Source organism: Cupriavidus sp. 2TAF22, from assembly GCF_052115045.1.
GTDB lineage: Bacteria > Pseudomonadota > Gammaproteobacteria > Burkholderiales > Burkholderiaceae > Cupriavidus.
In genome coordinates this window covers 1-55,885 of sequence record NZ_JBFRFX010000022.1, presented here as the reverse complement: position 1 = coordinate 55,885, position 55,885 = coordinate 1, and the positions used below count along the sequence as shown (strand labels likewise).

At 68.0% G+C, this 55,885-nt stretch carries 54 protein-coding genes (1 of these 54 cut by a window edge); 26 read left to right on the top strand and 28 right to left on the bottom strand.

Annotated elements, in window-relative coordinates; genetic code table 11:
- Both AB4Z48_RS24725 and recJ read left to right on the top strand, forming a co-directional pair.
- On the top strand, positions 1-696 hold the 3' portion of the coding sequence (locus tag AB4Z48_RS24725; RefSeq protein ID WP_441618820.1) for a hypothetical protein. It extends 432 nt beyond the left edge of the window; 696 of the gene's 1,128 nt are visible here — the last part of the coding sequence; the start codon falls outside the window, past its left edge; its stop codon occupies positions 694-696.
- A gap of 31 nt (positions 697-727) precedes the next feature.
- The gene (gene recJ, locus AB4Z48_RS24720; protein WP_441618819.1) at positions 728-2,425 is read left to right on the top strand and encodes a single-stranded-DNA-specific exonuclease RecJ; all 1,698 of its coding nucleotides are present in this window, start codon (positions 728-730) and stop codon (positions 2,423-2,425) included.
- 40 nt (positions 2,426-2,465) lie between these two features.
- Here the strand turns inward: recJ and AB4Z48_RS24715 are convergent, their stop codons facing one another.
- Entirely contained in the window at positions 2,466-3,197 is a 732-nt protein-coding gene (locus AB4Z48_RS24715) for a peptidoglycan DD-metalloendopeptidase family protein (protein WP_441618817.1), read from the bottom strand.
- Positions 3,198-3,466: 269 nt separating this feature from the next.
- Between AB4Z48_RS24715 and prfB the strand changes: the two genes are divergently transcribed.
- From prfB to AB4Z48_RS24690, 5 genes are all read left to right on the top strand, one after another.
- Positions 3,467-4,571 (top strand): peptide chain release factor 2 gene (gene prfB, locus AB4Z48_RS24710; RefSeq protein ID WP_441618815.1). Its coding sequence is split into 2 segments (ribosomal slippage): positions 3,467-3,547 and positions 3,549-4,571, totalling 1,104 coding nucleotides; the frame shifts between segments, so codons are not numbered across the junction.
- Positions 4,572-4,637: 66 nt separating this feature from the next.
- Positions 4,638-5,408 (top strand): SDR family oxidoreductase, encoded by a 771-nt coding sequence (locus AB4Z48_RS24705; protein ID WP_441618813.1) that lies wholly within the window; start codon positions 4,638-4,640, stop codon positions 5,406-5,408.
- Positions 5,409-5,445: 37 nt separating this feature from the next.
- Positions 5,446-6,984, top strand: coding sequence for a lysine--tRNA ligase (lysS, locus tag AB4Z48_RS24700; protein ID WP_441618812.1), 1,539 nt, complete (start codon positions 5,446-5,448; stop codon positions 6,982-6,984).
- A 271-nt stretch (positions 6,985-7,255) separates the two neighbouring features.
- Positions 7,256-8,041 carry a glycine zipper 2TM domain-containing protein gene (locus AB4Z48_RS24695; protein WP_441618810.1) on the top strand — a complete coding sequence of 262 codons (786 nt, stop codon included), beginning with the start codon at positions 7,256-7,258 and terminating at the stop codon, positions 8,039-8,041.
- Positions 8,042-8,191: 150 nt separating this feature from the next.
- The gene (locus AB4Z48_RS24690) at positions 8,192-8,374 is read left to right on the top strand and encodes a hypothetical protein (RefSeq protein WP_441618808.1); all 183 of its coding nucleotides are present in this window, start codon (positions 8,192-8,194) and stop codon (positions 8,372-8,374) included.
- 52 nt (positions 8,375-8,426) lie between these two features.
- On the opposite strand, the gene iscX is transcribed toward AB4Z48_RS24690, so the two are convergent.
- The 10 genes from iscX to AB4Z48_RS24640 all read right to left on the bottom strand — a co-directional run bounded on the left by iscX (position 8,427) and on the right by AB4Z48_RS24640 (position 15,172).
- Positions 8,427-8,621, bottom strand: coding sequence for a Fe-S cluster assembly protein IscX (gene iscX / locus AB4Z48_RS24685; protein WP_441618806.1), 195 nt, complete (start codon positions 8,619-8,621; stop codon positions 8,427-8,429).
- Positions 8,622-8,674: 53 nt separating this feature from the next.
- Positions 8,675-9,013: an ISC system 2Fe-2S type ferredoxin gene (gene fdx, locus AB4Z48_RS24680; protein ID WP_441618804.1), complete on the bottom strand. Its 339-nt coding sequence runs from the start codon at positions 9,011-9,013 to the stop codon at positions 8,675-8,677.
- A gap of 41 nt (positions 9,014-9,054) precedes the next feature.
- Positions 9,055-10,920 (bottom strand): Fe-S protein assembly chaperone HscA, encoded by a 1,866-nt coding sequence (gene hscA, locus AB4Z48_RS24675; RefSeq protein ID WP_441618802.1) that lies wholly within the window; start codon positions 10,918-10,920, stop codon positions 9,055-9,057.
- A gap of 107 nt (positions 10,921-11,027) precedes the next feature.
- Entirely contained in the window at positions 11,028-11,546 is a 519-nt protein-coding gene (gene hscB, locus AB4Z48_RS24670) for a Fe-S protein assembly co-chaperone HscB (RefSeq protein ID WP_441618800.1), read from the bottom strand.
- Positions 11,547-11,627: 81 nt separating this feature from the next.
- Positions 11,628-11,843: a DUF3565 domain-containing protein gene (locus tag AB4Z48_RS24665; protein WP_441618798.1), complete on the bottom strand. Its 216-nt coding sequence runs from the start codon at positions 11,841-11,843 to the stop codon at positions 11,628-11,630.
- Positions 11,844-11,865: 22 nt separating this feature from the next.
- Entirely contained in the window at positions 11,866-12,186 is a 321-nt protein-coding gene (iscA, locus tag AB4Z48_RS24660; RefSeq protein ID WP_017229301.1) for an iron-sulfur cluster assembly protein IscA, read from the bottom strand.
- 25 nt (positions 12,187-12,211) lie between these two features.
- Complete coding sequence (iscU, locus tag AB4Z48_RS24655) at positions 12,212-12,616, bottom strand: Fe-S cluster assembly scaffold IscU (protein ID WP_441618797.1); 405 nt, start codon at positions 12,614-12,616, stop codon at positions 12,212-12,214.
- Positions 12,617-12,665: 49 nt separating this feature from the next.
- Positions 12,666-13,889 carry an IscS subfamily cysteine desulfurase gene (locus AB4Z48_RS24650; RefSeq protein ID WP_441618930.1) on the bottom strand — a complete coding sequence of 408 codons (1,224 nt, stop codon included), beginning with the start codon at positions 13,887-13,889 and terminating at the stop codon, positions 12,666-12,668.
- 58 nt (positions 13,890-13,947) lie between these two features.
- Entirely contained in the window at positions 13,948-14,499 is a 552-nt protein-coding gene (gene iscR / locus AB4Z48_RS24645; protein WP_441618795.1) for a Fe-S cluster assembly transcriptional regulator IscR, read from the bottom strand.
- Positions 14,500-14,680: 181 nt separating this feature from the next.
- On the bottom strand, positions 14,681-15,172 hold the full coding sequence (locus tag AB4Z48_RS24640) for a low molecular weight protein-tyrosine-phosphatase (protein ID WP_441618793.1): 492 nt from the start codon (positions 15,170-15,172) through the stop codon (positions 14,681-14,683).
- 195 nt (positions 15,173-15,367) lie between these two features.
- On the opposite strand from AB4Z48_RS24640, the gene AB4Z48_RS24635 reads away from it, so the two are divergent.
- On the top strand, positions 15,368-15,706 hold the full coding sequence (locus AB4Z48_RS24635; protein WP_441618791.1) for a hypothetical protein: 339 nt from the start codon (positions 15,368-15,370) through the stop codon (positions 15,704-15,706).
- Between the two features lie 39 nt (positions 15,707-15,745).
- Here the strand turns inward: AB4Z48_RS24635 and AB4Z48_RS24630 are convergent, their stop codons facing one another.
- A complete protein-coding gene (locus AB4Z48_RS24630; protein WP_441618789.1) occupies positions 15,746-16,045 on the bottom strand; it encodes a putative quinol monooxygenase in 300 nt (99 codons plus the stop codon).
- Positions 16,046-16,121: 76 nt separating this feature from the next.
- Entirely contained in the window at positions 16,122-18,221 is a 2,100-nt protein-coding gene (gene uvrB / locus AB4Z48_RS24625) for an excinuclease ABC subunit UvrB (RefSeq protein ID WP_441618787.1), read from the bottom strand.
- A 156-nt stretch (positions 18,222-18,377) separates the two neighbouring features.
- On the opposite strand from uvrB, the gene AB4Z48_RS24620 reads away from it, so the two are divergent.
- Together AB4Z48_RS24620 and AB4Z48_RS24615 are read left to right on the top strand one after the other, a co-directional pair.
- Positions 18,378-19,574, top strand: a complete 1,197-nt coding sequence (locus tag AB4Z48_RS24620; protein ID WP_441618785.1) for an amino acid aminotransferase — start codon at positions 18,378-18,380, stop codon at positions 19,572-19,574.
- Between the two features lie 309 nt (positions 19,575-19,883).
- Positions 19,884-21,125 (top strand): polyhydroxyalkanoate depolymerase, encoded by a 1,242-nt coding sequence (locus tag AB4Z48_RS24615; protein ID WP_441618783.1) that lies wholly within the window; start codon positions 19,884-19,886, stop codon positions 21,123-21,125.
- Between the two features lie 97 nt (positions 21,126-21,222).
- Here AB4Z48_RS24615 and AB4Z48_RS24610 read toward each other — a convergent pair whose 3' ends face one another.
- Positions 21,223-21,858, bottom strand: coding sequence for a TetR family transcriptional regulator (locus AB4Z48_RS24610; RefSeq protein ID WP_441618781.1), 636 nt, complete (start codon positions 21,856-21,858; stop codon positions 21,223-21,225).
- Positions 21,859-22,062: 204 nt separating this feature from the next.
- Between AB4Z48_RS24610 and rsxB the strand changes: the two genes are divergently transcribed.
- Both rsxB and nth read left to right on the top strand, forming a co-directional pair.
- Positions 22,063-22,884 carry an electron transport complex subunit RsxB gene (gene rsxB / locus AB4Z48_RS24605; protein ID WP_441618779.1) on the top strand — a complete coding sequence of 274 codons (822 nt, stop codon included), beginning with the start codon at positions 22,063-22,065 and terminating at the stop codon, positions 22,882-22,884.
- Positions 22,881-23,525 (top strand): endonuclease III, encoded by a 645-nt coding sequence (gene nth, locus AB4Z48_RS24600; RefSeq protein ID WP_441618777.1) that lies wholly within the window; start codon positions 22,881-22,883, stop codon positions 23,523-23,525. Before rsxB ends, nth begins: the two co-directional genes overlap by 4 nt.
- Before the next feature lie 64 nt (positions 23,526-23,589).
- On the opposite strand, the gene AB4Z48_RS24595 is transcribed toward nth, so the two are convergent.
- Both AB4Z48_RS24595 and AB4Z48_RS24590 read right to left on the bottom strand, forming a co-directional pair.
- A complete protein-coding gene (locus AB4Z48_RS24595) occupies positions 23,590-24,177 on the bottom strand; it encodes a malonic semialdehyde reductase (protein WP_441618776.1) in 588 nt (195 codons plus the stop codon).
- A gap of 82 nt (positions 24,178-24,259) precedes the next feature.
- A complete protein-coding gene (locus AB4Z48_RS24590) occupies positions 24,260-25,201 on the bottom strand; it encodes a DMT family transporter (RefSeq protein ID WP_441618774.1) in 942 nt (313 codons plus the stop codon).
- Positions 25,202-25,370: 169 nt separating this feature from the next.
- Here AB4Z48_RS24590 and AB4Z48_RS24585 point away from each other — a divergent pair, with 169 nt between their 5' ends.
- Both AB4Z48_RS24585 and AB4Z48_RS24580 read left to right on the top strand, forming a co-directional pair.
- Positions 25,371-25,802: a DUF1841 family protein gene (locus AB4Z48_RS24585; RefSeq protein ID WP_441618772.1), complete on the top strand. Its 432-nt coding sequence runs from the start codon at positions 25,371-25,373 to the stop codon at positions 25,800-25,802.
- Between the two features lie 158 nt (positions 25,803-25,960).
- On the top strand, positions 25,961-27,292 hold the full coding sequence (locus AB4Z48_RS24580; protein WP_441618770.1) for a phospholipase A: 1,332 nt from the start codon (positions 25,961-25,963) through the stop codon (positions 27,290-27,292).
- Between the two features lie 37 nt (positions 27,293-27,329).
- Here the strand turns inward: AB4Z48_RS24580 and AB4Z48_RS24575 are convergent, their stop codons facing one another.
- Together AB4Z48_RS24575 and grpE are read right to left on the bottom strand one after the other, a co-directional pair.
- Complete coding sequence (locus tag AB4Z48_RS24575) at positions 27,330-27,779, bottom strand: thioredoxin family protein (RefSeq protein ID WP_441618769.1); 450 nt, start codon at positions 27,777-27,779, stop codon at positions 27,330-27,332.
- 93 nt (positions 27,780-27,872) lie between these two features.
- Positions 27,873-28,430 carry a nucleotide exchange factor GrpE gene (gene grpE / locus AB4Z48_RS24570; RefSeq protein WP_441618767.1) on the bottom strand — a complete coding sequence of 186 codons (558 nt, stop codon included), beginning with the start codon at positions 28,428-28,430 and terminating at the stop codon, positions 27,873-27,875.
- A gap of 274 nt (positions 28,431-28,704) precedes the next feature.
- Between grpE and AB4Z48_RS24565 the strand changes: the two genes are divergently transcribed.
- Positions 28,705-28,860: a hypothetical protein gene (locus AB4Z48_RS24565; RefSeq protein WP_020201414.1), complete on the top strand. Its 156-nt coding sequence runs from the start codon at positions 28,705-28,707 to the stop codon at positions 28,858-28,860.
- Positions 28,861-28,936: 76 nt separating this feature from the next.
- On the opposite strand, the gene AB4Z48_RS24560 is transcribed toward AB4Z48_RS24565, so the two are convergent.
- The 3 genes from AB4Z48_RS24560 to hrcA form a co-directional block, all read right to left on the bottom strand.
- Positions 28,937-29,332: an RNA-binding S4 domain-containing protein gene (locus tag AB4Z48_RS24560; protein ID WP_441618765.1), complete on the bottom strand. Its 396-nt coding sequence runs from the start codon at positions 29,330-29,332 to the stop codon at positions 28,937-28,939.
- Between the two features lie 42 nt (positions 29,333-29,374).
- Complete coding sequence (gene hemH, locus AB4Z48_RS24555; protein ID WP_441618763.1) at positions 29,375-30,490, bottom strand: ferrochelatase; 1,116 nt, start codon at positions 30,488-30,490, stop codon at positions 29,375-29,377.
- A 112-nt stretch (positions 30,491-30,602) separates the two neighbouring features.
- On the bottom strand, positions 30,603-31,640 hold the full coding sequence (hrcA, locus tag AB4Z48_RS24550; protein ID WP_441618761.1) for a heat-inducible transcriptional repressor HrcA: 1,038 nt from the start codon (positions 31,638-31,640) through the stop codon (positions 30,603-30,605).
- Between the two features lie 114 nt (positions 31,641-31,754).
- On the opposite strand from hrcA, the gene AB4Z48_RS24545 reads away from it, so the two are divergent.
- From AB4Z48_RS24545 to AB4Z48_RS24530, 4 genes are all read left to right on the top strand, one after another.
- A complete protein-coding gene (locus tag AB4Z48_RS24545; protein WP_441618759.1) occupies positions 31,755-32,672 on the top strand; it encodes an NAD kinase in 918 nt (305 codons plus the stop codon).
- 87 nt (positions 32,673-32,759) lie between these two features.
- On the top strand, positions 32,760-34,484 hold the full coding sequence (gene recN / locus AB4Z48_RS24540; protein ID WP_441618757.1) for a DNA repair protein RecN: 1,725 nt from the start codon (positions 32,760-32,762) through the stop codon (positions 34,482-34,484).
- A gap of 42 nt (positions 34,485-34,526) precedes the next feature.
- Entirely contained in the window at positions 34,527-34,970 is a 444-nt protein-coding gene (locus tag AB4Z48_RS24535; protein ID WP_441618755.1) for a hypothetical protein, read from the top strand.
- 196 nt (positions 34,971-35,166) lie between these two features.
- Positions 35,167-36,852 (top strand): S8 family peptidase, encoded by a 1,686-nt coding sequence (locus AB4Z48_RS24530; protein ID WP_441618754.1) that lies wholly within the window; start codon positions 35,167-35,169, stop codon positions 36,850-36,852.
- 26 nt (positions 36,853-36,878) lie between these two features.
- Here the strand turns inward: AB4Z48_RS24530 and rrtA are convergent, their stop codons facing one another.
- Positions 36,879-37,535: a rhombosortase gene (gene rrtA / locus AB4Z48_RS24525; protein WP_441618752.1), complete on the bottom strand. Its 657-nt coding sequence runs from the start codon at positions 37,533-37,535 to the stop codon at positions 36,879-36,881.
- Positions 37,532-40,372, bottom strand: coding sequence for a bifunctional [glutamate--ammonia ligase]-adenylyl-L-tyrosine phosphorylase/[glutamate--ammonia-ligase] adenylyltransferase (glnE, locus tag AB4Z48_RS24520; protein WP_441618928.1), 2,841 nt, complete (start codon positions 40,370-40,372; stop codon positions 37,532-37,534). The genes rrtA and glnE overlap by 4 nt, the downstream gene beginning before the upstream one ends.
- 254 nt (positions 40,373-40,626) lie before the next feature.
- Here glnE and AB4Z48_RS24515 point away from each other — a divergent pair, with 254 nt between their 5' ends.
- From AB4Z48_RS24515 to aroG, 4 genes are all read left to right on the top strand, one after another.
- Positions 40,627-45,006, top strand: coding sequence for a YhdP family protein (locus AB4Z48_RS24515; RefSeq protein ID WP_441618750.1), 4,380 nt, complete (start codon positions 40,627-40,629; stop codon positions 45,004-45,006).
- Between the two features lie 70 nt (positions 45,007-45,076).
- On the top strand, positions 45,077-45,916 hold the full coding sequence (locus AB4Z48_RS24510; protein WP_441618748.1) for a carbon-nitrogen hydrolase family protein: 840 nt from the start codon (positions 45,077-45,079) through the stop codon (positions 45,914-45,916).
- 119 nt (positions 45,917-46,035) lie between these two features.
- Positions 46,036-47,496 (top strand): metalloprotease TldD, encoded by a 1,461-nt coding sequence (tldD, locus tag AB4Z48_RS24505; RefSeq protein WP_441618746.1) that lies wholly within the window; start codon positions 46,036-46,038, stop codon positions 47,494-47,496.
- Between the two features lie 375 nt (positions 47,497-47,871).
- Positions 47,872-48,951 (top strand): 3-deoxy-7-phosphoheptulonate synthase AroG, encoded by a 1,080-nt coding sequence (gene aroG / locus AB4Z48_RS24500; RefSeq protein ID WP_441618744.1) that lies wholly within the window; start codon positions 47,872-47,874, stop codon positions 48,949-48,951.
- Between the two features lie 99 nt (positions 48,952-49,050).
- Here the strand turns inward: aroG and AB4Z48_RS24495 are convergent, their stop codons facing one another.
- The gene (locus tag AB4Z48_RS24495) at positions 49,051-49,449 is read right to left on the bottom strand and encodes a c-type cytochrome (RefSeq protein WP_441618742.1); all 399 of its coding nucleotides are present in this window, start codon (positions 49,447-49,449) and stop codon (positions 49,051-49,053) included.
- Between the two features lie 11 nt (positions 49,450-49,460).
- Entirely contained in the window at positions 49,461-49,808 is a 348-nt protein-coding gene (locus AB4Z48_RS24490) for a c-type cytochrome (protein WP_441618740.1), read from the bottom strand.
- Positions 49,809-50,211: 403 nt separating this feature from the next.
- Between AB4Z48_RS24490 and AB4Z48_RS24485 the strand changes: the two genes are divergently transcribed.
- Genes AB4Z48_RS24485 through AB4Z48_RS24475 form a run of 3 tightly spaced genes read left to right on the top strand, consistent with a single transcriptional unit; the run spans position 50,212 to position 52,945 of the window.
- Positions 50,212-51,090 (top strand): AAA family ATPase, encoded by an 879-nt coding sequence (locus AB4Z48_RS24485; protein WP_020201397.1) that lies wholly within the window; start codon positions 50,212-50,214, stop codon positions 51,088-51,090.
- An 18-nt stretch (positions 51,091-51,108) separates the two neighbouring features.
- The gene (locus tag AB4Z48_RS24480) at positions 51,109-51,723 is read left to right on the top strand and encodes a GNAT family N-acetyltransferase (protein WP_441618738.1); all 615 of its coding nucleotides are present in this window, start codon (positions 51,109-51,111) and stop codon (positions 51,721-51,723) included.
- A 46-nt stretch (positions 51,724-51,769) separates the two neighbouring features.
- Positions 51,770-52,945, top strand: coding sequence for a vWA domain-containing protein (locus AB4Z48_RS24475; RefSeq protein ID WP_441618736.1), 1,176 nt, complete (start codon positions 51,770-51,772; stop codon positions 52,943-52,945).
- 60 nt (positions 52,946-53,005) lie between these two features.
- On the opposite strand, the gene AB4Z48_RS24470 is transcribed toward AB4Z48_RS24475, so the two are convergent.
- The 3 genes from AB4Z48_RS24470 to AB4Z48_RS24460 form a co-directional block, all read right to left on the bottom strand.
- Positions 53,006-54,163, bottom strand: a complete 1,158-nt coding sequence (locus AB4Z48_RS24470; RefSeq protein WP_441618734.1) for a DUF1501 domain-containing protein — start codon at positions 54,161-54,163, stop codon at positions 53,006-53,008.
- Between the two features lie 4 nt (positions 54,164-54,167).
- Positions 54,168-55,565 (bottom strand): DUF1800 domain-containing protein, encoded by a 1,398-nt coding sequence (locus tag AB4Z48_RS24465; RefSeq protein WP_441618732.1) that lies wholly within the window; start codon positions 55,563-55,565, stop codon positions 54,168-54,170.
- Between the two features lie 58 nt (positions 55,566-55,623).
- On the bottom strand, positions 55,624-55,885 hold a 262-nt coding region (locus AB4Z48_RS24460; protein WP_441618730.1), incomplete at its 5' end, for a periplasmic heavy metal sensor.

Below are 55,885 nucleotides of genomic sequence, written 5' to 3'. Positions count from 1 at the left end.
TCCGGCCTGCTCCAGGAGTCGGGCATCGCGCTTGAAACGCCCCAGCCGGATCGCTGGTACCTGCCGGAAGCGGCGTTCGGTCCACTGGTCGCGGCCAGCCCCCTGCGCGCCACCGGCCGCAATATCGACGCCTGGATGCAGTCCGGCGAGCGCGCGCGCGACTGGCGCCGGCTCCAGAACGAAATCCAGATGACCTGGCATGACCATCCGGTCAACCAGGCCCGCGAGGCCGCCGGCGAGCAGACCGTGAATTCGGTCTGGCTGCATGGCGGCGGCAAGCTGCAGGCGGTGCCGCGCCTGGCCGACACCGCGCTGACCGATGACGCCTTCCTGCGCGGCCTGGCGCTGGCCGGCGGCGGTGCCTGCCGGCCAGCGCCGCCGCGCTTCGGGGCGATCGACGCCACGCCGGCCCCAGGGCGCACGATGGTGCTGCTGGAGGATGCCGTCGAAGCCCATATCGGCGAGGACTGGGGACTATGGATAGAGCGCATGCATGCGCTCGAAGCCAGCTGGTTCGCGCCGGCACTGGCCGCACTGGAAGACGGCACGCTGCCGGCCCTGACCCTGGTGCTGGCCGGCGACAACCATTACGCCGAATTTACCGTGCGCCGCGCCGACCTGCGCAAGTTCTGGCGCGGCCTGGGCGCGCGCGGCGACTGGCGCGCGTTGCTGTCCGACCTGGCCTACGCCGCCTGATCGCCTCACCCCGTCTCTTGCCTGTCCCTACATGACCCGAATCGCCGTACGATCCTTTTCCGCCGAACACGCCGGCACGCTGGCCAGCGCCGGCCTGCATCCCACGCTGGCCCGCATCCTGTCGGCGCGCGGCGTGCGCGAGCCGGCCGAGCTCGCCACCGAACTGCCCGGCCTGGTACCGCCGGCAGCAATGAAGGGGATCGACCACGCCGCCACCTACCTGGCCGATGCCATCGCCGCCGGCCGCCGCCTGCTGATCGTGGCGGACTACGATTGCGACGGCGCCACCGCCTGCGCGGTGGGCGTGCGCGGCCTGCGCATGCTGGGCGCGCGCATCGACTACATCGTGCCGAACCGCTTCGAGTACGGCTACGGGCTGACCCCGGAGATCGTCGCGCTGGCCGCGCAGCAGAAGCCCGACGTGATCGTCACGGTGGACAACGGCATCGCCAGCGTGGACGGCGTGGCCGCGGCCAATGCCCTCGGCATCGACGTGGTGGTGACCGATCACCACCTCCCCGGCGACCAGCTGCCGGCGGCAGCGGTCATCGTCAACCCGAACCAGCCTGGCTGTGAATTCCCCAGCAAGAACCTGGCCGGCGTGGGCGTGATGTTCTATGTGCTGCTGGCGCTACGTGCGGAACTGCGCCGCCGCGGCGTGTTCGATGCCCAGACCCAGCCGCGCCTCGACGCCCTGCTCGACCTGGTCGCGCTGGGCACCGTGGCCGACGTGGTCAAGCTCGACGGCAACAACCGCATCCTGGTGGCGCAAGGCCTCAAGCGCATGCGCGCCGGGCGCATGCACGCCGGCGTGGCCGCCCTGTTCCGCGCCGCCGGGCGCGAGGCGGCGCGCGCCAATACCTTCGACCTGGGTTTCGGCGTGGGCCCGCGCCTGAACGCCGCCGGGCGGCTGGCCGACATGTCGCTCGGCATCGAGTGCCTGCTGACCGACGACGCCAACCGCGCCTGGGAGATCGCCCAGGAACTCGACGGCATGAACCGCGAGCGCCGCGACATCGAGGCCGGCATGCAGCAAGAAGCGCTGCAGATCCTGGAAGGCCCGCTGGGCGCGCTGGACCCCGCGGCGCGCTTTACCGTCAGCGTGTTCAACGACACCTGGCACCAGGGCGTGATCGGCATCGTGGCCTCGCGACTCAAGGAGAAATACCATCGGCCGACGATCACCTTCGCCCCGGGCGACGAGGACACCATCAAGGGCTCGGGCCGCTCGATCCCGGGCTTCCACCTGCGCGACGCGCTGGACCTGGTGTCCAAGCGCCACCCCGGCCTGCTGGTCAAGTTCGGCGGCCATGCCATGGCGGCCGGCCTGACGCTGCGCGCCGACACCTTCGGGCAGTTCATGGAAGCGTTCGAAGCGGTGGGGCGCGAATGGCTCAGCGATGAGCAGCTGGCACGCGTGATCGAGACCGACGGCGATATCGAGGATGGCTGCTTCAGCCCGGAATTCGTCGCGCTGCTCGAGCAGCAGGTGTGGGGCCAGGGCTTCCCGGCGCCGACCTTCTGCGGCGAGTTCGACGTGCTGCGCCAGAGCGTGCTCAAGGGCAAGCACCTCAAGCTGCAGCTCGGGCGCGGYAGCCAGCGCTTCGATGCAATCTGGTTCAACCACGCCGACTCGCTCGGCGCCAGCGCGCTGGTGGCCTACCGCCTGGACAACAATACCTTCAATGGCGTCACCCGCGTGCAGATGGTCATCGAGCACGCGCAGTAGCGCACGCCTTAGCCGCCGTCCCGCGCCTCGGCCCCGCCCCTCAGCCCCGCGCGGGCAGCAGGCCCGCCGGGTCGACCGGCTTGCCGTTGTTGCGCACCTCGAAGTGCAGTTCGCGCTCGGCGACCCCCATGCGGCCAACCTCCTGCCCGCCGGATACCTGCGAGCCCTCGCTGACCGTGGGCTTGTCCAGGTTGCCATAGACCGTCAGCCAGTTGTCGTCGTGCTTGATGATCACCAGCATGCCGTAGCCGCGCAGGTTGCCCACATGGATGGCCTTGCCCGCGGCGGCGGCGCGCACCGCGCCGCCGGGCGCCGTGTTGATGCTCAGGCCCTTGCTGGCGGGTGGCCCGAAATTCGCCGTGACGCGGCCCTCTGCCGGCCATTGCAGGCGGATGCCGGTGGCCGGCGCGCGCGCCGGCGGGCCGTTGTCCACGCGCGGGGTGTCGCCCACGGCCACCGGCCCGTTGCCGGAACCCGCGGAACCCGCGCTGGCCGTGGCACCGGCGGGCGGCCGGATGCGCAGCAATTGCCCGACTTCGATGCGCTCGGCGCTGGGCAGCTGGTTCCAGCGCGCCAGGTCGCGCACCGAGCGCTTGTGGCGGCGCGCCACGCTGTACAGGGTGTCGCCGCTCTGCACACGGTAGTAGCCGTCCGGCGCGGGCTCGCTGGCCAGGGTGCCGCAACCGGCCGCAAGGCACGCGGCGGCCGCTGCTGCCAACAGGCCGAGCGCGCGGCGGCGGGTGTGGGTGGTCTCGTGATTGCTTGGCTTCATGCGTGCTTATCGTCCATCCTTGTCCATGTCTGAACAGTTGATTGGCGGTTGTCCAGCGGCTTGCTGGAAGGCGCTTCCGAAGACCCCGGCGGCGCGGCGCCGGCCCGCGCCCGGTGCAGGTCTGCCATGACGCACCTAGCCAGTGTAGACCGCAACTGTAGACCGTTCGGCAAGCGAACCGTTCGAAATCGTGCCGGAAGTGCCATCGCAGCGCGCGGCGAGACCCCCCGATCCGCTATAATTCAAGGTTTTGAAAGCGCAGGAACATCATGGAAGCAGAACGCCTCAACGCCATCTCCGGTGCCATCTCCGATCTCCGTTCGCGAACGGAAGATCTACGGGGGTATCTTTGACTACGATGTCAAAGTAGGACGACTCGACGAAGTCAACGGCGAACTCGAGGATCCCGCGGTCTGGAACAACCCCAAGAAGGCCCAGGATCTCGGCAAGGAAAAGAAGATGCTGGAGGGCGTGGTCGGCGTCCTCGGCAAGCTCACGGACGATCTGGCCGGCGCCGAGGAGCTGTTCGAGCTCGCGCGCGAGGAAGCCGACGACGACACGCTCGAAGCCATCGAGACCGACGTCAAGGGCTTCGAGGCCATCGTCGCGGACATGGAATTTCGCCGCATGTTTGCCGGCGAGATGGACCAGGCCAACGCGTTCATCGACATCCAGGCCGGCGCCGGCGGCACCGAAGCCTGCGACTGGGCCTCGATGCTGCTGCGCCAGTACCTGAAGTACTGCGAGCGCAAGGGCTTCAAGGCCGAAGTGCTGGAAGAATCCGAAGGCGACGTGGCCGGCATCAAGAGCGCCACCATCAAGATCGAGGGCGAATACGCGTTCGGTTACCTGCGTACGGAAACCGGCGTGCACCGGCTGGTGCGCAAGTCGCCGTTCGACTCGTCGGGCGGCCGGCATACCTCGTTCTCGTCGGTGTTCGTCTACCCCGAGGTGGATGACTCGTTCGAAGTCGAGATCAACCCGGCGGACCTGCGCGTGGATACCTACCGCGCGTCGGGCGCCGGCGGCCAGCACATCAACAAGACCGATTCGGCCGTGCGGATCACGCACATCCCGAGCGGTATCGTCGTGCAGTGCCAGAACGATCGTTCGCAGCACCGCAACCGCGCCGAGGCCATGTCGATGCTGAAGTCGCGCCTGTACGAGCACGAGATGCGCAAGCGCCAGGCCGAAGCCGACAAGCTCGAAGCGGGCAAGACCGATGTGGGCTGGGGCCACCAGATCCGCTCCTACGTACTGGACCAGAGCCGCATCAAGGATCTGCGCACCAACGTGGAAATGTCCAACACGCAAAAGGTGCTGGACGGCGACCTGGACCCGTTCATCGAGGCCAGCCTGAAGCAAGGCCTGTAACACGCCCCGCCGCCCCGCCGCCAGATGGCGGCGGGCGCGCGAATCAACTGCCGGACAATACCGACCATGACCGCAGCATCGACCGCAGCAACGCACCTGATCATCATCACCGGCACGTCACGCGGGCTCGGTGCCGCGCTGACGCGAGCCCTGCTCAAGCCGGGCAACCGCCTGGTCTGCGTGGCGCGCAGCCGCAACCCCGAGCTGGAGCAGGCCGCCGCGGCCAGCGGCGTCAGGGTGGCCTGGCACCTGCAGGACCTGTCGCAGGCGGGCCCCGCGGCAAGCTGGCTGGGCAGCGTGCTCGATGCCGTCGACGAGGCGCCCGCCAGCGCCACGCTGATCCTCAACGCGGGCGTGATCGAACCGATCGGCCCGGTTGCCGGCCTGCACGAAGCCACGCTGGTGCCGCACCTGCTCACCAACCTGGCCACGCCGATGACCATGACCGCGGCCTTCCTGGCGCGCACCGAACGCTTCGGCTGCCCGCGCAAGGTGCTGGCGATCTCGTCCGGCGCGGCGCGCCGCCCGGTCGAGGGCTGGGCCGCCTACTGCGCCGGCAAGGCGGGCCTGGACATGTTCGTGCGCTCGGTCAACGCCGAGTACGCGCAGGCGCCGGCCGAACGCAGCGTGCGCGCGGTGGCGCTGGCGCCGGGCGTGGTCGATACCGGCATGCAGGCCACCATCCGCGGCGCCGATTTCGCGCAGGTGCAGCGTTTCCGCGACCTCAAGGACAACGACCAGCTCGCCTCGGCCGAGGACACCGCACACCGCATCGCGGCCTACCTGGATCGGCCCGACTTCGGCAGCACCGAGCTCGACGACATCCGCAATACCTGACATGCGCGCGGACCGCCGCGCGACTCACCAAGACATCATGACCGACTCCAACCGCGCTCCCGCCGAGGCCAACGCCCCCGCCGCAGCCGACGAAAACAAGATCATCGCGGAACGGCGCGAGAAGCTGCAGGCCCTGCGCYAGCAAGGCGTGGCCTTCCCCAACGATTTCCGCCCGACCCACCAGTCCGCCGCGCTGCACGCGCAGTACGGCGAAACCGACCAGGCCGCGCTCGAAGCGGCTCCGGCCGAGGTCGCCATCGCCGGGCGCATGATGCTCAAGCGCGTGATGGGCAAGGCCAGCTTCGCCACCGTGCAGGACGGCGCGGGCCGCATCCAGTTCTATATCAGCCGCGACGCCATCGGCGAAGACGTCTATGCCGCCTTCAAGAAGTGGGACCTGGGCGATATCGTCGCCGCGCGCGGCACGCTGATGAAGACCAAGACCGGCGAACTGTCGGTGGCCGTCACCGAGCTGCGCCTGCTGTCCAAGAGCCTGCGCCCGCTGCCCGGCGACTTCTACGGCCTGGCCGACCAGGAGCTGAAATACCGCCAGCGCTATGTGGACCTGATCGTGTCGCCGGAAACGCGCGCCACCTTCCGGGCCCGCACGCAGGCCATCGCCTCGCTGCGCCGGCACATGGCCGAAGCCGACTTCATGGAAGTCGAGACGCCGATGCTCCACCCGATCCCGGGCGGCGCCACGGCCAAGCCCTTCATCACCCATCACAACGCGCTGGACATGCAGATGTTCCTGCGCATCGCGCCCGAGCTGTATCTGAAGCGCCTGGTGGTGGGCGGTTTCGAGCGCGTGTTCGAGATCAACCGCAATTTCCGCAACGAGGGGGTGAGCCCGCGCCACAACCCTGAGTTCACCATGATGGAGTTCTACGCCGCGTACACCGATTACCGCTGGCTGATGGATTTCACCGAGAACCTGATCCGCCAGGCCGCCATCGACGCGCGCGGCAGCGCCACCGTGACCTACCAGGGCCGCGAGCTGGACCTGTCCAAGCCCTTCCATCGCCTCACCATCTGCCAGGCGATCCAGAAATTCGCGCCGCAATACACCGATGCGCAACTGGCCGACACGGAATTCCTGCGCACCGAGCTGAAGAAGTTCGGCGTCAACACCAATGCGCCGCAGTTCCTCAACGCGGGCCTGGGCACGCTGCAACTGGTGCTGTTCGAGGAAACCGCCGAAAGCCAGCTGTGGGAGCCGACCTTCATCATCGACTACCCGGTGGAAGTCTCGCCGCTGGCGCGCGCGTCGGACACCATGCCCGGCATCACCGAGCGTTTCGAGCTGTTCATCACCGGCCGCGAGATCGCCAACGGTTTCTCGGAGCTGAACGACGCCGAAGACCAGGCCGAGCGTTTCCGCAAGCAGGTCGACCAGAAGGATGCCGGCGACGAGGAAGCCATGTACTTCGACGCCGACTACATCCGCGCACTGGAATATGGCATGCCCCCGACGGGCGGCTGCGGCATCGGCATCGACCGCCTGGTGATGCTGCTGACCGACAGTCCCAATATCCGCGACGTCATTTTGTTCCCGCATCTGCGCCGCGAGGACTGAACGGCGCCAGCGCTTCCCGCGCCAAAGGGAAGCCGGCGCCAGGCAAGAAGCCCCACCTTTGCGGTGGGGCTTTTTTGTTTTTGCGGCCCGATTGTTACAACCGGTCGCATCGACGCACACCGAAATGGCAGCTAAAGCACTGATTTACAAGAGAATTAATACCTACACAAACTTACAAAATCAAACGGATAACGGCGGCGGAATCGGCCAAACTCGGACCTGGAATCATCGATGCGTAGTGCGTTTGTGCTGACCGCATAAGGAAAACAAAATGCCCAATCCGACACCAAACCCGTCGACGCAGAACACGGCCAATACACCTGCCGCCATGCCGGCCACCGCCCTGCCCGCCCAGCGCCGCCTGCACCCGCTGCTGGGCGCCGCCGCGGTGGCGATCGTCGTCGCCAGCCTGACGGCGGTCGCGGCGATGACGGGCTTGCTGCCCGTCAGCAAGGCCACCCAGGACGCACCGCAATCCCTGACCGCACCGATCGCGGCCCAGAATGCGGCAGCCAGCCAGCAGCAGGCGACGCCGGGCAGCACCACGCGTCCGCCCGAGGCGATGAATCCCGCACTGGCGCAGGCTGCTGACGTGCCCGTCGCGCAGCCGTCCGCGGCCCGCCCGGCACCGCAACGCGCCGCACGGGCGGACACCGGCTACGGCCCCGAGCCCGCCCGCGCCGAAAACGCCGGGGCCCAGCCTCAGCGCCAGCCGGCGCAAGGCGGCGCATCCCTTGGCCGCGTGGTGGCCATCACGCCGATCGAGACCGCCAAGCCCGCCAGCGGGCTGGGCGCGGTCGGCGGCGCCGTGGTCGGCGGTCTGCTGGGCAACCAGATCGGCAAGGGCAACGGCCGCATCCTGGGCACGGTGGCAGGCGCGGTGGGCGGGGGCTTCGCCGGCAACCAGATCGAGAAGAGCGTGCGCAAGGACACCAGCTACCAGGTCCGCGTGCAGATGGACAACGGCACGCACCGTACCTTTACCTATCACGCCGCGCCGGACTTCGAGGTGGGCGAACGCGTGCGGCTGCAGGATGGCGGCCTGGTGGCCGCCTGAGGCGGCGCGCCAGCGCCCCCTTCGCAACCTCGGCGAGCACTGGTTTGCGATCTTCACCATGGCATTGCCGCGCAGCCATGGCTGGGGCGCGGCTTCTTCCGCGACAAGCTGACGCTGCGTGGGGGACTGGGGCCGTATTTCGCCATCGACGTGAACAGCGCGCCGGGCAATGGCGGCAGCGATGGCAGGAATGTGGCGACGCTGCTGACCTTGTCGGCCAGCTACCGGCGCGAGGAGCGCCGGCTGGCCAGCCTGTCGTGGAACCGCACGATGACAGGCCATGACCGCGATACCGGCGTGTTACCGGGGCGGCGCATCGGCTACCGCTTCTGAGAAGCGGTAGCGCGGGTGGCGCGGGGCACGGCGCCGCGCCACCCGGCGTGGCTTATTCCGCCTCTTCGATCCAGGCGGCCTGGATGGCTTCCAGGATCTTCTCGCCGGAGCGCTCCGGGACGTCGGCAAAGCCGTCGAGCTCGAGGACCCAGCGGTGCAGGTCGGTGAAACGGATCGTGGCAGGATCGATATCGGGGTACTTGTCGTACAGCGCGGCCGCGATATCGTAGGTGTCGGTCCACTTCATTGGCATTCTCTCCGGTCAGGTCGTCAGGGCAACAGGCGCGCGATGCTCAGCGCTCAGTGCTCTTCCTTGGCATGGTTGATCGTGTACTTCGGAATCTGGACGGTGAGGTCGTCTTCCGCGACCAGCGCCTGGCAGGAAAGCCGCGAGTTGGGCTCGAGGCCCCAGGCCTTGTCGAGCAGGTCTTCTTCTTTCTCTTCCGCTTCCTCGAGCGAATTGAAGCCCTCGCGCACCACCACGTGGCAGGTCGTGCAGGCGCACGATTTTTCGCAGGCGTGCTCGATCTCGATGCCGTTGCTGAGCAAGGCATCGCAGATGCTGGTGCCCGTCTTGGCTTCGAACACGGCGCCCTCGGGGCAGAGTTCGACGTGAGGCAATACGATGATCTGTGGCATGGGTTGTCCTGGGTAGAGATACGGTGCGACGGCCTCGGGGATCAGCCCAGGTCCTGCACCTTGCGGCCCGCCAGCGCGCTCTTGATCGAGCGGTCCATGCGGCGGGCGGCGAATTCGTCGGTGCCGTGGGAGAGCGCTTCCACGGCCGCCTTGATGGCGTGGTGGTCTTCGCCGGCGGCAATGTCGCTGACCGCGAGGATGAGCCGCTCCACGGCGGCGCGTTCCTCGGCGGAGAGCAGGTCGCCGTCGGTCTCCAGCGCGCGGCTGGTAGCCTCGACCAGGCGCGCGGCATCGACGCGCTCCTCGGCCAGGGCCCGGCTCTGCATGTCGTGCTCGGCCTCGCGGAAGCTGTCCTGCAGCATGCGCGCGATCTCGTCATCGGCCAGGCCGTAGGACGGCTTGACGGTGATGGTCGCCTCCACGCCGGAGTGTGTTTCGCGCGCGAAGACCGAAAGCAGCCCGTCGGCGTCGACCTGGTAGGTCACGCGGATGCGCGCCGCGCCGGCCACCATCGGCGGAATGCCGCGCAACTCGAAGCGCGCCAGCGAGCGGCAGTCGGCCGCCAGTTCGCGCTCGCCCTGCAACACATGGATGGCCATGGCCGTCTGGCCATCCTTGAAGGTGGTGAATTCCTGCGCGCGCGCCACCGGAATCGTGCTGTTGCGCGCGATGATCTTCTCGACCAGGCCGCCCATCGTTTCCACGCCCAGCGAGAGCGGGATCACGTCGAGCAGCAGCCAGTCCTCGCCGGGCGCGCCGTTGCCGGCCAGCAGGTTGGCCTGCATGGCCGCGCCCAGCGCCACCACCCGGTCCGGGTCGAGGTTGGTCAGCGGCGGCTGGGCGAAGAAATCGCCAACCGCCTTGCGGATTGACGGCATGCGGGTAGCGCCGCCGACCAGCACCACGCCCTTGACTTCGTCGACCGCCACGCCGGCATCGCGCAGTGCCTTGCGCACCGGCGCCAGGGTCTTCTGCACCAGCGGTGCGGTCATCTCGACGAAGGCGGCCGCCGACAGCGTCAGGTGCACGATCTCGCCGCTGTTGAGCACCGCGTCGATCACGGTGGCATCGGCTGCCGACAGCGCTTCCTTGGCGGCGCGCGCGCGCACCATCAGCAGGCGCATGTCTTCGGCCGAGAGCGGCTGCAGGCTGGCCTGCTCGACGATCCAGCACATCAGGCGCTGGTCGAAGTCGTCGCCGCCGAGCGCGGAGTCGCCACCCGTGGCCATGACCTCGAACACACCCTTGGTGAGCTTGAGGATGGAGATGTCGAAGGTGCCGCCGCCGAGGTCATACACCGCGTAGATGCCTTCGGAGGCATTGTCCAGGCCGTAGGCAATGGCGGCGGCGGTCGGCTCGTTGAGCAGGCGCAGCACTTCCAGGCCGGCCAGTTGCGCGGCATCCTTGGTTGCCTGGCGCTGGGCGTCGTCGAAGTACGCGGGCACCGTGATCACGGCGCCGACCAGTTCGTCGCCAAGGGAATCCTCGGCGCGCTGGCGCAGCGTGGCCAGGATCTCAGCCGACACTTCCACCGGGCTCTTCACGCCGGCCACGGTCTTGATCTGCACCATGCCTGGCGCGTCGACGAAATCGTAGGGGCTGTGCTCGATGTGAGCCACGTCGCGCAGGCCGCGGCCCATGAAGCGCTTGACCGAGATGATGGTGTTCTTGGGATCGTGCACCGCCTCGTCCTGCGCGCGGTAGCCGATCTGCGTGCCCTTGTTGGGCAGGTAGCGCACCACGGACGGCAGCAGCGCGCGGCCGCTGTCGTCGCTCAGGACTTCGGGAATGCTGTTGCGAACCGCCGCCACCAGGGAATTGGTGGTGCCGAGGTCGATGCCGACCGCGAGCCGCTTCTGGTGGGGCGCCGGCGACATGCCGGGTTCGGAGATCTGGAGCAGTGCCATGATGAATCTTCTTTATTCGTGCGGTTGCAGGCAGGGCTGCTTAAGCAGTCCCGCCCGCGCCGGGGCGCCATTGTGGCATGGCCGAAGCGAACTTGCCCGGAGGCAGGCTAGTCTTCCAGGCGGTCGATCGCTTCGCTGGTGTCGTGTTCGATCTTTTCGATAAACATCAATTGCCTGGCCGCGCTGCCGGCACCCGCATCGTCGCCGGCATCCAGCAACGCGCCGAGCGCCGCATGGCGCTCGCGCTTTTCGCCGCGCAGTTCGCGCAGCAGCGCATCGAGGCGTGCGATGTCCTTGTCGCCCACCGCATCCTGCAGCGCTTCGCGCCATTCCATCTGCTGCATCAGGAAGGTGGGCGCCATGGCGGTATTGCTTTCGGCCTGGATATCCACCCCGCGCAACGACAGCAGGTAGATCGCGCGCTTGAGCGGCTGGCGCAGCGTGCGGTAAGCCTCGTTGGCGTGCGCGGCCCACTGCATGGCCACGCGGCGCTCGGCGTCGCCGGCGTTGGCGAAACGGTCCGGGTGCGCCTGCGACTGCACCGTACGGTAGGCCGCATCGAGCGCCGCTTCGTCGACCGTGTAGCTGGCCGGCAGGCCGAACAGCGCGAAATAATCGTCTTTCAACACCTTCCCCAACAAAAAAGAGCGGCTGCGCCGCCCCCTTGAACATCTTTTGCCGACATGGCCAGCCGTGCGGCGCGCCGCTCAGGCAGCCGCCCAGTCGGCGGGCGGCTCGCCACGGTCGCACTTGAGGCAATTCACGACCTCGCCGATCCGCGCGGCGCGCCCGTGCGCCGTCTGGGTCCAGGGCCGCATCTGCCAGGGCGGATCATGGCGCATATGCTGGCCATGGCCGCAATCGAGTTCGGCCACCCAGTGGCTTTCCTCGTCCTGGTGAAACCCCACGATGCCGCGCTTCATCGCAATCCGCCGTGCGACTCGCTCAGACCCGGAACGACTCTCCGCAGCCGCACTCGTCCTTGACGTTGGGGTTGTTGAAGCGGAACCCCTCGTTCAGGCCTTCGCGCGCGAAGTCGAGTTCGGTGCCGTCGATATACGGCAGGCTCTTGGGATCGACGATCACCTTGATGCCGTGCGACTCGAACACGCTGTCTTCCGGCAACAGGTCATCGACGTATTCCAGCTTATAGGCCAGGCCCGAGCAGCCGGTGGTCTTGACGCCCAGGCGCAGGCCAACGCCCTTGCCGCGGCGGTCCAGGTAGCGCGCCACATGCTTGGCGGCCTTCTCGGTAAGCGTGATCATCGCTGCGTCATCCCTTGCGTTGAACTCAGGCGGCCTTCTGTTCGGCTGCGCCTTCGTGCTTCTTCTTGTAGTCCTCGACCGCCGCCTTGATGGCGTCCTCGGCCAGGATCGAGCAGTGGATCTTCACCGGCGGCAGCGCCAGTTCTTCGGCGATGTGCGTGTTCTTGATTTCCAGCGCCTGATCAACGGTCTTGCCCTTGACCCACTCGGTCACGAGCGAGGACGAGGCGATGGCCGAGCCGCAGCCATAGGTCTTGAACTTGGCGTCTTCGATCACGCCGGCTTCGTTGACCTTGATCTGCAGCTTCATCACATCGCCACAAGCCGGCGCGCCGACCATGCCGGTGCCCACGGCGTCGTCGTTCTTGTCGAACGAGCCAACGTTGCGGGGGTTTTCATAGTGGTCGAGAACCTTGGTGCTGTATGACATTTTGGCTACCTCTTGGCGTATTTATGGGGTCTTGCGGGGGCCTCGGCGCTTAGTGCGCGGCCCACTGGATGGAATTCAGGTCCACGCCGTCCTTGAACATTTCCCACAGCGGCGACAGGTCGCGCAGCTTGGCGATCTTGCCCTTGAGCAGTTCGACGGTGTAGTCGACTTCTTCCTCGGTGGTGAAGCGGCCCACCGTGAAGCGGATCGAGCTGTGCGCGAGTTCGTCGTTGCGGCCCAGGGCGCGCAGCACGTACGACGGCTCCAGCGAAGCCGAGGTGCAGGCCGAGCCCGACGACACGGCCACGTCCTTGATCGCCATGATCAGGGATTCGCCTTCGACGAAGTTGAAGCTGACGTTGAGGTTGTGCGGCACACGCTGTTCCATGTCGCCGTTCAGGTAGACCTCTTCCATGCCCGACAGGCCGCGCCACAGGCGGTCGCGCAGCATGCGGATGCGTTCGTTCTCGGTGGCCATTTCCTCGCGGGCGATGCGGAAGGCTTCGCCCATGCCGACGATCTGGTGCGTGGCCAGGGTGCCCGAGCGCATGCCGCGCTCATGGCCGCCGCCGTGCATCTGCGCTTCCAGGCGCACGCGCGGCTTGCGGCGCACGTACAGCGCGCCGACGCCCTTGGGGCCGTAGGTCTTGTGCGCCGAGAACGACATCAGGTCGCATTTCAGCGTGTTCAGGTCGATGGCGACCTTGCCGGTGGCCTGGGCCGCATCGCAATGGAAGATGATGCCCTTGGCGCGGCAGATCTCGCCGATCTGCCCGACGTCCTGGATCACGCCGATCTCGTTGTTGACCAGCATCACCGAAACCAGGATGGTGTCCGGGCGGATCGCCGCCTTGAGCACGTCCATGTCGATCAGGCCGTCGTCCTTCACGTCGAGATAGGTCACCTCGAAGCCCTGGCGCTCCAGCTCGCGGGTGGTGTCGAGCACGGCCTTGTGCTCGGTCTTGACCGTGATGATGTGCTTGCCCTTGCCGGCATAGAAATTGGCGGCGCCCTTGATGGCCAGGTTGTTCGATTCGGTCGCGCCCGAAGTCCACACGATCTCGCGCGGATCGGCGCCCACCAGCGCGGCCACCTGCTCGCGCGCCGCTTCCACCGCGCGCTCGGCATCCCAGCCGTAGGCGTGGCTGCGCGAAGCCGGATTGCCGAACTGCTCGCGCAGGTACGGAATCATCTTGTCCGCCACGCGCGGGTCCACCGGGGTGGTGGCCGAGTAATCCATGTAGATGGGGAAATGTGGGGTGCTCATCGTTATGACTGCCTTTATTAGGGACCGCTAATACTGAGGTTGCTCCGGGGACCGCCTGCCTGTCCTATGACTGCGCCAGGCTGAAGACCGAGTTCACCACCCGCGGGCGCGCGGGTTTTTCCTTTTCGGCGCCGGCACGCGGTGCGGACACTGCCAGCGCGGCAGGCTCCTCGCGCATGTCGTGCAGCACCGTCGGGCACTTGGCGCGCTGCTGGTCGACCAGGTTCTTGAGGGAGACGGAATCGAGATACTCGACCATTTTCTGGTTGAGCGTGGCCCACAGCTCGTGGGTCATGCAGCGCCCGCTTCCTTCATCTCCGTTACAATTGCCCTTTCCGCCGCACTGCGTGGCGTCGAGTGGCTCGTCGACCGCGATGATGATGTCGGCAACCGTGACGTCCTCGGCCTTGCGCGCGAGGCTGTAGCCGCCGCCCGGGCCGCGCACGCTTTCGACGATCTCGTGACGGCGCAACTTGCCGAACAGCTGCTCGAGGTAGGAGAGGGAGATTTTCTGGCGCTGGCTGATACCGGCCAGCGTAACGGGCCCTTGATCCTGGCGCATGGCCAGGTCAATCATGGCGGTTACCGCGAAGCGGCCTTTGGTAGTCAGTCTCATGATGCAGGGGAATACTTGATCATTTTGGTCGAGTATAAAAGATCCCGACTAATTCAGTCAAGTACCCCTGCCGCATTGCATCAAGCGCGCTCCCCACCCGCCTGCGCGGCGGCGTCTGGCCCGCGCGGCGGCACCATCAGCGCCCAGGGCTGTTTCAGGATGCGCTGCCGCACGATCGCGCTCAGCCCGCGGCGCCCAGGCCTTTGCTGCGCAGCAGGGCGATGACGCCGTCGCAGGCATCCTCGACATAGTCGAGCACGCGTTCGAAGCCGTCGCCCTCCCCGTAATAGGGATCCGGCACTTCGTCGGCATCGTGCCGCGTGGCAAAGCTCATCAGCAGGAGCAGCCTGTCGCGGCTGGCCGGCGGGCAGATGGCGCTGAGCGCCTGCAGGTTGTCCCAGTCCATGGCCAGGACCAGATCGAAGCGGGCGAAATCGGCCGCCACGGCCTGCCGTGCCCGCTGCGCGGAAAGATCGTAGCCGCGGGCCAGCGCATGGCGCTGCGCGCGCGCGTCCGGCGCGCGGCCGATGTGATAGCCGTGGGTACCCGCCGAATCCAGTTCGACCTGGGCGGCCATGCCGGCGGCCTGCAATTTGGCGCGCAGCACGCCCTCGGCTGTCGGCGAGCGGCAGATATTACCCATGCAGCACATGAGAATCGCGAATGTCTTCATCGGAATCCTGGGTTCGGCGCCATCGGTCGGCGCCAGGGCAAGGACGCGCACCGGGAGAGTGGCAAGCCCGCTCCGGGACACGTACAAGGGCGGATTTTACCGCCCTGCAAGGTGCGCACTGGCGGGAGGCACAAACGAGTGCCGGGGGGCGATGAACCGCAAAAAAGGTGACGTAAAGGTTTCGTGCCACGCATAATGCCGACGGTGAACAGTCTGCTCAGTCCCCTTCTTCTCTGCGGCGCACTCTCGTGCGCAAGCCTTGCGCTTGCCGCCGAGCCATCTTCCAACCCCGCCAGCGACGCGGGCTGCGCGAACTTGCTCGCCGTCGTCCTGCGCAGCCTGGAAGAAGAGTTCGGCGCGGCCTGCCCGGCTCCCGCCTCGATTCCGGCCGCCGCCACCGCTTGCACTGCGCAGCGCGAGCCGCTTGGCGCGATCGTGGATTTCATCAGCACGCGTCGTGCGGCGCAAGCCGACGCGTGCGAGACACTGCTGGAAGTCAACAAGCGGCTGCGCTCCCTGCCACCGAAGAACTAGCACTAGGCGCCCGCCGCGCAGGCAAGCCCCCTTCCGGACTCAGGGCAACTTGGCTGCCAGCACGTCCAGCTTCTCGATCGAAGGCGGCTTGGCGAACAGGTCCGGCGCCTTGGCCATCAGGGCCGCGGCAACCTTGCCGGAGAGATGTGCCTGGCGGCCGGCCTCGTCCGGGAAGGCGTCGAAGATCCCGTACATGGATGGTCCGAGCCTGAGCGCGAACCAGGCCGTGGTGCCGGTTTCCTCCTGCACCAGCGGCAAGCCGCCAAGCAGGAATTCCTCGACTTCCTTTTCCTTGCCGGGCTTCGCATGCAGCGGAACCCACAGCGCGAACTTGACCATGAGGCACCTCCTCATCACCGTGCGGGATTCCAACTATAGACCGTAACGGAAGGGCCTGGCGGGTTCCCCCCCGGCCTCAGGAGGCGGCCGCGGCAGGCGGCAGGTGCTCGCCGTCGCCGCTGGCGCCAAACACCTGGCGCTTGAGCTTGGCCAACTGGTCGCGCACCTGGCCGGCCTTCTCGAACTCGAGGTTCTTGGCATGCTCGAACATGAGCTTTTCGAGCCGCTTGATCTCCTTCGAAACCTGCTTCTCGGTCATGTCCTCGTACCTTGCGCGCTCCTCGGCGGCCAGCAGTTCGGCCTTGACCTCGCCCGGATCATAGACGCCGTCGATGATGTCCTTGATGCGCTTGACCACGCCGCGCGGCACGATGCCGTTGGCCTCGTTGAAGGCGATCTGCCTGGCGCGCCGGCGCTCGGTCTCGCCGATCGCGCGCTTCATCGAATCGGTCATGCGGTCGGCATACAGGATTGCAGTGCCGTTGACGTTGCGCGCGGCGCGGCCGATGGTCTGGATCAGCGAGCGCTCGGCGCGCAGGAAGCCTTCCTTGTCGGCATCGAGGATCGCCACCAGCGACACCTCGGGAATATCCAGGCCTTCGCGCAGCAGGTTGATGCCGACCAGCACGTCGAAGGTGCCCAGGCGCAGGTCGCGGATGATTTCGACCCGCTCCACGGTATCGATGTCCGAATGCAGGTAGCGCACCTTGACGCCGTTTTCCGTCAGGAACTCGGTGAGCTGCTCCGACATGCGCTTGGTCAGCGTGGTCACCAGCACGCGCTCGCCGAGCGCGACCTTGGCATGGATCTCGGACAGCAGGTCGTCCACCTGCGTGGTGGCCGGGCGCACGTGGATGATCGGATCGACCAGGCCGGTCGGCCTCACCACCTGCTCCACCACCTGGCCCGCGTGCTCGTTCTCGTAGTTGGCCGGCGTGGCCGAGACAAACATCACCTGGCGCATCTTGCGCTCGAACTCCTCGAACTTGAGCGGGCGGTTGTCCAGCGCGGACGGCAGGCGGAAGCCGTATTCCACCAGCGTGGTCTTGCGCGCCTTGTCGCCGTTGTACATGCCGTTGAACTGGCCGATCAGCACGTGCGACTCGTCCAGGAACATCAGCGCGTCCGGCGGCAGGTAGTCGACCAGCGTCGGCGGCGGCTCGCCGGGCTTGGCGCCCGACAGGTGCCGCGAGTAGTTCTCGATGCCCTTGCAGAAGCCCAGCTCGGTGAGCATTTCCAGATCGAAGCGCGAGCGCTGCTCGAGCCGCTGCGCCTCCACCAGCCGGTTCTCCTTGTAGAAGAAATCCAGGCGTTCGCGCAGCTCGACCTTGATGTCCTCTATGGCACGCAACACGGTTTCGCGCGGCGTCACGTAGTGGCTCGACGGATAGACGGTAAAGCGCGGGATCTTCTGGCGCACGCGCCCGGTGAGCGGATCGAAGAACAGCAGCGAGTCGATCTCGTCGTCGAACATGTCGACGCGCACCGCCAGTTCGGCATGCTCGGCCGGGAAGATGTCGAGCGTGTCGCCGCGCACGCGGAAGGTGCCGCGCTGGAAATCGGTCTCGTTGCGGGTGTACTGCATGGCGATCAGGCGCGCGATCACGTCGCGCTGGCTGATCTTGTCGCCCGTGCGCAGCGTCAGGATCATCTTGTGGTATTCGGACGGGTTGCCGATACCGTAGATGGCCGAGACCGTGGCCACGATGATGGTGTCGCGCCGCTCCAGCAGGCTCTTGGTGGCCGACAGCCGCATCTGCTCGATATGCTCGTTGATCGAGGAGTCTTTCTCGATGAACAGGTCGCGCTGGGGCACGTACGCTTCGGGCTGGTAGTAGTCGTAATAGCTGACGAAGTACTCCACCGCGTTGCGGGGGAAGAACTCGCGGAATTCCGAGTACAACTGCGCCGCCAGCGTCTTGTTGGGCGCGAACACGATGGCGGGACGCCCCATGCGGGCGATCACGTTGGCCATGGTGAAGGTCTTGCCCGACCCGGTCACGCCCAGCAAGGTCTGGTACGACAGGCCGTCTTCCACGCCCTCCACCAGCTGGCGGATGGCCTCGGGCTGGTCGCCGGCGGCCTCATAGGGCTGGTAGAGCTGGAACGGCGAGCCGGGGAAGGTCGCGAACTTCTCTTCGTCCAGCGCGGGCGCGACTTCAACAAGATTCGACATAGGCTGCTAGGGAAAACCTCAGGAAAACGGGCGGATACGCTAGAATCTTGGGGTTGGCGGCCAGGTATCAAGATGGGGGCCGCCGGCACTCTCCAGCGCAGTCCGGAGCATTCTACGCCCTCCCGTTTTGTTACATAGCTGACCACGAGATCCCAAATGAGTTTGTTTTCTGCCGTCGAGATGGCCCCGCGCGACCCGATTCTGGGCCTGAATGAAGCCTTCAATGCCGACACCCGTGCGACCAAGGTCAATCTGGGCGTGGGCGTGTACTTCACCGACGAAGGGAAAATCCCTCTGCTGCGCGCAGTGCAGGAAGCCGAAAAGGCCCGCCTGACCACCGCCACCCCGCGCGGCTACCTGCCGATCGAAGGCATCGCCGCCTACGACCAGGCCGTGCAGACCCTGCTGTTCGGCAAGGAATCGCCGCTGATCACCGAAGGCCGCGTTGTGACGGCCCAGGCTCTGGGCGGCACGGGCGCGCTGAAGATCGGCGCCGACTTCCTCAAGCGCCTGTATCCGGATGCCAAGGTCGCCATCAGCGACCCGAGCTGGGAAAACCACCGCGCCCTGTTCGAGGCCGCCGGGTTCCCCGTGGTCAACTATGCGTACTACGACGCGCCCAGCCACGGCCTGAATTTCGCCGGCATGGTCGAGTCACTCAAGTCCTACCCCGCCAACACCATCGTGGTGCTGCACGCCTGCTGCCACAACCCGACCGGGGTCGACCTGTCGGCCGAGCAATGGCAACAGGTGGTGGGCCTGATCAAGGACCGCAACCTGATTCCCTTCCTCGACATGGCCTACCAGGGCTTTGCCGAGGGCATCGAGCCGGACGGCGCTGCGGTGCGCCTGTTCGCGGACTCCGGCCTGCCCTTCTTCGTCTCCAGCTCCTTCTCGAAGAGCTTCTCGCTGTATGGCGAGCGCGTGGGCGCGCTGTCGATCGTGACCACGGGCAAGGAAGAAGCCCAGCGCGTGATGTCGCAGGTCAAGCGCGTCATCCGCACCAACTACTCCAACCCGCCCACGCACGGCGGCACCGTGGTCGCTACCGTGCTGAACAGCCCCGAACTGCGCGCCATGTGGGAGCAGGAGCTCGGCGAGATGCGCGACCGCATCAAGCTGATGCGCCATGCGCTGGTGGACAAGCTGGCCGCCAAGGGCGTGCCGGGCGACTTCTCCTTCGTCAAGGCCCAGCGCGGCATGTTCTCGTACTCGGGCCTGACCTCGGCCCAGGTGGACATCCTGCGCAACGAGCACGGTATCTACGCCGTCGGCACCGGCCGCATCTGCGTGGCGGCGCTGAATAGCCGCAACATCGATGCGGTGGTCGACGCGATCGCGGCTGTGTTGTAAGAAGGCCCGGCAAAAGCGACGAAAAGGCGACTTCGGTCGCCTTTTTTGCATCTGACGTCCAAAATTTGCGTTCTTTTACGTTTGTCAGCGAGATGTACAGTACTTGTCCTATTGTCTTTTCCCGTTGCAGGCGTACCTTAGCGTATATGCTGCAACGCACGATCGTTCGCAAACGCGCATAATCAGCCACAGTCGGTAACACGTTAGCAACGACAGCAACGTCAGCAGCGTGAATAGTATCTTTGCGTCACATTTTTAACGTCAAGGCGTTGAATTCCAGCTTCGCCCCCAGCCTGATAGGTATCCGTCATGCTTTACCAGCTGCATGAGTTCCAGCGCTCGATGCTGCACCCGCTTACCGCGTGGGCGCAGGCCACGGCCAAGACTTTCACCAATCCACTGAGCCCGCTCTCGCTGGTACCCGGCGCCACGCGCCTGGCAGCCGGCTATGAACTGCTGTACCGGCTCGGCAAGGAATACGAGAAGCCTGCATTCGACATCAAGTCGGTCCGCTCCAACGGGCGCGACATCCCGATCGTCGAGCAGACCATCGTCGAGAAGCCGTTCTGCAAGCTGGTGCGCTTCAAGCGCTATGCCGACGATCCCGAGACCATCAAGCTGCTCAAGGACGAGCCGGTGGTGCTGGTGTGCGCCCCGCTGTCGGGCCACCATGCCACGCTGCTGCGCGACACCGTGCGCACCCTGCTGCAAGACCACAAGGTCTACGTGACCGACTGGCTCGATGCACGCATGGTGCCGATCGACCAGGGCACCTTCCACCTGTCGGACTACATTCACTACATTCAGGACTTCATCCGCCATATCGGCGCGGAGAACCTGCATGTGATCTCGGTGTGCCAGCCGACGGTACCGGTGCTCGCGGCCATCTCCCTGCTGGCCTCGGCCGGCGAGAAGACGCCCAAGACCATGACCATGATGGGCGGCCCCATCGACGCGCGCCGCAGCCCGACCGCGGTGAATTCGCTGGCGACCAACAAGTCCTTCGAGTGGTTCGAGAACAACGTGATCTACACGGTGCCGGCGAACTACCCCGGCCATGGCCGCAAGGTCTATCCCGGCTTCCTCCAGCATGCCGGCTTCGTGGCGATGAACCCGGACCGCCACCTGTCCTCGCACTATGACTACTACCTGAACCTGGTCGAGGGCGACGCCGACGACGCGGAAGCCCATGTCCGCTTCTATGACGAGTACAACGCGGTGCTCGACATGGCCGCCGAGTATTACCTCGACACGATCCGCGAAGTGTTCCAGGAATTCCGCCTGGCCAACGGCACGTGGGAAATCGACGGCCAGCCAGTACGCCCGCAGGACATCAAGGGCACCGCGCTGCTGACCATCGAGGGCGAGCTGGACGATATCTCGGGTGCCGGCCAGACCGCCGCGGCGCACGAGCTGTGCGCCGGCATCCCCAAGGCCCGCAAGCAGCACATCAACGCGCTCAAGTGCGGCCACTACGGTATCTTCTCCGGCCGTCGCTGGCGCGAGGAGATCTACCCGGAACTGCGCGACTTCGTGCTCAAGTACCGTTGAGCCACCGCCCGGTCCCGCGCAAACAAGAACGCCCGCGTTTCACCGCGGGCGTTTTTCATTCGTTTCCGGTCCTCCGGACCGTGCCTGGCGCAAAGGCTCAGCGCCGTTCCAGGTAGGACAGCAGCATGTCGGTATGCAACTCGGCAAAACGCTCGTGTTCGTCCTGCGAGGCCACGTCCCGGCCAATCACCGCGCTGATCGTGTAGCGGTTGGACAGCACGTAGTAACCCAGCGCCGAGATCGTCAGGTAGAGCTGCGGCACGTCGACGTTATCGCGGAACACGCCCTGGCGCTGACCCCGCTTGACGATGTCCGCCAGCACATTGACCACCGGATTGATCAGCTGGTGCAGTTGCGTGGACTTCTTCAGGTGCCGGGCCTCATGGAGGTTCTCGCTGTTGACCAGCCGGATGAACTCCGGATTGCGGTAATACCAGTCCCAGACGAAGCGGGCCAGCGTGCGGACCGCCGCGACGGGATCCTCGTCGACGATGTGCAATTGCTCCTCGGCAGCGCGAAACTCTGCGTATTGCCGCTCCAGCACGGCAAGGAACAGGCCCTCTTTGCTGCCGTAGTAGTAATACAGCATGCGCTCATTGGTCTCCGCGCGACGGGCGATCTGGTCGACGCGCGCGCCGGCCAGCCCGCCCTTGGCGAACTCTTCTGTGGCGGCATCGAGGATGCGGCGGCGCGTTCCCTCCGGGTCCCGCTTTGTTCTGGTTTCGTTTTGCATGCGACGGCTGGTGAATCGTTGCGCGGGATTATGGCACAGGGCAACCTGCGCGCAGCGGCCCCCGCGGAGGGCGCATCATCGCGCGTTTCTGCGCTGCGGCGAAATCGGGGATAATCCCTGCCGCGCGCCCGCTCCAGCCGGCCAGACCACCGGCACGAAAAGAGAGCGGCGCCATGCCGCACCCGCAAACCCCAAAATGCTGTCGTGACCGCCACCCCCCTTACCCTCGCCGATCGCCTCGAAGCCCTGCTGCCGCAGACCCAGTGCACCAAGTGCGGCTTCGACGGTTGCCGTCCCTATGCCGAAGCCATGGCTGCCGGCGAAGCGGCGTGCAACCGCTGCCCGCCTGGCGGCGAAGAAGGCATCGGCCGCCTCGCGGCGCTGCTCGGCACGCCGGCGCTGCCGCTGGACCCGGAGCGCGGCGTGGAACAGCCGCGCGCGCTGGCGCTGATCGACGAAACCCTGTGCATCGGCTGCACACTGTGCATCCAGGCCTGCCCGGTCGACGCCATCGTGGGCGCGCCCAAGCAGATGCACACCGTGCTGGCGGACTGGTGCACCGGTTGCGATCTGTGCGTGGCGCCCTGCCCGGTCGACTGCATCGCCATGGTTCCCGTGACCGCGGAGCGCACCGGCTGGGCCGCGTGGTCGCAGGCGCAGGCCGACGAGGCCCACGCGCGCTACGTGGCGCGCCGCGCCCGCCTGGTGCGTGAGCAGGACGAGAACGATGCCCGCCTGGCGGCCAAGGCCGCCGCCAAGCTCGAAGCGCTGCAGGCCGAAAACGCCCAGAGCGAGCAAGAGCGCCAGGCCCAGGCACGCAAGCAGGCCATCATCCAGGCCGCCATCGAGCGCGCGCGCCTCAAGCAGCAGGCCGTCAAGCCCCGCAATACGGAGAATGTCCCGCCCGCCGTGCAGGCCCAGATCGATGCCGCCGAAGCCCGCCGCGCCAAGGCCGGCCTCGTCGCCCCGGACCAGACCGGCCCGGATGCCCCGCCCGGGACCAACCCAGCCACCAAGGACGAATGAACGCCGCCAAGTGCCGCGCCCTGTTCGAAACACTGCGCGAAGTCAACCCGACCCCTGCCACCGAGCTGGAATACAGCTCGCCGTTCGAGCTGCTGATCGCCGTGCTGCTGTCGGCGCAGGCCACCGACGTGGGCGTGAACAAGGCTACCCGCAAGCTCTACCCGGTTGCGCACACGCCGCAGCAGATGCTCGATCTCGGCGAGGACGGGCTGATCGAGTACATCAAGACCATCGGCCTCTACAAGACCAAGGCCAAGCACGTCATCGCGACCTGCCGCATCCTGGTCGAGCAGCATGGCGGCCAGGTGCCGCGCGACCGCGAAGCCCTGGAGGCACTGCCGGGGGTCGGCCGCAAGACCGCCAACGTGGTGCTCAACACCGCTTTTGGCGAAGCCACCATCGCAGTCGATACCCATATCTTCCGGGTGGCCAACCGCACCGGCCTGGCGCCCGGCAAGAACGTGCAGGTCGTGGAGCACAAGCTGCTCAAGGTGGTACCGCACGAGTTCCTGCACGATGCGCACCACTGGCTGATCCTGCACGGGCGCTATGTGTGCAAGGCGCGCAAGCCGGAATGCTGGCATTGCGCGATCGAACCGCTTTGCGAATTCCGGCCGAAGACCGAGGCACCCAAGGTCTAGCATCCCCGCGAGAATGCAAAAGGCCCCCGCAGGGGCCTTGATGCGAGCAGCCTGGGCGCGAGGCTCAGACCACGCGGCAAGCCTCGTCGAACGACAGGCGCGGGCTGCGCGGGAACAGCTTGTCTGCTTCGCCGTAGCCCAGGTTGCAGAGGAAGTTCGCCGACCACTTGCCGTCGGGGAAGAACGCCGCGTTGACCTTGGCCGCGTCGAAGCCCCCCATCGGGCCGCAATCCAGGCCGAGCGCACGTGCCGCCAGGATGAAATAACCGCCTTGCAGCGAGCTGTTCACCAGGGCATCGCGAGCGATCTTTTCCGGCTGGCCTGCGTACCACGAGCGGGCATCGGCATGCGGGAACAGCTTGGGCAGCTGGTCGTGGAAAGCGTTGTCGAAGGCGACGATGGCCGTTACCGGCGCGGAACGGGTCTTGTCGACGTTGCCGGGAGCGACGCATTCGACCAGGCGGGCCTTCTCCGCGGCGCTTTTCACGAAAACGATGCGGGCGGGCGAGCTGTTGGCGGCCGTCGGGCCAAACTTCATGGCGTCATAGATCTGATGAAGCGTGGCATCGTCCACCTTGCGGTCTTGCCACACGTTGTGGGTGCGGGCTTCGGTGAACAGCTGGGCGATGGCTGCCTGGTCGATCGATTTCATGCGTCGGTTCCTGAACGAGAGGTGAGAGCCGGATTGTATCGAAGACGCCGCCCCGTCCCTCCAAGCGATTTGAGCAAGGGATTCAATTCTGTTGTACTTGCTCGGCGCCGCTACCCTTGCGCGTCAGCCACAGCACGCCGGCCAGGATCAGCGCGCCGCCCAGCGCCTGGGTCAGCCCGACCTGCTCGCCCAGCAAAAGCGCCGCCAGCACCACCGTCACGACCGGCTCCAGCGTCGACAGCATGGAAGCGCGCGCTGCGCCAAGGCGCTGCAAGCCGGCAAAGAAGGTCAGGATGGCCAGCACGGTCGAGAGCAGCGCGATCGCCAGCAGCGCCAGCCAGCCCCCCGCGGTTTGCGGGAACTGCGGCGGCGCCCCGGCCCCGGCGCGCAGGATGCCGACGGCGATATAGACCAGTGCCGCAGCCGTGCACACCACGGTGGTGGTGGCGAGCGGGTTGACGCCAGCCGTGATGCGCGCGCCCACGATGATGTACACCGAGTAGATCACAGCCGAGGCCAGTCCGAGCGCGATCCCCAGCGCCGAACCCTGGCCGCCGCCGACCGTCAGGCCGGCGCCCACCGAACACAGCACCAGCGCGATCACCGACGCCGCGCCCAGGCGCTCCTTGAGGAACACCGCGGCGAGGATGGTGACGAAGAGCGGGTACAGGTAGAGCAGCAATGCCACCAGGCTTGCCTGGGCATGATTGAGCGCCGTGAAGAAGCAGAACGACTGGCCGACATAGCCGATGCCGCCCATCGCCGCGAGCGCCAGGACCTTGCGCCAGCCAGGCAGGCCGACTCCGCGCGCCCGCATGGCCAGCGCCAGCGCGCCGGCCGCCAGCGTGAAACGCACCGCCAGCAAGCCATAGACATCGGATCCGGCATCGTAGGCAAAGCGGGCGAAGATCGCCATGGCGCCAAAGGCGCTGGCCGAAAGCGCGATCAGCAGCACCCCGGCGAGCTGCTCGCGTACGTTGCGGCCGGCTTGGAGACTGTCGGGGGAGGAGCGGGAAACGGACATGTCGGCGTGTGGATTCGGTCTTCCGGCGGGCGCCGGGCAAGCCGCATTCTATGCCGTGCAAATGCCGCGCGGGGCCGGATCCATGCCGGCGGCAATCGGGCGGCAATCGGGCGGGCGGCGCCGGTGCCGCCCTGCGGCGGAGGCCGGCCTCGTTTACAATGACGCCATCATGTTCAATCCCTCCCGCGAAGAAGTCCGCCGTTTTTTCTGCGATGCATGGCAGAAGCAGCGCGCAGGCAGCGTCCTCACCCCGCTTGAAGCCATTGCCGTCGACTGGATCGGCGAGCATCCCGAGTATCAGAACCTGCTGACCGACACGGAAGGCGCGCTCACTCAGGACTACACCCCCGAAGGCGGCCAGACCAATCCTTTCCTGCACCTGGCCATGCATTTGTCGATCGCCGAACAGGTATCGATCGACCAGCCGCCCGGCATCCGTCGCGCCTACGAGGCGCTGGCCCAGCGCCTCGACTCGCCGCATGAGGCGCATCACCAGGTCATGGAATGCCTGGGCGAGATGCTCTGGGAGGCGCAACGCACCGGCCTGCCGCCCGACGGCGAGAATTACATTGCCTCGGTCCAGCGCCGCGCCATGCGGTAGCGCCAGCAGCGTCTTGCCATGCCGGGCTTCCCGGCGGCGTACAAATCATCACAAAGTCGGCGCGCCGGGCATGTTAGGCTTTACCGCGTCGCAATAGATCATGCCGCGCTTGCATCACCTTTCCCGGGACCCGGGAAAACGCGCGCCGCTTCAACCACATGCAGCTTTGCACGCATAATGCCCGGACCGGCTCCTCGCCTGCGGTCCGGCGCCGGCTCGCACCGGCGACCCCGGCCCTGCTTCTCTCCCTTGCCCTCGCTGCCGCCTGGCCGCTGCCCAGCCGGGCAGCCATCGCGCTGCTGCAGCCACCGAAGGTGGTCGACGGCACCAGGCCGCTGACCCTGACCCTGCTGGTCAGCGCCGACAAAGCCAACCGGACGTTCCTGGTGCCGGAGGCCATCGACGTGGTCGCATCGGCGGACCTGCAGGCGCCGGTGCGCCTGCACTTGGAGCGCACGGCGCCTGGTGCCGCCACGATCCGGCTGCGCCAGGGCGAGCACCGCATCATCGAATACAGCGCGACCATCCCGCCCGCGCTGCGCGGGACCGTACGGCTGGATCCCGTCGATATCGATGCGGCGCCGGTACTGGTCACCCTGAACCGGGCGCCGCGCCCGGACGACCCGCCCGCGGCGCAGGTGGCGCAGGCCACGGCCGCCCCGGCCGGAAGCACGGCCGCCGCACCGACGCAGGGCGACCGCACCGCCACGCCTGCCGTCCCGGTCGTGCCAGTGGCCGCGTCGGCCGAGCCCGCGCCCGTCCAGACCGATTTGCGCGACCAGGGCCGGCTGACCTTCAACGATCCGATGTACTTCCTGGTCGGCGCGCATGACGGCGCCAACGCCAAGTTCCAGCTCAGCTTCAAGTTCCGCATCTTCGAGGGCGAAAACCCGTCTTCGCGCAGCCTGCTGGACAACCTCTACTTCGGCTACACGCAGTTCTCGCTGTGGGACCTGGCCGGAGACTCCCACCCCTTCCGCGACACCAATTACCGGCCGAGCCTGTTCTACTACCTGTCGGATACCGGGGTGCATAACCGCACGATCAGCCGTCTTTCGCTCGCCGCGGGCCTGGAGCACGAGTCCAACGGCCGCGACGGCGACCAGTCGCGCAGCATCAATACCGTCTTCGTCAAGCCGACCCTCTACCTGGGCGACTTGAGCAGCTGGCACTGGAGCGTATCGCCCAAGCTCTATTACTACCTGGAGAAGAACGACAACACGGATATCGCCAGCTACCGCGGCTACATGGACCTGAAGCTGGCCTACGGCAAGCCGGATTCATGGGAATTCGCGGCCACCATGCGCAAGGGCACGCAGAAGTACTATGGCAGCGTCGACGCCTCGGTGACCTATCCGCTCGCGCGGCTGATCCCGGGCACCGCGGGCTATCTGATGGCGGGCTATTTCGTCGGCTATGGCGAGAGCATGCTGGACTACAACCACAAGCTGCCGTGGCAATTCCGCCTCGGCTATGCCTTGTCGCGCTAGTCCCGCCGGGCAGCCCGCCACGCGCGCGGGCCGCGCTTCAGCCCGCCAGGGGCTTGCCGCTGGCCTTCAGGCGGGCATTGGCCACCGCCGCGGCGAACTGGCCATGACCGTGCCAGCCGGTGGCACGGCCGAGTTTCTTGCCCTTGTGGAAGAACATGAACACGGGGATTCCATGCAGGCCGAAGCGCCTGCCCAGTTCGGGGTGCGCGTAGACGTTGGCATGCAGCCAGTGCAGCTCTAGCGCGCGCACCGGCTCGGGATTGGCCAGCATGGCTTTCTTCGCCATTTCGCAATTGAAGCAGTCCACGCCCCAGAAGAACACGCACACCAGAGCATCATCGGCAGCCGCAATGGCGGCGTCGATATCGTCGCCGTTCACCTCGCGCATGCCGAAAGTTTCGAAGGCATGGTGATCCAGGTGCGGCGCCGCGTCGGCGGCGGCTTCGGCCGGCGCGCCGGCAGCGGACTTGTCTGACGAGGTAGACATAGGCTTCTCCAGCAATGAAAAACGCCCGGGCCAGTGGCACCGGGCGTTGCTCGTGCCGCCGGACAGGCGGACAACGAAAGCGATGCGCCGCCGTTACTTCGGGGCGGRCACCGTCACCAGCGCCGGACGCAGCACACGGTCGGCGATCGTGTAGCCGCGCTGCAGCACCGACACCACGGTATTGGGTTCCTGCGGCGCCGGCACCATCGAGATGGCCTGGTGGCGATGCGGGTCGAACTTTTCGCCGACCGGATTCAGCTCGACGATCTTGCCCTTCTCGAAGGCGCTGGTGAGCTGGCGCGCGGTCAGCTCCACCCCTTCGCGCAGCTTGGCGATGTCGCCGGAACCGTCGGCCAGCGCGGCCTGCAGGCTGTCCATCACCGGCAGCAGGTAGTCGGCGAAGCTCTCGATAGCGAACTTGTGCGCCTTGGCGACGTCTTCCTGGGCGCGGCGGCGGATATTCTCGCCCTCCGCGGTCGCCCGCAGGAACATGTCATAGTGCTCCTTGGCCTTGGCTTCGAGCGTGGCCAGCTGGGCGGTCACGTCCTCCGCGGCGGCGTTCTCGGCCTGGCCGGCCGGCGCGTTGTTCAGCTCCTCGCCGGCGGCCGCCGGCGGCGTCGTGGTGGATGGCGTCTGCTTCTGTTCTTCCATGTCGATCCGTATCAATACAAGGACGCGGCCGGCCTGGCGCTGGCCGCGGGTGGTAAATCGGCAAATGTATCCTGCAATTGGTGACAGGCATCCATTATTTCAAGAGTGCACCGCGCCGGGGCACTGAAACACACGGTTACAAAGAGGTGCACATGGAAATAGGGGCCATATTGCTTTGCTGCAGCGCACCCCCTAAGATGAAACCGTATAAAAATGACAAAAATACCGGGGTCGAAGATGCATCACAAGTCGGGCCACACTCGAAAGGTTAGCCATGCATAAGCTACCTGTTCTGACGGTCTTCCTTCTCGCCGCATTATCGGTGATGACAGTCTTTATCTGCCTCTCCGGCGCCTTCACGCCGCGAGACACCGAATACGGTAGTGGCAAGGCGGTCTTCAAACACTACATCGTTCCCTTCGTTCGCTGATCCAGGCCGGTGAGCCGCGGCGCCGCATGCGATGGCGCCGCTCGCCGCCTCCTGAGTCCTCTCGGCTCCCCGACTCTCAGCTCCCGAATCCGTCCAGCAGGCGGCGATCCCGCTTGGTCGGCCTGCCCTGCAGCCGCGAGGCCGGCTCCACGTTGAGCCGCCGGTTTTCCGCTTCCTCGCGTCGTCGCGCCTGGCTTGCCTGCGTCTCCGCATAGAGCGTCTGCGCCACCGTCGCCGACCCGCGCGCGCCGGCGATGCCCCTGACCAGCACTTCCCAGCGCTGCTGATGCGCCTCGAGCACGATGGTGTCGCCCGGCTTGACCTCGCGCGAGTTCTTGCAAGGCTGGCCGTTGACCTGCACCTTGCCACGCTCCACGGCCTCGGCCGCCAGCGAGCGGGTCTTGAAGAAGCGCGCGCACCACAGCCATTTGTCGATGCGCAGGCGCGCGTCAGCCTCGAAAGATACGTTCATTCTGTCATCTCCATGCCAGGGGCCGGCTTTGCCGCGCCCGTGTCACGCCGCAGCCCCGCGCATCTGGGCCTGGGTGCGGCGAGCCTCCAGTTCGTGCGGGTGCGGCAGCCGCAGCGGCCATCCCTGCAAGTGCTGCAAGCCGATCTCCGCCAGCCCGGCGATCCAGCTCTCGGCATCGTTGAGGCAGGGAATGTAATGGAACACCTTGCCGCCCGCCACCTGGAATTCGGAACGTCCTTCCATGCCGATCTCCTCCAGGGTCTCCAGGCAGTCGGCCGGGAATCCGGGGCAGAACACGTCGACCCGCCCGGTGCCGACCTTGCCCAACTCCTGCAGCGTGGGTGCCGTGTAGGGCTGCAGCCATTCCGCGCGGCCGAAGCGCGACTGGAAGGTAACCTGGTACTGGCCGGCTTGCAGGCCCAGCGCCTCGCCCAGCAGGCGGCCGGTCTTCAGGCATTCGCAATGGTAGGGATCGCCCAGTTCCAGGGTGCGCCGCGGCACCCCGTGGAACGACAGGATCAGCTTGTCCCCACGCCCGAAATCCGGCGTGCCGTGCTGCGCCCAGTATGCCCCCACCTGCTGGTGCAAGGCGGCAATATAGGCCGGATGGTCGTGAAAATGCTTGACCAGCCGCAATTCTGGCTGATTCCGCCAGGTCGCCAGCACGCGGAACGCTTCGTCGAACGCCGTGGCCGTGGTGGTGCCGGAGTACTGCGGATACAGGGGCAGCAGCAGGATGCGCTCGGTGCCCTGGCGGCGCAGCGCCTCCAGCACGGAAGCGATCGACGGGTTGCCATAGCGCATCGCGCACGCCACCGTCACTTCGTGGCCCTGCTGGCTGAGCAGCAATTGCAGGGCGTGGGCCTGGCGTTCGGTATGCACGAGCAGTGGCGAACCGGTCATCTGCGCCTCGCGCAGCCAGACCGACTCGTATTTCACCGCCGAGGCGCGCGAGCGCAACGGCAGGATGATGCCGTACAGGATCGGCAGCCAGGCAGCGCGCGGGATCTCCACCACGCGCGGATCGGACAGGAACTGCCTGAGATAGCTGCCGACGGCCTTCGGTGTCGGCGCATCGGGCGTGCCGAGGTTGATCAGCAGGATCGCCGTGCGCGGCGCCTGGCCATGCTGATAGGCCGGTTCGGGGGTAGTCGTCATGGTGTTTCCGGTGTGGCGGGGCGGGACGCGCCAAAGGCGCGCGGCCGCCGGGTCTCGCCGAGCAGACGGGAGGAGCGGAACAGGCAGTCGGTGAGACCGGCCCTGGCCAGCACTAGTTCTGGCTCAGCGCGCTGGACAATAGCCTCGCGGTGATGTCGACGATCGGGATCACCCGTTCGTAGGCCATGCGGGTGGGCCCGATCACCCCCAGCGTGCCGACGATCTGGCCGTCGACCTCGTAGGGCGCCGTGATGACCGCCATGTCTTCCAGCGGCACCAGCTTGCTCTCGCCGCCGATGAAGATCTGCACGCCCTGGGCGTGGCTGGAGACGTCGAGCAGCTTGAGCAGGCCGGTCTTGTGCTCGAACACGTCGAACAGCCGGCGCAGCTTTTCCATGCTGGAGGACAGGTCCTCCACCTCGAGCAGCTTGCGCTCGCCGGAAATGAAGACATGATTGTCTTCTTCCTCCGCCATGGCGCTGCTGCCCGCTTCCACCGCCGCCTGCATCAGCTGCGACATATCCATGCGCAAGGCCTGCAATTCCCCGCGCAGGTGGTCGCGCACATTGTCGAAGCTCATGCCGGCGTAGTGCGAGTTGATGAAATTCGCGGCCTCGACCAGTTGCGACGCCGTGTACGGCAGCTCGGTCTGGATGATGCGGTTCTGCACGTCTCCCTCGGGGGTGACGATGATCAGCAGGATGCGCTTGTCCGACAGCCGCATGAACTCGACCTGGCGAAACGCCTGCGCGCGCCGCGGGGTCATCACCACGCCGGCGAAATGCGACAGATTGGACAAGGTATGCGCCGCCGACGTGATCATCCGCTGCGGCCCGAGCTGCTGCCCGCGCAACTGGCCCAGGATCTTGCCGGTCAGCTCCGCCAGGTTGAGCGCGCTGTCCAGCGGCTGGGCGGTCAGCATGGTATCGACGAACAGCCGGTAGCCGCGCGGGGTCGGGATACGCCCCGCCGACGTGTGCGGACTGGTGATGAACCCCATTTCCTCCAGGTCCGACATCACATTGCGGATGGTGGCCGGGGACAGATCGAGACCGGAGTACTTCGACAAGGTCCGCGAACCCACGGGTTGCCCCTCGGCGATATAGCGCTCGATCAGGGTCTTGAGAAGCGTTTTCGCACGTTCATCCATGATGCACCCGATTTTACGCAGGTTTTACCCGTTCGGGCGGCTCGTGCACGCCCGCGCACGCCCGGACGTGCCGCCTTGCTGACAATGGTCGCGGCGGTATGGTCTAATCCGGGCATGTCTTCGCTCCCCACGCCCGGCGCCGCTCGCGCGCCCTTTCGCACCGTCGCCCTGATCGGCAGGTACGCCACCGCCGGCATCGAAGGCCCGCTGGAAGAGCTTGCCGCCTGCATCCTCAAGAACGGCCAGGATGTGGTGTTCGAGCGGGAAACCGCGCTGGCCACGGGCCTGACCGACTACCCGGCCCTGCCACCCGGCGAGATCGGCAAGCATGCCGACGTCGCCGTGGTGCTGGGCGGCGACGGTACCTTGCTGGGCCTGGCGCGCCAGCTGGCCGGCTTTCAGGTGCCGCTGATCGGCGTCAACCACGGGCGCCTTGGCTTCATGACCGACATCCCGCTGGAAGACGTGCATTCGGTGCTGCCCGACATGCTGGCCGGACGTTATGAATCCGAGACCCGCATGCTGCTGGAGTCGCAGGTGGTGCGCGACGACGGCGTGATCTTCTCCGCGCTGGCCTTCAACGACGTGGTGGTCAACCGCTCCGGCATCTCGGGCATGGTGGAGCTGGCGGTCTCGGTGGACGGCTACTTCATGTACAACCAGCGTTCGGACGGCCTGATCGTGTCCACGCCGACCGGCTCCACGGCCTACGCCCTATCCGCCGGCGGACCGATCCTGCACCCCACGCTGTCCGGCCTGGTGCTGGTGCCGATCGCCCCGCACGCGCTGTCCAACCGCCCGATCGTGCTGCCGCATGACGCCGAGGTGTCGATCGAGGTGGCCACCGCGCGCGACGCCAGCGTCAACTTCGACATGCAGTCGCTGACCTCGCTGCTGCCCGGCGACCGCATCGTGGTGCGGCGCTCGGCCAAGACCGTCCACCTGCTGCACCCGCTCGGCTACAACTATTACGCCACGCTGCGCAAGAAGCTGCACTGGCACGAGTACCCGAGCGAAGACAACCGGCTCTGATCCGGCGCGGTCGCAGCCCACCGCGACCATGCCGGCCGGCGCCTCCCGCAGACCGCCCCCCAACCTGACCCTGACCCGTCGCCCACGATGCTGCGCAGCCTGTCCATCCGCGATTTCGTCATCGTCGACACGCTCGACCTCGACTTTACCCCGGGCTTTACCGTGTTCACCGGCGAGACCGGCGCCGGCAAGTCGATCCTGATCGACGCGCTGGCGCTGGTGCTGGGCGAGCGCGCCGACGCCGGCGTGGTGCGCGAGGGCGCCGCCCGCGCCAGCATCAGTGCCACCTTCGCCACGCCGCCCGGGCTCGACGCCTGGCTGGCCGAGCATGACCTGACCGGCGACGACGGCACGGTGCTGCTGCGCCGCACGGTCGATGCCGGCGGACGCGGCAAGGCCTTTATCAACGGCGCCGCCGCTACGCTGGGCCAGCTGCGCGAGATCGGCGACCGCCTGGTCGACATCCACGGCCAGCATGCCCACCAGTTGCTGCTGCGCCCGGACGCCCAGCGCCTGCTGCTCGATGCCCACGCCGGCCTCACCGCGCAGGCCGGCGCGGTCGCCGAGGCGTGGCGTTCGTGGCGCGCCTGCGTGCGCCAGCGCGAGACAGTCGAGCACCATTCGCGCGAGATGGCGCTCGAGCGCGAGCGCCTCGAATGGCAGGTCGGCGAGCTGGAGAAGCTCGCGCCGCAGGCCGGCGAATGGGAAGACATCCAGGCCGAATACAACCGTCTTTCCCACGCCGCCGGCCTCATCGAAGGCAGCCGCGCCGCGCTGGAAGCGCTGTCCGAAGCCGACGGCTCGGTGCTCTCCACGCTCAACAGCGTGGTGCAGCGCCTGCGCCAGCTGGCCGACGTCGACCCGGCCCTGGGCGATGTGCTGGCGGCGCTGGACCCGGCCCAGGTCCAGGTCGAGGAAGCCGCGCACTCGCTCAACCGCTATGTCGACCGGCTCGATCTCGACCCGGAGCGCCTGCAGGTGGTGGAGGCGCGCATGCAGGCGCTGCACACCACCGCGCGCAAGTACCGCCTGCCGCCCGAGCAACTGCCCGACGAGCTGCAGGCCCGCCGCCAGCAGCTCGACGACCTGCAGTCCGCCCAGGACCTGAACAAGGTGATGGCGCGCGAGGCTGCCGCCCGCGCCGCCTACCTGACCATCGCCCAGCACCTCGGCGCGGCCCGCAAGGTGGCCGCCGAGAAACTCTCCGCCGCCGTAACGGAAGCCATGCAGGGCCTGTCGATGGCCGGCGGCAGTTTCGCCGTGTCCCTGCACCCGCTCGAGGAAGGCCAGAGCCACGGCCTGGAGCAGGTCGAGTTCCTGGTCGCGGGCCATGCCGGCGTCAGCGCGCGCCCGCTGGCCAAGGTGGCCTCCGGCGGCGAACTGGCCCGCATCAGCCTGGCAATCTCCGTCATCACCAGCGAAGCCGCGCCCACGCCGACCCTGATCTTCGACGAGGTCGACACCGGCATCGGCGGCGCGGTGGCCGAAGTGGTCGGCCGGCGCCTGCAGGAACTGGGCCGTGCGCGCCAGGTGCTGTGCGTGACCCACCTGCCGCAGGTGGCCGCGCAGGCCGGCGCCCATCTGCTGGTCAGCAAGGAAACCAGCGAGCGCGGCGCACAGGGATCGGTCACCCGCTCCCGCATCCGCGCGCTCGACGCCGCCGGCCGCGTAGTCGAGACCGCCCGCATGCTCGGCGGGTCCACCGTGACCGCTACCACCATGCAGCACGCCGAGGAAATGCTCGCGCAAGGCGCGCGCAGCAGCGCCGGCCCGGCCCGCGAAGCGCGCCGGTCACGCCGCGCCGCCAGCTGACGGCGCCCGTCCTCCGGCCCAGTAACCACACAGGAGTCTTCCATGTCCCTCGGCAAGCAGCCGCACTCCCGCAAACCGGCCCGTCCGCTGCGCCTGACCGCCGCCTGCGGCGCGCTGGCCCTGCTGGCGCTCGCCACGCTGAGCGCCTGCCAGGCCCAGCGCCCGTCCGCGCCGCCGGCCAACAGCATCAGCGCCGACCGTGCCGTGGGCGACATCATGGTGCGCTTCACCGCGCCGCCGGTGATCGCCTCCGAAGACGCCGGGCGCCTGCTCGAATCCATCGCCGGGCCGATCCGCTTCGTGGTCAAGCGCCCCATGTCGGGCGGCGTCTGGCTCGTCACGGCGATCTCCGCCTCGGCCGACGCCACGCTCGACCAGGCCGTGGCCACCCTGCGCACCGCGCCGCGCATCGAGACCGCCGAGCCCGACCGCGTGCTCAAGCCCAACCGCACCCAGCCCATCGGCCGCGACATGCAGCCGGGCTGACGCTGCCGGACGGCGCGTTTCATGCCATTGTCAGCTTGCCGTAGTCGAATGCGGGCACTCGGACGTTGAGCTATCTTGAAGTTTTGTCGCTGTAACCGAGGTTTCCGGCGCAATCGCGCAAATGTAGTTTCCGGGGTGCTCCGGCGGGGTGCTCCGCCGCGGTCGGTCCGACGCGGACAAACGGGAGGAGGCAGACATGCAGCAACCGTTTCAGCATCGGAATGGCAGGACCTCGCATCTGGCACGGCGCGCCACCGCGCTGCTGGCGCTGGGCGCCAGCCTCTGGCTTGGCGCACCGGTCACCGCCGGCGCGGCCCCTGACCCGGCGGCGCGCCCGGCGCCACGCTACAGCGGCAACTTCATCGTGCGCTGGCGCGATGGCGCCACCGCCACCGGCACTGCCAGCGACAGCGCCACCACCGGGTCGCAATCCGAGCGCATGCTGAGTGTGCGCCAGAGCACCGGCGTGGCGCTCTCCGTGAAGCGCCAGATGGGCGGCAGCCTGCAACTGCTGAGCGTCGGCGACGCCGACGCCGCCGACCCCGAGGCCACCGCGGCCCGCCTGCGGCAGGACCCGCGCATCGCCGAGGTGGTGCCTGACCGCTGGCTGCGCCTGCACGACACCACGCCCAACGATCCCCAGTTCGCCCTCAACCAGCCCTACCTCAACACGCCCGCCGTGGTCGTGGGCGGCGTCAACCTGCCGCCCGCGTGGGACCGCACCCGCGGCAGCAGCAACCTGGTGATCGCGGTGCTCGATACCGGCTACCTACCCCACCCGGATCTCGCCAGCCGCATCGTGCCGGGCTTTGACTTCATTACCGACCCGGCCATCGCCAACGACGGCGACGGCCGCGACGCGAATGCCATCGACTCGGGCGATGGCGTACCGGCCGGCTTCACCTGCCCCGGCACCTCCACACCGACCACTACCGCCACCAACAACAGCTGGCACGGCACCCGCGTGGCCGGCACGCTGGGCGCGCTCACCAACAACGGGCAGGATATCGCCGGCGTGGACTGGAACGCCCGCATCCAGCCGGTGCGCGTATCGGGGCGCTGCGGCGCGCTGCTGTCCGACACTGTCGACGGCATGCGCTGGGCCGGCGGCCTGACCGTGCCGAACATAGCCAACAACCCCACGCCGGCGCGCGTGATCAACGTCAGCCTGGGCGGCGGCACCTGCTCCAGCGTCGAGCAGCAGGCCGTGAACGACCTCGCCGCCAACGGCGTGGTCGTGGTCGCCGCCACCGGCAACAGCGCCGGCGCGGTCGAAGCGCCGGCCGACTGCAGCGGCGTGGTCGCCGTCACCGCGCACGTCAACGACGGCGAGAACGCCAGCTATGCGAATGTGGGGCCGAAGGTCTCGCTGAGCGCGCCGGGCGGCGGATGCGGCAACTCCAAGGTGGTCACCAATCCCAACACCGGCGTCGCCTCATGCACGGTCTCGCAGTCGTTCATCCGCACCATATCCAATGACGGCACCACCACGCTGGGCAACTACGTCCTGACCAATTCCCAGGGCACCAGCTTCGCCGCGCCGCTGGTGTCGGGCGTGGCCGCGCTGATGCTCTCGGTCAACCCGGCATTGACGCCCGCGCAGGTCCTCGCCGCGCTGAAGAGCTCGGCGCGCCCGCACCCCGCGAACACCTATTGCACGCTGCCCGCCAACACCGGTATTTGCGGCGCCGGCCTGCTCGACGCCAATGCCGCGGTGATCGCGGCCGCGCAGGTCACGGCGAGCCCCCCGCCCACGACCAGCACGCCTTCGGGCGGCGGTGGCGGCGGCGCGCTGTCGTGGCCGCTCGCGCTCGGGCTGTGCGGCCTGGGCCTGCTGGCAGGCTGGGCCGCACGCCGCCGCGGACAGGCCTCGCCGCGCTGACCGCACGGCGGGCGCATGCGCAAGAGTCAGGCGGCCGGCGTCGTGCCGCGCCGCCGCTGCCACCACTCCTGCGCCAGCCACAGCGCCAGGCCGGCCAGCGCGCCGGCGGCATGCGAGACGCGCACCACGCCGAAGCCCCATTGAGGATCGAATACCACCGGCGCCAGCCACGACTGTTCCAGCCAGGTCTTCACCAGCACGCCAAGGCAGAGCATCACGCCGATGCCGCGCGACCAGCCGTCGCCCTGTAGCAGGCGCAGGCCGCCCCACAGCGCCAGCCCGTGCAGCGCGCCGGACAGCCCGCCGTACCAGCCCACCGAAGGCACCCGGCAGAGCACCAGTTGCACCGCCACGCCGCAGGCCACCAGCACGGCAAGCATGGCGAGCGTGCGGGCCTCGCGCCCGACCAGCAGCAGCAGGCCCGCTGTCGCCAGCAGGTCTGCCAGCCAGTGGCGCCAGCCGAGATGGACCCACATTGCGGTCAACAGGCGCCACCATTGCCCGCTGGCGCCCTGCCCCATCACCGCATCGCGCAGGTAAAGCCCGTGGGCGTGCAGCCAGGGGATGAAGGTGAATGCCGCGCTGAGCGCGGCGACGGCGGCAATGGCYGCGATGGCGGCCAGCACGCCAGGCGTGCCCTGCCCGCCCGGCCGGTGCCCGGCGACGGCCGGAGCCGGCGTCAATTGCCGCCGGCTCCGGCCGGCTCGCCGAAGACCGCCTGCCACAGCGCGCGCACGTGCGCCACCGGCGCCGCCACGTCGCCCGATGCCACGCGCGCCTGGTCGTGCCCGTCGAGGCGCAGCTGATGCTGGCGGGCGCGGAAGATGCGGTAGGCATCGCCCACCTCGCGCGCCAGCGTGGCATCGATCAGGCCCAGCTCTCCCGCGGTGCGCAGCAGCGCGATATTGCCGGCGTTGCGCGTCAGCTCGGGATGGTCGTGGCTGTGCAGCAGCACCAGGTATTGCACGGTGAACTCGATGTCGACCATGCCGCCGCGGTCGTGCTTGAGATCGAACAGGCCGCCAGCGTTGGGATGGCCGTCCGCCACCTTGCGCCGCATCGCGGTGATCTCGCCGCCGAGCGTGGCGGCGTCGCGCGGCTGCCGCAGGACTTCGTCGCGCAGGCTCTCGAAATGCGCGCCGATCTCCGGCTCGCCCGCGCAGAAGCGCGCGCGCGTGAGCGCCTGGTGCTCCCACACCCAGGCGGTGTTGTCGCCTTCGCGCTGCTGGTAGCGGCGAAAGCCTTCGAAGCTCGTCACCAGCAGGCCCGCCTCGCCGTTGGGCCGCAGGCGCGTGTCCACGTCGAACAGCGTGCCGGCCGCGGTATGGCTGGTCAGCCAGGTGATCAGCCGGCGCGCGTAGGCGGTGTAGATGTCGGGCGCGCGCTCGTGTTCGTCCTCGTAGAGGAAGATGATGTCCAGGTCGGACGCATAGCCGAGCTCCTTGCCGCCCAGCTTGCCGTAGGCAATCACGGCAAAGCGCGGCTGCTCGCGGTGACGCGTGGCCAGCTGGCGCCATACCGCCTGCAGCGTGACCTCGAGCATGGCGTCGGCCAGGTCGGACAGGCGGTCCGCGATCTGCTCCACCGTCAGCATGCCCTGCAGGTCCTGCAGCAGGATGCGGAAGGTCTCGGCATGGTGTTCGCGGCGCAGGATGTCCATCTGCGCCTCGATCTGGCCGTCGGCGGCGTCGAGGCGCGCGGCCAGGCGGGCGCGGAATCCTTTCCAGTCCTGCGCGCCCGCCAGCGCGTCGCTGTCGAGCAGTTCGTCGAGCAGTTGCGGGTGGCGCGTCAGGTAGGCCGCGGCCCAGCTCGACGCGTGCAGCGTGTCGGCCACGCGCGCCATCGCTTGCGGATACTCCGACAGCAGCGAGAGATAGGATGCGCGCCGGCTGATGGCCTCGAGAAAATCGACAAAGCGCGCGATGGTGCTGTCGGCATCGCTCTGGCGCGCGGCCAGGTCCAGCGCCCGGTTGACCAGCAGGTCGAAGCGCACCCGGCTCTGCTCGGACAGCGCGCGGTAGCGCAGCGACGCGCCGGTCGCGCGCAGCCGGTCGAGCAGGCCGGTGCAATCGGTGAAGCCGGCCTTGGCCAGGCGCTCGCATGGCGGTTCGTCCTGCTCCTCCTGGATCAGCGCGGGCCACAGCGCCTCGCACGGCTCGTTGACCTGGTCGGGGTCGGAGAAGGTGGCCTCGAACTGCTGCGCCACCGGGTCCTGCAGCGAAGCCAGCCGCTCCAGCAAGGCCGGCCAGTCGGCGCAGCCCATCATGCCGGCCACGGCCTGCTGCTCTTCCTCGGTGGTGGGCAGGTGGTGGGTCTGCGCATCGTCCCGGTATTGCAGGCGGTGCTCGAGCTGGCGCAGGAAGCGGTAGGCGTTGGCCAACTGCTCGGCCTGGCCGGCCGGCAGCAGGCCATGCTCCACCGCCACCACCAGCACTTCCAGCGTGGGCCGTATGCGCAGCGCGGGATCCTGCCCGCCGCGGATCAGCTGGAATACCTGGGCCATGAACTCGATCTCGCGGATGCCGCCGCGGCCCAGCTTGATATTGAAGGCGCGCTGGTTGACGCGCTGCCCGCCGCCCGGCGCCGCGAGGCCGCCGCTGCGCTTGGCCGCCTCGGCGCGGATCTGCGCATGCAGCGAGCGGATGGCGGCAATCACGCCGTAGTCCAGGTAGCGGCGAAAGACGAAGGGGCCGGTCAGGCTGGCAAGCTGCGCCGCGGCGCGCCCGGCGTGCGGCGTGTCCTGCGCCGACACCACGCGCCCCTTGATCCAGGCATAGCGCTCCCATTCGCGCCCCTGCACCACCAGGTACTGCTCGAGCATGCCGAAGCTGCACGCCAGCGGGCCGGCGTCGCCGTTGGGACGCAGGCGCATGTCGACGCGAAACACATAGCCATCGGCGGTGACCTCGGCCAGCAAGTTGATCAGGCGGCGGCCGAGGCGGATGAAGTATTCATGGTTGGACAGGCTGCGCTGGCCGCCGCGCGTGTCGCCGTCCTCGTCGTAGAGGAAGATCAGGTCGATATCGGACGACACATTGAGCTCGCGCCCACCCAGCTTGCCCATGCCGACCACCACCAGCTCCTGCACCTCGCCGCTGGATTCGCCGACCGGACGGCCATAGGTGGGCGCCATGTCCGCCTCCAGCACGGACATGCCGTACTGGATGCCGAGTTCGGCCAGGTCCGTCATGGCGCCGGTGACCTCGCCCAGCGTGGACAGGCCGCGCAGGTCGCGCTCGATGACCACGCACATCACCTCGGCGCGCAGCCGGCGCAGCGCGCGCTTGACGGCGTCCTCCACATCGGCCGACGGCTCGTGCAGCACCTTCAGCCGTGCCGCCATCCAGGCGCGCGTGAGCGGCTGCGCGCTCGCGCCGGCGACGATTTCCGCCAGTTCCGGACGGGCCTGCACCATGCGGCGGGTGTAGTGCGAATAGGCGGGCGAGTACAATGCCGTGCCGGCGCAATCGACCGGCACGAGTGCGGCGGCGGCCACGACGGCGTAAGGCCCCGTGGCCATGTCGGCTACGGCCTGCCTGGCGGCGCTGGAAGTGTTGCCGGGAGCATGTTCGCCACCGGCGCCGACCGCGGCGGCCTCGCTGGCAGCATTGCTTGCGTCGGGCGTGGGCGCGGCCGTGGAACTCGTCGGATCAGTGGAAGTCATTCCTGTTACTTGGAAGCGCGTGAGCCGGCCCCTTTTGCCGGTGCGCGCATCGTGCACGGCCGGTCAGGCACCGAATTGGAGAGCGCCTAGTATTGTCGGATAATCTGCGCATGTCCAGCCGCGCCACCCCACCCGCCAAGCCCCCCGCCACGGCCACAGCCGCGGCCGTGGCGGGTCAAGACACGGCCGCCGGCCCCTCCTTCCCGCGGCAGGCCGCGCGCCGCGCGCTGGCGCTGGTGCGCGCGCTCGGCCGCGGCGTGCTGGCGGTGCTGCGCCATCCCGTGTGGCGCGGGCTTGGCCGCGTACTGGTGCGCCTGGCGCTGGCGCTGCTGCTGGTGGCGGCGCTGGGCGGGCTGCTGATCCGCTTCGTGCTGTGGCCGCAGGCATCCGCGGCACGCACCTGGCTGGAGCAGCGCGGCTCGGTCGCACTCTCCGCCAGCCTGAGCATCGGCCAGCTCGATACCTACTGGGACGGCTGGCATCCCGCCTTCCATGCCCGCGATGTCAAGGCCGTCGACGCCGGGCAGCGCGTCCTGCTGGCCGCCGGCGCGCTCGACGGCAAGCTCTCCTGGCGCTCGCTGTTCAGCATGGACCTGCTGTTCCAGCAGATTTCCGCCAGCCATACCGATCTGCTCGTGCACCGCACCGCCGACGGCAAGCTGGAGGTTGCCGGCCTGGCGGTCGACACCACCGGCGCGCAGCCGCAGGACAACCGGCTGTTCGACTGGCTGCTGGCGCAGGGCAAGATCGAACTCAGCGACGGCAGGCTGCGCTGGCTCGACGAGAAGAACAAGCTGCCGCAGCTCGAGGTGGGCAATATCCAGTTCAGCGCCAGGCGCCTCGGGTCGCGCCACGTCATCCGGCTCGAAGCCCAGCCGGCCGCGCTGGCGCCGCGCCCGCTCGTGATGCAAGCCGACTTCCGCCACGACTACCTGCGCCGCGCCGGCGACTGGCACAACTGGCACGGGCAGGCCAGCTGGGACCTCGGCCAGCTCGAGCTGCCCGTGCTGCAGCGCTACACCGCCATCTTCGACCGGGTGACGCGCGGCACCTTCAGCACCGACGGCACCATTGAATTCCGCGGCGGCGAGATCAGTCGCAGCCAGGCGCGCCTGCGCGCCGATGGCGTGGACCTGCAGCTGGCCGGCGCGCCCGAGCCGCTCAAGCTCGCCAGCGCGCAGGCCTTCGTCCTGCACCGGGCCGGCCGTGACCACGATAACCTGCTGACGATCGAAACCCTGCTGTGGCAGCCCGAGCCAGCCGAAGGCCCGGCCGTGCCGCCGGCCAGGCAAGCGCAGGCGGCAACCCCTCCTGTTGCCGGCGCGACCGGAACCCCGCCCGGTGCGACGAGCAGCGCGGCGACCGGGCCGTCAGCCAGCGCGCCCGCCACCGAAAACGCCTGGCGCGAAGGCATGCGCAAGGTGATAGTGGGCTGGGCCACCGACAACAAGGGAAAGCTGCGCAAGTTCACGCTGAAGGCGCCGACCTTCGACCTCAACACGGTGCGCGCGCTGGCCACCTCGATGCCGCTCGATACCGCCTTGTCGCGCCAGCTGCGCGCGCTGCAGCCGTCGGGCCACCTCGACAACCTGGAGGTCAGCTGGAACCGCGACCGCCCGGGCATGCTTACCCGCCGCGAAGGCCAGACCCACTTCAATGTGCAGGGCACGCTGCGCAATGTCTCGGTCCGCGGCCAGCCGGCCAGTCCCGCGGTGAGTGCAAACGGCAAGCCGCGCCTGGGCGTGCCCGGCTTCTCGCGGCTGTCCGGCAGCTTCAGCTTTGACGACCGCCATGGCAGCGCGCGCCTCGAAGGCAGCAACGCCGCGCTGATATTGCCCGGCCTGTTCGAAGATCCGCGCGTGGCGTTCGACCAGATCACCGGCGAAGTGACCTGGACCCGCGACAACGGCAAGCTGGCGGTACGCACCGAGGGCGTGCGCTTTGCCAACGCGGATACCGCGGGCGTCGTGCGCGGCACCTGGCAAGCCGGCGGCGACGGCCATGGCGGCATTGCCGATCTCTCCGGCGAACTGAGCCGCGCCCAGGTCAGCCGCGTGCCGCGCTACCTGCCCCTGGGCCTGCCCGCCGCGACGCGCCAGTACCTGGCCGGCGCGCTCGTCGCCGGCGACGCCAGCGATGTGAAGTTCCTGGTCAAGGGCGACCTGGAGCATTTCCCCTTCCACAGCCCGCACGAAGGCGCCGGCGATTTTCGCGTCGAGGTGCCGATCCAGCGCGTCAGCTACCAGATTGCGCCCCATGTGAGCGCGGCGCCCGGCAGCGCCGCCGCGGCCAGCAACGGCGGCAAGGCCTGGCCGAACTTCACCGACATCAGCGGGCGCGTGCTGTTCGAGCGCGGTGGCATGTCCTTCGTGGCCCAGCGCGCTGGCGTGCAAGGTGTGCAGGGCGTCACGCTGCAGGACGTCAACGGGCGGATCGCCGACCTGGGCGATCACGGCCACCTCATACTCGACGGCAGCGCCGCCGGTCCCATGTCGGGCTTCCTGCGCTTCGTCGGCGCCAGCCCGGTGCGCGACTGGACCGGCCAGGTGACCAGCGAGATGCGCGCCCAGGGCAATGGCGAGCTGCGCCTCAAGCTCGACCTGCCGCTCACCGAGGCGAATGCCACCAAGGTGGACGGGCAGTTCCGGCTGCCCGGCAACGATGTCACGCTGAACCCGCAGTTGCCGCCACTGGGGGGCGCCACCGGCGTCATCGCCTTCAATGAGCACGGCTTCCAGCTCAACGACCTGCGCGCCCGCCTGTTCGGCGGCGAGATCCGCGCCGGCGGGGGCAGCCAGCCCGACGGCACGGTGCGCGTGACGGCCAATGGCAACATCGGCGCGGCGGGCATCCGCGAAGTGCTGGCGGGCTCGCCGCTGGCCGGGCTGGCGCCGAAGATCGAGGGCGGCACCGCTTACAGCGCCGTGATCGGCGTGCGCGAGCACCAGCCGCAGATCATGGTGAGCTCGGAACTGGCCGGGCTGTCGCTCGCGCTGCCGGCGCCGCTGGGCAAGAGCGCGGCCCAGGCCGTGCCGCTGCGCGTGGAACTGCGCCCCGCCGCCGCGCGCGCCGGTGTCGAGGAGCTGCTGGTGCAATACGGCAATGCGCTCAATGCGCGCTACCTGCTGCGGCGCAATGCCGAAAGCACGGAAGTGGTGGCCGGCGGCATCGGCATCGAGCAGCCGGCGCCGCAACCCGCCAGCGGCGTGACCGCCGCGCTCAGCACCGGCCGCTTCGACCTGGACCCCTGGCGCGCCCTGCTGGACGACGGCACGAACCGAGGCAAGGCAAGCGGCGCCGGTGCGGCGCCCTCGCCCTTCGCGCCCGAGCGCGTCACCGCCCGCGCGCGCACGCTGACGGCGTTCGGCCGCGAGCTGAACGACGTGTCGCTGGAAGCCACCCGCGAAGGCGCGGGCTGGGCCGCGCAGCTGGATTCACGCCAGATCGCCGGGAGCCTGCGCTGGCGCAACGACGCCACCACCACCCCGGCGGGAGCGTTGACGATACGGCTTGCGCGGCTGAACATCCCGGACAGCAACGATGCCGGCAACATGGCGGATGCACTGTCGGGCAATGCCAGCGAGCTGCCGGCACTGGACCTGGTGGCGGACCACTTCGAGCTGCATGGGCGTGACTTCGGCAAGCTGGAGGTCAAGGCGCACGCGAACGACAGCGGCGGCGACCCGGTGTGGACGCTCGAGCGCCTGGTGATCGAGCAGCCCGGCGCCACCTTCACCGGCAGCGGCAGCTGGCGCATGCCGCGCCGGCTGCGCGAAGGCACCAGCCCCGAGCGCCGCACCCTGCTCGACTTCAAGCTCGAGGTGCGCAATGGCGGCCAGGTGCTCGAACGCATGGGCCTGCCACATATGCTGGCCGACGGCCATGGCACCTTCGAAGGCCGGGTAGCATGGCGTGGTTCGCCGCTGGCCATCGACTACCCCACCCTGTCCGGACGCATGAATCTCAAGCTCGAGAACGGCCAGATCCTCAGCGTGGACCCCGGCGCGGCCAAGCTGCTCGGCGTGCTCAGCCTGCAGGGCCTGATGCGGCTGGCCACGTTCGATTTCCGTGGCGTGGCGGGCGAGGGCATGGTGTTCGACGAGATCACCGGCACCGGCACGATCGAGAACGGCGTGGCCAGCACCAAGGACTTCGAGCTCAGGGGCGCCCAGCTGCGGGCCTCGATGACCGGCAGCGCCAACCTGCCGCGCGAGACCCAGGATCTCGAAGTCACGGTGATTCCGCGCATCAACGCCACTTCGGCCTCGGTGGCGGCGGCCTTCATCAATCCGGTGCTGGGCATCGGCACGCTGGCCGCGCAGCTCATCTTCGCCGACGAATTCTCCAAGGCCTTCAGCCGCCGGTACCACATCAGCGGCGGCTGGGCGAACCCGCAGATCAACAAAGTGGGGGAGAATAAGGCCGGCGCCAGACCCGAGCTGCCCTCGTCCATGCAAGGCACGTCCAACCGTGTCTATCCGGCCCCGTAGGCGTGCCGGAGATCAGCGGCGCGGAAGAAAACCAGCGATGGCGCCCGTTCCAACGCCAAGGAAACCTAATATGACCGCAAATGCATCCGCCCCAGGTGCAGCGCCGTTCCGCGTGGCCGCGATCCAGACCGTCAGCGGCATTTCGCGCGAAGCCAACCTGGCCCGCGCCGCAGTGCTGATCGCGCAGGCCGCGCACGGCGGCGCGGAACTGGTGTTGTTGCCGGAATACTTCTGCATGATGGGCCAGCGCGAAGGCGACAAGGTCGGCATCCGCGAACGTGACGGGGACGGCCCGATCCAGGCTTTCCTGGCGGACGCGGCGCGGCGCCACCGCATCTGGCTGGTGGGCGGCACCTTGCCGCTGTGGTGCGAGGACGAGGCGCGCGTGTACAACACCTCGCTGGTCTACGATCCGCGCGGCGAACGCGTGGCGCGCTACGACAAGATCCACCTGTTCGGCTTCACCCGCGGCACCGAGAGCTACGACGAATCGCGCACCATCCTGGCCGGCGATACGCCGGTGAGCTTCGAGGCGCCGTGCGGCCGCGTCGCCATGTCGGTCTGCTACGACCTGCGCTTTCCCGAGCTGTACCGCCAGCTGGCGGCGGGCGGCAACACCAGCTTGATTCTGATGCCGGCCGCCTTCACCTACACCACGGGGCAGGCGCACTGGGAGATCCTGCTGCGCGCCCGCGCCATCGAAAACCAGTGCTATGTGCTGGCCGCGGCACAGGGCGGCAAGCACGAGAACGGCCGCCGCACCTGGGGCCACTCCATGCTGATCGACCCATGGGGCGAGATCATGGCGGTGCTGCCCGAAGGCGAAGGCGTGGTGAGCGGACGGATCGACCCCGCGCGCCTGGACGAAGTGCGGCAGAACCTGCCGGCGCTGCGCCATCGGGTGCTGTAGCATGTACGGCAATACGCCTCGCTGCGCCATGGTGATACGCCATGGCGAACAGCGCTGAAGGCAGAATTTTCACGCGGTGGCGCCAACCGGCCGCCGCGGCACGACGACAAAGGAAAACCATGAACGCCGGCGATCTCGGAATCCGCAACCTCGCCACCGCCCAGCAATTGCTGCTGGCCCCCTACGGGCTCGACGAAGCCAAGCTGCAGCGCGCGCTGGCCGACATCTTCACGCACAAGGTCGACTACGCCGACCTCTACTTCCAGTACACCCGCAACGAGGCGTGGAGCCTGGAAGAAGGCATCGTCAAGTCGGGCAGCTTCAGCATCGACCAGGGCGTGGGCGTGCGCGCCGTCTCGGGCGACAAGACCGCCTTCGCCTACTCGGACGACATCAGCATGGATGCGCTGCTGCAGGCCGGCGCCGCCACCCGCACCATCGGCCGCGCCGGCAGCGGCCGCGTCAAGGTGGCGGGCAAGCTGGCCTCCCAGGGCGGGCGCAACCTGTACTCGCCCAACGATCCGCTCGACTCCATGGCAGCGGCCGACAAGGTGGCGCTGCTCGAACGCGTGGAACGCATGGCGCGTGCCAAGGACCCGCGCGTGGTGCAGGTCATGGCGGGCCTGGCCGGCGAATACGACGTGGTGCTGGTGGCGCGCAGCGACGGCGTCATCGCCGCCGACGTGCGCCCGCTGGTGCGCGTCTCGGTCACGGTGATCGCCGAGCAGAACGGCCGGCGCGAGATCGGCTCCTCCGGCGGCGGCGGACGCTACGCCTACGGCTATTTCACCGACGACCTGCTGCGCAAGTACGTGGACGAGGCTGTCGCTTCGGCGCTGGTGAACCTGGAGGCGCGCCCCACCCCGGCCGGCGCCATGACCGTGGTGCTCGGGCCGGGCTGGCCCGGCGTGCTGCTGCACGAAGCCATCGGCCACGGCCTGGAAGGCGACTTCAACCGCAAGGGCTCGTCGGCCTTCGCCGGCCGCATGGGCGAGCGCGTGGCGGCCAAGGGCGTGACCGTGGTGGACGATGGCACGCTGGCCAACCGCCGCGGCTCGCTCAACCTCGACGACGAGGGCAACCCGACCCAGTGCACCACGCTGATCGAGGACGGCATCCTCAAGGGCTATATGCAGGACACGCTCAACGCGCGCCTGATGAAGATGCCGGTGACCGGCAATGCGCGCCGCGAGAGCTATGCTGCGCTGCCCATGCCGCGCATGACCAACACCTACATGCTCAACGGCAACCGCGACCCGCAAGAGATCATCGCCAGCGTCAAGCGCGGCCTCTATGCGGTGAATTTCGGCGGCGGCCAGGTCGACATCACCAACGGCAAGTTCGTGTTCTCCGCCAGCGAGGCCTACCTGATCGAGGACGGCAAGATCACCGCCCCGGTCAAGGGTGCCACGCTGGTCGGCAACGGTCCGGAATCGCTCAAGGACGTCACCATGATCGGCAATGACATGCGACTGGATTCCGGCGTGGGCGTGTGCGGCAAGGAAGGCCAGAGCGTGCCGGTGGGCGTCGGCCAGCCGACCCTGCGCATCGAGAACATGACCGTGGGCGGCACGGCCTGAACCCCGCGGGGCACTGCCGGCGCCCGCGCGGCGCTTGCCAAGCCCCGCAAAAAGCGCTATAAAGATGCTTCGTTGCGCGATGGTCAACCGCCGCTGCCGGCAGAATCGGCAGGTCCGGCGCAATTTAATGCCATCCTCTGACGCGTTGCCGCAAAGAACATACGACACCCGAGCCTGATCCAATCCATGTCCGCCAAGTTTTACTTTTACTTTTTTAGCGATCTCACACCGCTGGCGGATGGAGAGGGACGATCGTAAGCGCCCCCAGGATTCAAAAAAAGCCGCCAGCGAACCTGGCGGCTTTTTTTATCCCGGCCCGCACCCAAGCTCTAGCCCAGACACCCAAACTCACGACCCACAAAATCCGGAGCCATCATGCTGAAGAACACCGACGACCTGCGCATTCGCGAACTCAAGGAACTGCTGCCGCCGGCGCACCTGATCCGCGAGTTCGCGTGCTCCGAAAAGGCGTCCGACGTGATCTACGGCGCGCGCCAGGCCATGCACCGGATCCTGCACGGCATGGATGACCGCCTGATCGTCATCATCGGACCCTGCTCCATCCACGACACCCGCGCCGCGCTCGAATACGCCAAGCTGCTCAAGGTGCAGCGCGATCGTTTCGCCGGCGAGCTGGAAGTGGTGATGCGGGTGTATTTCGAGAAGCCGCGCACCACGGTGGGCTGGAAGGGCCTGATCAACGACCCGCACATGGACGGCAGCTTCAAGATCAACGACGGCCTGCGCACCGCGCGCGAGCTGCTGCTGAACATCAGCGAGCTCGGCGTGCCGACCGGCACCGAGTACCTCGACATGATCAGCCCGCAGTACATCGCCGACCTGGTCAGCTGGGGCGCCATCGGCGCGCGCACCACCGAAAGCCAGGTGCACCGCGAGCTGGCCTCGGGACTGTCGTGCCCGGTCGGCTTCAAGAACGGCACCGACGGCAACGTCAAGATTGCCGTGGACGCCATCAAGGCCGCCTCGCAGCCCCACCATTTCCTGTCGGTGACCAAGGGCGGCCACTCCGCCATCGTGTCGACCTCGGGCAACGAGGACTGCCACATCATCCTGCGCGGCGGCAAGGCGCCGAACTACGACGCCGCCAGCGTGCAGGAAGCCTGCGAAGCGATCTCCAAGGCAGGCCTCGCCGCGCGCCTGATGATCGATGCCTCGCATGCCAACAGCAGCAAGAAGCACGAGAACCAGATCCCCGTCTGCGAGGACATCGGCCGCCAGATGGCCGCGGGCGACGAGCGCATCGTCGGCGTGATGGTGGAATCGCATCTGGTGGCGGGCCGTCAGGACCATGCCCAGGGCACGCCGGTGGAGAACCTCACCTATGGCCAGTCGGTCACCGACGCCTGCATCGGCTGGGACGATTCGATCAATGTGCTGGAGACGCTGGCCAACGCCGTGAAGGCTCGCCGCCTGGCCAAGGGCACCGGCAACTGAGCCGCGCCGCCCGTCCCCGAATGAAAAAGCCGCTGATATGTTCAGCGGCTTTTTTCTCCCCTGGCGCGGCGCACGGCGGCGCCYGCGCGGCGGCGCTTCTTACTTCTTCAGCACCAGCCCGCCCGGCAGCGATTCGATGTAGGCGGCAATGTCCTTGAGTTCGTCGCGGGTGAACGGACGCGGCTTGCCGTCCTTGCCGGTCACGCCCGGGTTGGCGTTGACCTGGCCGGCCATGATGGCGTTGGAGCGGCCCACCTGCGGGTTGGTGGTGATCTGGTAGGCCGCCAGCGCGTGGTACAGGTAATCGGCGTGCTGGCCGGCCAGCTTCGGGTAGTCCGGGCTGATCGGCGCGTTCATGCCGGCACCATGGCAGGCCACGCAGTTGCCCTTCTCCACCAGCGCCTTGCCGGCGGCGAGATCGGCGGCCGAGGCGGACATGGCCGAGGCGCCCAGCACGAGTGCGCCGAGCGCGAACGAAAGCGTCTTAAGCGTATTCATGGCGGGTCTCCTCACTTCTGGTTGTTGTTTTGCGTGCTGGAGGTCTGCTGCGCATAGTAGGCAGCCACGTCGGCGATGTCCTGGTCGCTCAGGGTGGCGGCAATGCCGCGCATGGTCGGGTGCTTGCGGTCGCCCTTCTGGTATTCCTTGAGCGCATTCTCGATGTACTTGGCGTTCTGCCCTCCCAGCAGGGGCACCTGGTACACCTCGGGGAACGAGGCCCGGTATCCCGGAATCCCGTGGCAACCAATACACATTGCGACCTTGTTCTTGGCGGCATCCACGTTGCCCTTGACTTCCTGGGCTTGCGCAGCCATGGCGGCCGCGCCCAGCACCACCATCGTGAGGAGCTTTTTCATTGTCGTAGCTGATTGGAAGTGTAAAACCCTGGGAGACCTGCCCGACCGGTCAGAAATGGCTTCGGAATGGGTCCGGCGGGGAAGCCGCATCTGCCTGCGGCTCGATGTGGCGCTGCCAGCGGGTCGGCACACTGTCACGCCCGGTACCGCCAGGCGAGGTGAGCACGGACCGGCCTCATTCTGCAACCATCTCTTTGAACGCCGCCTCCCGGCAGGGGCCGCGCGCAAGACTAGGCGGACGAACCGGACGGTGGAGAATAGGACTTAGGGGGGCGCGTCAAACCGCCGCATTGTACAGCACGCTGCACGCGGCAGTCCAGCCTGCCGCAGGCAGCCGCACGCGAACGGGAAAGCTCTTTTATACTGGCCCATTCCGACACGCACAAACCCCTCAGGTTGCCTCATGTCCAACACCACCAACGCCAGCCCGAACCAGCAGACCCGCTTCGAAGGCAGCCAGCAATACGTTGCCACCGATGACCTCAAGCTGGCCGTCAACGCCGCCCGTGCGCTGCAGCGCCCGCTCCTGATCAAGGGCGAGCCCGGCACCGGCAAGACCATGCTGGCCGAGGAAGTGGCAGCCGCGCTCGGCATGCCGCTGCTGCAGTGGCATATCAAGTCGACCACCAAGGCGCAGCAGGGCCTGTACGAGTACGACGCGGTCTCGCGCCTGCGCGACTCGCAGCTCGGCGACGACCGCGTGCACGACATCCGCAACTACATCGTCAAGGGCGTGCTGTGGCAGGCCTTCGAGGCCGACCAGCAGGTGGTGCTGCTGATCGACGAGATCGACAAGGCCGACATCGAATTCCCCAACGACCTGCTGCGCGAAATCGACCGCATGGAATTCTATGTGTACGAGACGCGCGAACTGGTCAAGGCCAGGCACCGCCCGCTGGTGATCATCACCTCCAACAACGAGAAGGAACTGCCGGACGCCTTCCTGCGCCGCTGCTTCTTCCACTACATCAAGTTCCCCGACGCGGAAACGATGCAGCGCATCGTCGACGTGCACTACCCCGGCATCAAGCGCGAACTGGTGGCAGCCGCACTCGAATCGTTCTACGAGATGCGCAACCTGCCCGGCCTGAAGAAGAAGCCCTCCACCTCGGAGCTGATCGACTGGCTCAAGCTGCTGATGGCCGAGGACATCCCGCCCGAAGCGCTCAAGAGCCCGGACAAGAAGGCCGCGATCCCGCCGCTGCACGGCGCGCTGCTGAAGAACGAACAGGATGTGCACCTGTTCGAGCGCCTGGTATTCATGAACCGCGCCAACCGCTGAGCGGACGCACGAACCCCCATGGCACGCTTCATCGAACCCGTCGCCCTGCGCGGCCAGCATGCGCTGCTGGAGCCGCTGAGCCCGGCGCACGAAGCCGAGGTGCAGGCCGCCGTCGCCGACGGCGAACTGTGGAAACTCTGGTACACGTCGGTGCCCGCGCCAGACAAGGTGCGCGCGTGGACCGACATCGCGCTGGAGATGCGCGAGCAGCAAGGCGCGATGCCGTTCGTGATCCGCGAGATCCGCGACGGCGCGCCCGGCGCGGTGGTGGGCGCCACGCGCCTGTTCAATGTCGACGCGGCCAACCGCCGTCTCGAGATCGGCCACACCTGGCATGCCCAGCGCGTGCAGCGCAGCGCCGTCAACACCGAATGCAAGCTGATGCTGCTCACCCATGCCTTCGAGCAGCTGCAATGCATCGCGGTGGAATTCCGCACGCACTGGATGAACCAGCAGAGCCGCACCGCGATCGCGCGCCTCGGCGCCAAGCAGGACGGCGTGCTGCGCAATCACCAGCGCATGCCCGACGGCTCCCTGCGCGACACGGTGGTGTTCTCCATCATCGCCAGCGAATGGCCGACGGTGAAGCGCCACCTGCAATACCGCCTGGACCTGCCGGGTCGCGGCGCATGAGCCGCTGACCATGTCCCGGAAACACTAAGCATCAAGCGAGTCCACCATGCTGATCGATTTCTTCTTCTCGCTGCGCCACGCCAAGCTGCCGGTATCGGTCAAGGAATACCTGACCATGCTCGAAGCGCTCAAGGCCGAGGTCATCTCGCCGTCGATCGACGAGTTCTACTACTTGTCGCGCATGGCGCTGGTCAAGGACGAGAAGCACTTCGACAAGTTCGACCAGACCTTCGCTGCCTATTTCAAGGGCGTCGAGAACCTGGTCGACTGGAAGTCCGACATCCCGCTGGACTGGCTGCAGAAGACGCTGGAGCGCGAGCTCTCGGCCGAGGAAAAGGCCAAGATCGAGGCCATGGGCGGGCTCGACAAGCTCATGGAGCGGCTCAAGCAGCTGCTCGAGGAGCAGAAGGAAAAGCACGAAGGCGGCAACAAGTGGATCGGCACCGGCGGCACCTCGCCGTTCGGCCACGGCGGCTACAACCCCGAAGGCATCCGCATCGGCGGACCCTCCAAGGGCAACCGCACCGCCATCAAGGTGTGGGAGACGCGCGCCTACAAGGACTACGACGACCAGGTCGAACTCGGTACGCGCAACATCAAGGTGGCGCTGCGCCGCCTGCGGCGCTTCGCGCGCGAAGGCGCCGATACCGAACTGGATCTCGACGACACCATCCATTCGACCGCGGCCAACGCCGGCATGCTCGACATCAAGCTGCGCCCCGAGCGGCACAACAAGGTCAAGGTGCTGATGCTGCTCGACGTGGGCGGCTCGATGGACGACCACATCAAGCGCGTGGAGGAATTGTTCTCGGCCACCAAGACCGAGTTCAAGCACCTCGAGTACTACTACTTCCACAACTGCGTCTACGACTACGTGTGGAAGAACAACCGCCGCCGCCACGCCGAGAAGATCGCCACCTGGGACCTGATCCACAAGTACAGCTCGGACTACAAGGTGATCTTCGTCGGCGATGCCACCATGAGCCCGTACGAGATCCTGCAGCCCGGCGGCTCGGTGGAATACAACAACCCGGAGGCCGGCGCGGTCTGGCTCAACCGCCTGATCGAGCAGTTCCCGCGCTTCGTCTGGCTCAACCCCGAGCCCGAAGGCCTGTGGCAGTACCGCCAGTCCGTGACCGTGATCAACCAGATCATGAAGTCCCGCATGTATCCGGTCACGCTGGGTGGCCTCGAGCAAGCCATGCGGGTGTTGTCGAAGTAAGCTGCCCGCGCCGCCAGCGCACCCGCTGTTGCGCCGGTCCGGAACTGCCGCGCGCCTGTCTCAGGCGCGCAGCAGTCCGTCCAGCATCCCCCCCTGCCCGCCCCCGTTGCCGAACAGCGTGCGCCCGACGCGCTCGCTGTCCAGCCCGAAGCCTTGCGCCGCCGCCGCGGCGATCAATCCGTCCAGGTTCGTCGTGGGTGCCAGGTCGCGCCCCTGGTAAAGGGCGCCCTGCGCCAGCCCCGGCCAGTCGGCCAGCACCCTGCCGCCCTTGACCGCGCCGCCCAGCAGCATCGCCGCCGCAGCGGTGCCGTGGTCGGTGCCGCCGGTGCCGTTGGCCGCGGCGGTGCGGCCGAACTCGGTGGCCACCAGCACCGTGGTGCTCGACCAGGCCGGCCCCAGTCCGTCGCGCAGCGCCGCCAGCATGGCGTCGAGCGCCTTGAGCCGGGCCGCCAGGCGCGGCGCCTGCGCACTGTGCGTATCCCAGCCGCCGGTCTCGATCATGGCGATGCGCGGCCCGTCGGCGCGCGCCAGGAAGCCGGCGGCGAGCCGGCCCAGGCTGGCCGGGTCCTGACGTGCGCCGGCATCGCCGGCCAGCCCGCGCGCCTGCATTGCCGCGGTCCATAGCGGATGCAGCTGCGCATCCATCTCGTAGAGCTGGCCCACGCGTGCGAGCAGGTCGTCGGGCGCGGCCGGCAAGGCCGAGGGTGCGTACGAGCCGACCGCGGCCGCGCCACGCAGCGCGGCCGGCACCGTCGGCGCGAAGGCGATCGCATTGTCGTGGCGCGCCGGCAGCAGGCCCGCCAGCCGGTTCAACCAGCCGTCCTTGACCTGGTACGGCGCGCTGCCGCCGGTCTCGAGCACGTTCTGGCCGTCGAAGTGCGAGCGCTCGCGGTAGGGCGACGCCACCGCCTGCACGAACAGCGCCTGGCCAGCGGCGTACATGCGCGCCGTTTCCGCCAGCGATGGATGCAGGGCGAAGGTGCCGTCGAGCCTGCTGGCCTGCGCGGGGTCGATGGCCAGCGCGCCGCGCAGGCGCGCATAGCCCGGGTCGGCATAAGGGACCACCGTGTTCAGGCCATCGGCGGCGCCGCGCTGGATCACGAAGACAAAGCGGCGCTCGGTATCGGCGCCGGCCAGCGCCAGGCGCGGCAGGGTCAGCATGGCGCCCGCGCCGGCGGCGACGCGCAGGAAATCCCGGCGGGAAAATTGGGATGTCACGATGTCACCTCCGTTGGAAATCGGGCGAAACCAGCAGCAAGGCCAGCGCGGTCTGCGCACTCTCGGCGCGCGCGATGGCGCCGGCGGTGGATGCCGACAGCGTGCCGGCAAGCAGCTTCGGCCCGAGTTCGCGCGCGTCGATGCGGTCGCCCGCGCGCGCCGCGAAACGCTGCGCCAGCTCCACGCGCCGCACCAGCGCATCGGGCGCGGCCCAGCTCGCGGCGAGGTCGTCGTAACCGGCCGGCGAACCCGGCCGCCAGACCGGCTGGCCCAGCTGCGCCAGCACCGGGGCGAAATGCGCAACGCCCCCCTGCCCGCCCGCTTCGCGCAGGCCCAGGCCACGCAGCGAGGACACGGCCCACTCCCACGGCGACTTGAACTTGGCCGGCGCGCTGGCCCACGCTTCGGGCGACTGGACCAGCGCGCGGTACACCTCCGGCAACGCGCCGCCACTGCGCATGTACGCATCGGACAGCCGCGCGACCAGCGCGCTCGGCGGCGTATCGGCCACGAAATGGCGCGCCAGCTTGGTGGCGAGATGGCGCGCGGTGGCTTCCGACTGCGCCAGGTCGTGCAGCACCGCGAGCGCCTGCGCCTCGCCCTGCTGCGGGTAATCGCGGCCCAGCATGACGCGGGTGCCGGGTTCGTGCACGCGCGGCCGGAACAGGAAGCTGCCCGCCTCGCCGTCCTCGCGCGCGCCGAAGCCGCCCACGCTCCATCCCGTCAATGCGCGCGCGAACTCGGTCACGTCGGCCTGGCTGTAGCCGCTGCGCACGCCCAGCGTGTGCAACTCGAGGATTTCGCGCGCCAGGTTCTCGTTGAGGCCGAGCTGGCGCTGCGGCGCGCGCTGCGCGGCCACGCGCGCGGCCATGCTGTCGGGCCCGATCGAGCGCACCTGGTCCAGGAAGATCTGCATGGCGGGATGGCGCTCGACGGCCACCAGCATGTCCTCGAAGCGGCCCAGCACATGGGGGCGGATCGCCTCGGCCTCGAAGGCGCCGGCCAGCGCCGCCACCGCCGGCTTCTCCACCGACACCGCGAAGTGGTTCGACCAGAAATGGACCAGGCGCTCGACGAACGGCGCCGGCGTGACCAGCGCGCTGGCCACGCGCGCGTCGACCGCGTCGCGATAAGCTTCGCGGGTTTCGCGCTGCAACTGCTGGCGCGCCACGGCCTTGGCGTCGGAGCTGGCCTGGCGCACTTCACGCTGCTGGGCGCCGAACTCGCCGGCCAGCGCGGCGGTACCCGGCTGCGCGCGCCAGGCCGCGGGACGCGCCTCGTACTGCGCGAACTGGCCGATCAGCCAGCCGCGCGGATCGGCCGGCAGCGCCTCGTCCGGCCGCGCACCGAGCCCGAAGCGGTTGACCGCGATGGCGGCAGCGGCGATGGTGTTGTCGTTCATGCCTTGCTCCTCTCCAGGCCAGGCCCGCAAACGCGCGGCCATTGCTTGTCTTGCCTGCTCATGGCGCGCCCTTGGCGGGCCGTGCCGGCGCGCTGCGCAACGGGCCGCGCTGCACCAGCGCATCGGCCAGCTTCTGGCGCTCGTCGGCCGACAAGGTGGCAGCGAACGCCACCACGCTGTCTTCGAGCTTGCTGCGCGCCGCCGCATCGGCCTCGCGCGTGCGCGCCAGCGCGGCGGCCAGGGCCTCGCGCTCGAACTGCGGCTGGCGCAGCAACTGCTCCACTTCGCGGCGCCCGTCGCGCGCGGCCTCGAGCTGCGCC

Excerpts from the sequence above, each read along its gene's own strand:
- AB4Z48_RS24715 (WP_441618817.1), bottom strand. The coding sequence starts at position 3,197 with ATGAAGCCAAGCAATCACGAGACCACCCACACCCGCCGCCGCGCGCTC.
- AB4Z48_RS24705 (WP_441618813.1), top strand. The coding sequence starts at position 4,638 with ATGACCGCAGCATCGACCGCAGCAACGCACCTGATCATCATCACCGGC.
- AB4Z48_RS24695 (WP_441618810.1), top strand. The coding sequence starts at position 7,256 with ATGCCCAATCCGACACCAAACCCGTCGACGCAGAACACGGCCAATACA.
- iscX (WP_441618806.1), bottom strand. The coding sequence starts at position 8,621 with ATGAAGTGGACCGACACCTACGATATCGCGGCCGCGCTGTACGACAAG.
- fdx (WP_441618804.1), bottom strand. The coding sequence starts at position 9,013 with ATGCCACAGATCATCGTATTGCCTCACGTCGAACTCTGCCCCGAGGGC.
- hscA (WP_441618802.1), bottom strand. The coding sequence starts at position 10,920 with ATGGCACTGCTCCAGATCTCCGAACCCGGCATGTCGCCGGCGCCCCAC.
- AB4Z48_RS24665 (WP_441618798.1), bottom strand. The coding sequence starts at position 11,843 with ATGAAGCGCGGCATCGTGGGGTTTCACCAGGACGAGGAAAGCCACTGG.
- iscA (WP_017229301.1), bottom strand. The coding sequence starts at position 12,186 with ATGATCACGCTTACCGAGAAGGCCGCCAAGCATGTGGCGCGCTACCTG.
- iscU (WP_441618797.1), bottom strand. The coding sequence starts at position 12,616 with ATGTCATACAGCACCAAGGTTCTCGACCACTATGAAAACCCCCGCAAC.
- iscR (WP_441618795.1), bottom strand. The coding sequence starts at position 14,499 with ATGAGACTGACTACCAAAGGCCGCTTCGCGGTAACCGCCATGATTGAC.
- AB4Z48_RS24640 (WP_441618793.1), bottom strand. The coding sequence starts at position 15,172 with ATGAAGACATTCGCGATTCTCATGTGCTGCATGGGTAATATCTGCCGC.
- AB4Z48_RS24635 (WP_441618791.1), top strand. The coding sequence starts at position 15,368 with ATGCCGACGGTGAACAGTCTGCTCAGTCCCCTTCTTCTCTGCGGCGCA.
- AB4Z48_RS24630 (WP_441618789.1), bottom strand. The coding sequence starts at position 16,045 with ATGGTCAAGTTCGCGCTGTGGGTTCCGCTGCATGCGAAGCCCGGCAAG.
- uvrB (WP_441618787.1), bottom strand. The coding sequence starts at position 18,221 with ATGTCGAATCTTGTTGAAGTCGCGCCCGCGCTGGACGAAGAGAAGTTC.
- AB4Z48_RS24620 (WP_441618785.1), top strand. The coding sequence starts at position 18,378 with ATGAGTTTGTTTTCTGCCGTCGAGATGGCCCCGCGCGACCCGATTCTG.
- AB4Z48_RS24615 (WP_441618783.1), top strand. The coding sequence starts at position 19,884 with ATGCTTTACCAGCTGCATGAGTTCCAGCGCTCGATGCTGCACCCGCTT.
- AB4Z48_RS24610 (WP_441618781.1), bottom strand. The coding sequence starts at position 21,858 with ATGCAAAACGAAACCAGAACAAAGCGGGACCCGGAGGGAACGCGCCGC.
- nth (WP_441618777.1), top strand. The coding sequence starts at position 22,881 with ATGAACGCCGCCAAGTGCCGCGCCCTGTTCGAAACACTGCGCGAAGTC.
- AB4Z48_RS24595 (WP_441618776.1), bottom strand. The coding sequence starts at position 24,177 with ATGAAATCGATCGACCAGGCAGCCATCGCCCAGCTGTTCACCGAAGCC.
- AB4Z48_RS24590 (WP_441618774.1), bottom strand. The coding sequence starts at position 25,201 with ATGTCCGTTTCCCGCTCCTCCCCCGACAGTCTCCAAGCCGGCCGCAAC.
- AB4Z48_RS24585 (WP_441618772.1), top strand. The coding sequence starts at position 25,371 with ATGTTCAATCCCTCCCGCGAAGAAGTCCGCCGTTTTTTCTGCGATGCA.
- AB4Z48_RS24580 (WP_441618770.1), top strand. The coding sequence starts at position 25,961 with ATGCAGCTTTGCACGCATAATGCCCGGACCGGCTCCTCGCCTGCGGTC.
- AB4Z48_RS24575 (WP_441618769.1), bottom strand. The coding sequence starts at position 27,779 with ATGTCTACCTCGTCAGACAAGTCCGCTGCCGGCGCGCCGGCCGAAGCC.
- AB4Z48_RS24565 (WP_020201414.1), top strand. The coding sequence starts at position 28,705 with ATGCATAAGCTACCTGTTCTGACGGTCTTCCTTCTCGCCGCATTATCG.
- AB4Z48_RS24560 (WP_441618765.1), bottom strand. The coding sequence starts at position 29,332 with ATGAACGTATCTTTCGAGGCTGACGCGCGCCTGCGCATCGACAAATGG.
- hemH (WP_441618763.1), bottom strand. The coding sequence starts at position 30,490 with ATGACGACTACCCCCGAACCGGCCTATCAGCATGGCCAGGCGCCGCGC.
- hrcA (WP_441618761.1), bottom strand. The coding sequence starts at position 31,640 with ATGGATGAACGTGCGAAAACGCTTCTCAAGACCCTGATCGAGCGCTAT.
- AB4Z48_RS24545 (WP_441618759.1), top strand. The coding sequence starts at position 31,755 with ATGTCTTCGCTCCCCACGCCCGGCGCCGCTCGCGCGCCCTTTCGCACC.
- recN (WP_441618757.1), top strand. The coding sequence starts at position 32,760 with ATGCTGCGCAGCCTGTCCATCCGCGATTTCGTCATCGTCGACACGCTC.
- AB4Z48_RS24535 (WP_441618755.1), top strand. The coding sequence starts at position 34,527 with ATGTCCCTCGGCAAGCAGCCGCACTCCCGCAAACCGGCCCGTCCGCTG.
- AB4Z48_RS24530 (WP_441618754.1), top strand. The coding sequence starts at position 35,167 with ATGCAGCAACCGTTTCAGCATCGGAATGGCAGGACCTCGCATCTGGCA.
- glnE (WP_441618928.1), bottom strand. The coding sequence starts at position 40,372 with ATGGCCACGGGGCCTTACGCCGTCGTGGCCGCCGCCGCACTCGTGCCG.
- AB4Z48_RS24515 (WP_441618750.1), top strand. The coding sequence starts at position 40,627 with ATGTCCAGCCGCGCCACCCCACCCGCCAAGCCCCCCGCCACGGCCACA.
- AB4Z48_RS24510 (WP_441618748.1), top strand. The coding sequence starts at position 45,077 with ATGACCGCAAATGCATCCGCCCCAGGTGCAGCGCCGTTCCGCGTGGCC.
- tldD (WP_441618746.1), top strand. The coding sequence starts at position 46,036 with ATGAACGCCGGCGATCTCGGAATCCGCAACCTCGCCACCGCCCAGCAA.
- aroG (WP_441618744.1), top strand. The coding sequence starts at position 47,872 with ATGCTGAAGAACACCGACGACCTGCGCATTCGCGAACTCAAGGAACTG.
- AB4Z48_RS24495 (WP_441618742.1), bottom strand. The coding sequence starts at position 49,449 with ATGAATACGCTTAAGACGCTTTCGTTCGCGCTCGGCGCACTCGTGCTG.
- AB4Z48_RS24490 (WP_441618740.1), bottom strand. The coding sequence starts at position 49,808 with ATGAAAAAGCTCCTCACGATGGTGGTGCTGGGCGCGGCCGCCATGGCT.
- AB4Z48_RS24485 (WP_020201397.1), top strand. The coding sequence starts at position 50,212 with ATGTCCAACACCACCAACGCCAGCCCGAACCAGCAGACCCGCTTCGAA.
- AB4Z48_RS24480 (WP_441618738.1), top strand. The coding sequence starts at position 51,109 with ATGGCACGCTTCATCGAACCCGTCGCCCTGCGCGGCCAGCATGCGCTG.
- AB4Z48_RS24475 (WP_441618736.1), top strand. The coding sequence starts at position 51,770 with ATGCTGATCGATTTCTTCTTCTCGCTGCGCCACGCCAAGCTGCCGGTA.
- AB4Z48_RS24465 (WP_441618732.1), bottom strand. The coding sequence starts at position 55,565 with ATGAACGACAACACCATCGCCGCTGCCGCCATCGCGGTCAACCGCTTC.